Source organism: Pseudomonas sp. p99-361, from assembly GCF_003935475.1.
Lineage (GTDB): Bacteria > Pseudomonadota > Gammaproteobacteria > Pseudomonadales > Pseudomonadaceae > Aquipseudomonas > Aquipseudomonas juntendi.
Window position 1 is genome coordinate 1 of record NZ_RHQO01000040.1, and the last position, 46,314, is coordinate 46,314.

Below are 46,314 nucleotides of genomic sequence, written 5' to 3' on the forward strand. Positions count from 1 at the left end.
CAGCTGTCTCCAGTAGAGTATGAGAAACGCTATTTCCTGAGCTTGGAGAGTGTCTAGAAAACCAGGGGCGATTCACCATTTCACTACCACCGCCTCCAATTGAGGGAGCGTGAAACATGCATTCTTCTCCGAGTCGTAATCGCCACGCTGCTGGATATTCGAGAAGGTGGTACCCGGGAGGTTGTGGATAAGCCCCAGGTTCTGTGTGCTGAAAAAGCGTTCGACGGCACCTTTCCTTTGAGGGGCCCTTGAAGCGGGATACATGATCTCGATACCCAACTCGTTGAATCCCATGATGAGATCGCCCGCGTGAAATTCCGCTGCGTTGTCTGGGACTATTCGAGCCGGCAGCCCACGTGCCCACCATTCATTTCTCACTTTCGGAAAGCGCTTCAGCAATTCGGCTTTTGGACGGATTGAGCGTTCGATCACACGAAGCACGGTTTCCGTATTTGGCGCCGACAGGTGGAGCAAATATCCCATCACCATTCGAGAGAAGCGGTCGAGGACGATCGTCAGATAGGGGCGCCCAATGCACAGCCCCGAGGTTTCATCCACAAGCTGGACGTCCAACAAGGTGTGATCAATTTCCCAACGTTCCAAAATCTCATGGACACGTAGGACACCCGCCGCAACACGGTGCTTCTTGTCTGCTGCGTGTTTTCCGAGCCTCTCCTTATCCACAAGGTACGGATCCAGCTTGGCGATGTACCTTCGGACAGTCATTCCGCTTGGGATCTTGAGCTGATCCGAAGGCAAACGACTTTTGTTCCTCTCTTTTATCTGATCCTCGAATTCTGAAACGACCACGCTGACCGCTGGAATCGTATCCTGCAGGTAGGTTTTATTAATCACCCCTTCAAGAATAACTTCGAGCTCTCCCTGTATCGCGGCAGCCCGACCCTTTTTGGCATGCTGAGGGATAAGCTTTACTACGTTCTGGCCAATGTATTTGGCTGCCCAACGTCGAATAGTGGAAACCGAGGGTGCGCACGCATCCCCAATCTTTTTGGCGATATCTCTAAGCTTCTTGATCATGTCTTCGTCACCCGGTAGCTTGTATTTACCGCGCTTAGTTAGGTCGTCCAGATACTTGCGTCGACGCAATGCCTCATCTCCATGTTTTTTGGGGAAGCATGAAATATCTGGAGGGACGTTCCGCACATACGGAACCCTCCCAAGGTATGGCTGATCAGCGGAGATCTCGATCTCGCGCTTCTCGTAGGCCTCATAGAACTCCTTCTCGGATAGCTTCGTGGGCTCACCAAGCTCATCGAAAAAGAGCAGCTTCCGGTCAATAAGCCTCTTCTCAAGCACCATCAGTACGCCACGAACGATGACGACCAATTTCACCCTAAGGGAAAAGGTTTGCATGACGGTGCCCCCCTTGCAGGAAGACCGGGGAGTCAGTGTCAATTGACCTATCAAGGTCAATGCCCACCACCCCAAGGCCTAACAAGCGCCAGGCTTTCCCCTCACCAACCACGTAGAGCAGATCTGCAACGGTCATAGGCGGCCATTCGTTGAAGGTCGCCATTACCTCCTCCAACGCCTGATGCGAAAGCTCTGGACCGCGCCGGTGATACATCAGCCTTCTAAGATTGGTAGCCAGGGGTTCAGCTTCAATTAACTTTTCAGTGATCACCGAAAAGTTACGGGCAGTGGCGTTGAAGTAGCGCTCAGCGGCATCCAGTCGCTGCCTGACGCTGGCAATCTTCAGTCGGTCGTGAGGCTTCACTTCAAACCACCACTCGCGCCCATCCGCGAGGAAAACCTGTACGTCTGGGTAATATTTGAAGTAGCCCTGGAGCGATGGAACACGTTCCTCACTGGGCTGCGGGACGTAGCCGATGACCGCAGGAGACAGCTCAAGAAGCCGAAAAAGAGCGCCTTCGAGCTGGGACTCCCAGGGCACAGGCTTTTTATTTTTGAGCGATGGGAAGTAGCCGCGGTAATGGTTGGACCGCCGCGTGACCACCTTTCGTACTGTCATGAAACACCTCCGAAAATCTCGAAACGAGCGCCGACGCTGCGCCAAAAAATCAAGGCGCAGGGCGGGCGAAGTGAGGCCTTTCGACAGGCAACACTGTGCCGTCGAGTAACCTCGCTAAGGTCGAAAAAATGGGAGAGGATTGACAGTCGCTTCGAAAAAGCAGACATTGCGGGTTCTGAGGACGCAAGTCTGCTTCGCTAAGCGCGGTCAGTCCTCTCGGGATTGATCGCGTTTTTCTACATTTTCAGGTCTCCTTTTCTCTCATTGGTCATGACTCTCATGACTGATCAGAATCTAAAGCAATCGGCTTGCTCTCTTTATTTCTAAACGGCCACTTCGTGATCGCTGGAGCAATTTGGATCAGGTCTGAAGCTCTCGCTTCAAACAGCTGATTTGGCTGAAAATCTTCAGTGCAAAGCGGAAAAGTTGGTCATAGATCTTATTCCAACATCCCTTCGAAATCTACAAAAAATCCAAAATGGCAACTTCCACCAAATTCCATTTCCATACTAAATTGTTCAAATTAATACTTAACACGTACGCTTAATTAACTATTAAGGTGTTCAAATATTAGTTTTAAAGTCCTCTCAATCTCTCTGCTGCTCAGATCCGCCCGCCGACCCTCTCAGCACTTCCAGCGCCCCATCAAATCACTTCCTCAAATCCCCCCATCTGCATCATTTTCCAATGAGCGGAGTAGGGCGCCCCGGCAGGAATTCCAGGCAAAAAAAAGCCCGCGAAGGCGGGCTTGATGGTGACCGACAGGGGCCATGGTTGAAGCCCGGCCGGTCATCTATTTGTGAAAGCGTGCAGCTTTTCTGTGAACCTACAGCCGGTCAGAAGTCCAGGTTAGAAACCGACAGGGCATTGCTCTCGATGAAGTCACGGCGTGGTTCGACCGCATCACCCATCAGGGTGTTGAAGATCTGGTCGGCAGCGATGGCATCTTCGATGGTGACCTTGAGCATACGGCGCACGGTTGGGTCCATGGTGGTTTCCCACAGCTGCTCAGGGTTCATCTCACCCAGCCCTTTGTATCGCTGGATAGTATGCCGCTTGGTGCTTTCGTTCATCAGCCAGTCCAGCGCTTCCTTGAACTCGCTGACCGCCTTGCGGCGCTCGCCGCGCTGCACATAAGCCCCTTCGCCCAGCAGGGTAGAAAGGTTGGCCCCCAGCTTCACCACCGTACGGTAGTCGTTGCTGCCAAAGAAGTCGCGGTTGAACGTGACGTAGCTGGCCAGGCCGTGGGAGGTCACTTCCACTTCCGGCAGCCACACATTGCGCTCTTTGTCTTCGCGCAGGCTGGCCTGATAAGCAAGACCGGACTTCTGGCTGTTGCTCAGGCGCGCCTGGAACTTCACCAGCCAGGCTTGCATCGCAGCATGATCGCCCAATTGCTCGACGGTCACTTCCGGCAGGTAGATGAAATGCTCGGTGATGTTTTCTGGGTACAGGCGCGACAGACGCTTGAGCGTTTTCATCACGCCGCGGAATTCGTTGACCAGGTTTTCCAGTTGTACACCGGCAACCGCTGGCGCCGACTCGTCCAGGTGCAGGCTGGCATCTTCCAGGGCCGACTGGGTCATGTACTCTTCCATGGCCTCGTCGTCTTTGATGTACTGCTCCTGCTTACCTCGCTTGACCTTGTACAGCGGCGGCTGAGCAATGTAGATGTAGCCGCGCTCCACAAGCTCCGGCAATTGGCGGAAGAAGAAGGTCAGCAACAAGGTACGGATGTGCGAACCGTCAACGTCAGCATCGGTCATGATGATGATGTTGTGATAACGCAATTTATCGATGTTGTACTCTTCGCGGCCAATGCCACACCCCAGCGCCGTGATCAGCGTGCCTACTTCCTGGGACGAGATCATCTTGTCGAAGCGCGCCTTCTCGACGTTGAGGATCTTCCCCTTCAGCGGCAAGATCGCCTGGGTACGGCGGTTACGGCCCTGCTTGGCGGAGCCACCTGCGGAGTCACCCTCCACCAGGTACAGCTCAGAAAGGGCAGGGTCCTTTTCCTGGCAGTCCGCCAATTTGCCCGGCAAGCCGGCAATGTCCAACGCGCCCTTGCGACGGGTCATTTCACGGGCTTTGCGGGCCGCTTCCCGAGCACGCGCAGCGTCGATCATCTTGCCAACGACGGCCTTGGCCTCGTTGGGGTTCTCCAGCAGGAAATCGGCAAAATACTTGTTCATTTCCTGCTCAACGGCGGTTTTCACCTCCGAGGAAACCAACTTGTCTTTGGTCTGTGAGCTGAACTTAGGGTCCGGGACCTTCACCGAAATGATCGCGGTCAGGCCTTCACGGGCATCGTCGCCAGTGGTGGCTACCTTGTTCTTCTTCGCCAGACCTTCCTGCTCGATGTAGTTGTTAAGGCTACGGGTCAGCGAGGAACGGAAGCCCACCAGGTGGGTACCACCATCACGCTGCGGAATGTTGTTGGTGAAGCACAGCAGGTTTTCGTTGAAGCTGTCATTCCATTGCAGGGCAACTTCAACGCCGACGCCATCCTCGCGCTGCACATTGAAGTGGAACACCTGGTTGTTGACCGGAGTCTTGTTGGTGTTCAGGTACTCAACGAACGCTCGCAGGCCACCTTCGTATTTGAAGAACTCTTCCTTACCACTGCGTTCGTCCTTCAGCAGAATGCCGACGCCCGAGTTGAGGAACGACAGTTCGCGAATCCGCTTGGCCAGGATGTCCCAGCTGAAATGGATGTTCTTGAAGGTTTCAGCCGAAGGCTTGAAATGGATATGGGTGCCCGTGGTTTCGCTGTCACCCACAACCGCCATCGGCGCTTGTGGAACACCATGAACGTAGGTCTGTTCCCAGATCTTGCCGCTGCGGCGAACGGTCAATACCAGCTTCTCGGAGAGGGCGTTTACAACCGAAACCCCAACACCGTGCAAACCGCCGGAGACCTTATAGGAGTTATCGTCAAACTTACCGCCGGCGTGCAGGACGGTCATGATGACCTCAGCGGCGGAAACACCTTCTTCTTTATGCACATCGACCGGAATGCCGCGACCGTTGTCGCGAACACTGATGGATTCGTCCGGGTGAATAATGACAGTGATGTCATCGCAGTGACCGGCGAGGGCTTCGTCGATCGAGTTGTCGACCACTTCGAAGACCATGTGGTGCAGGCCGCTACCATCATCGGTGTCGCCAATGTACATGCCGGGACGCTTGCGTACGGCATCCAAACCTTTCAGCACCTTGATGCTGGAGGAGTCGTACGTTTGATTTTCGCTCATGCCTTCACTCCCGATGGTCGTGGGTCTGGGTGATACGGCCTTGTTCCACGTGGAACAAAGCAACTGGCGTTTCCGTCTGCCAGCCTTCCCTCAGTAATTCGTGATCTACACAGGTGATGAACACCTGGCAGCGTAATTCTTCAAGCAAGCGGCACAGAGCGCGGCGGTGCTGGTCGTCGAGTTCGGACGGCAAGTCATCCACGAGATAAATACAGTGACCGCGGCGAGCCTGGCTGACGAGGTGGCCTTGGGCAATGCGCAGTGCGCACACCACGAGCTTTTGTTGACCACGCGACAAAATGTCGGCTGCATTATTGGCAGCCAGGCGAAGACGCAAATCAGCGCGCTGCGGACCGGCTTGGGTATGGCCTATCTGCTGATCGCGAAGGAGAGAGGAGGCGAGTACTTCTTGCAGTTCCCGGTCCTTGTCCCAGCCTCGATAGTAGCTCAGGGTCAACCCGTCCAGTTCGACCAGTTCGCTCAGGGTTCGCTCGAAGACGGGCTTCAAGGCCTTGATATAGTTGCGACGGTATTCATCTATTTCCGCACTGGCCAGGCACAGTTCCCGGTCCCAGGCGGCTTGCGAAGCTGGGTCAAGTGTACCATGCCGCAACCATGAGTTCCGCTGCCGCAGCGCCTTCTGCAGCCGTTGCCAAGCGGGTAGGAAGCGAGGTTCCACGTGGAACACTCCCCAATCCAGGAACTGGCGACGAATTTTTGGTGCGCCCTCTAGCAGCCGAAAGCTGTCCGGGTTGATGAGCTGCAACGGCAGCAGCTCTGCCAACTGCGCAGCGCTACGGGCGTTCTGCCCATCGATGCGAATGGTAAAGTCCCCCTGGCGCTCGCGGGACACACCGAGGTTACTGGTGCCGCCCTCCGTCAATTGCACCTCACCAAACACGGTACAGGCAGCCTGTTCGTACTGTATGACCGGGTTCAAACGGGTGCTGCGGAATGAGCGCGCTAATCCAAGTAAATGCACGGCTTCCAGCACACTGGTCTTGCCACTGCCGTTGGCGCCGTAAAGGATATTGATGCGGGGGGAGGGTGAGAGCGTCACCGGGTGCAGGTTGCGCACCGCGGTGACCATGATACGTCGAAGAGACATGTCGCCTGCTACAGGTTACAGGCGCATCGGCATGACAACGTAGGAAGAATCATCATTCCCGGCTTCCTGCAGCAGCGCACTGCTGTTGGAGTCAGACAGGATCAGACGAACTTGCTCAGTGGTCATCACGCCCAGCACATCCAGCAGGTAGCTGACGTTGAAGCCGATTTCCAGCGAGCTACCATCGTAGTCCACACTGATTTCTTCTTCCGCCTCTTCCTGCTCGGGGTTATTGGCCTGAATCTTCAATTGGCCAGCAGCCAGCTGCAGGCGAATACCGCGGTACTTCTCGTTGGAAAGAATCGCGGTACGGCTGAATGCCTCACGCAACGCCTGACGATCGCCAACCACCACCTTGTCGCCGCCTTTGGGCAATACGCGCTCATAGTCGGGGAATTTGCCGTCTACCAGCTTGGAGGTAAAGGTGAACTCGCCAGTGGTCGCGCGAATGTGGTGCTGGCCGAGCACGATGCTGACCATGCCTTCTGGATCGGTCAGCAAGCGCGCCAACTCCAGGATACCTTTGCGGGGCACGATGACCTGGTGACGGTCGTCTTGCTCGATGGGCGCCGTCATGGAGCACAGGGCCAGGCGGTGACCGTCGGTAGACACTGCACGCAGGGTGTTGCGGGAAACCTCAAGCAGCATGCCGTTGAGGTAGTAGCGCACATCCTGCTGAGCCATGGCGAAGCTGGTACGCTCGATCAAGCGGCGCAGCTTGCTCTGCTCCAGGTTGCAGGTCAGCGAACCCGGGCCTTCTTCCACTGTGGGGAAGTCGTTGGCAGGCAGGGTGGACAAGGTGAAACGGCTACGGCCGGCCTTGAGCAACAGTTTCTGCTCGTCGACTTTGATATCGATCAGGGCGTCATTGGGCAGGCTTTTGCAGATGTCCATCAGCTTGCGCGCCGGGACAGTGATCTCGCCAGGCTCAGCCGGCTCTTCCAGTTGCACGCGGCCTACCAGTTCGACTTCCAGGTCGGTACCGGTCAACGACAGTTGCTGGCCTTGCACGACCAGCAACACGTTGGACAGGACCGGCAAGGTCTGACGGCGCTCGACGACACCGGCGACCAGTTGCAGGGGTTTCAACAGGGCTTCGCGTTGAATGGTGAAATGCATGGTCTAGTCCCTTGCCTTCAATTAGCTGCGCACACGGCCATCAGGTCGTCAGCGTTCGCAGCAGGTTCTTGTAGTCCTCGCGGATATCCGCGTCGGATTCCTTCAATTCGTTGATCTTGCGACAGGCGTGCAGCACGGTCGTATGGTCGCGCCCGCCAAACATGTCGCCGATTTCCGGCAAGCTATGGTTGGTCAGCTCTTTGGACAGCGCCATGGCCACCTGGCGAGGGCGCGCCACGGAACGCGAGCGTCGCTTGGACAGCAAATCGGAGATCTTGATCTTGTAGTATTCGGCGACGGTACGCTGAATGTTATCCACACTGACCAGCTTGTCCTGCAGGGCCAGAAGGTCCTTCAGCGATTCGCGGATCAGCTCGATGGTGATATCGCGCCCCATGAAATGCGAGTGAGCGATCACCCGCTTCAGCGCACCTTCCAGTTCGCGAACGTTGGAACGGATACGCTGGGCGATGAAGAACGCTGCATCATGCGGCAGTTCGACCTTGGCCTGGTCAGCCTTCTTCATGAGGATGGCTACACGCGTCTCCAGCTCTGGCGGCTCTACGGCAACCGTGAGGCCCCAGCCAAAGCGCGACTTCAAGCGCTCTTCCAGGCCTTCGATCTCTTTGGGGTAGCGGTCGGAGGTCAGGATGACCTGCTGGCCACCCTCAAGCAGCGCGTTGAAGGTGTGGAAGAATTCTTCCTGGGAGCGCTCCTTGCGGGCAAAGAACTGGATATCGTCAATCAGCAGCGCATCTACCGAACGGTAGAAACGCTTGAATTCGTTGATGGCATTGAGCTGCAGCGCCTTGACCATGTCTGCGACGAAGCGCTCCGAATGCAGGTACACAACCTTGGCGTTCGGGTTTTTCTTCAGCAGGTGGTTACCCACAGCATGCATAAGGTGGGTTTTACCCAGACCCACTCCGCCATAAAGGAACAACGGGTTGTAGCCATGCTTGGGGTTGTCTGCGACCTGCCAGGCCGCTGCGCGCGCCAGCTGGTTCGACTTACCCTCGACAAAGGTATCGAAGGTGAAGGTTCGGTTCAGATAGCTGGTGTGCTTGAGCGCACCTTCAACCTGTACGGTGCGCTGTTCGGCCCTGCCACTGGTGGCTGGCGCAGCGGCCGGCTCAGCCATGGCATCGAAGCTGTCGCGCGAAGACGGCTCGGCCATTTCATCCATCGGCACAGATTCGGTAACCGTTACTGCTGCAGGTTCGAGTGTGGCCGCAGCAGGCGCAGCCTTGAGGGTCTGGCTTTTGGCCTGAGTCTGCGCCTGTGAAGCGGCGACCGCAGCACTGACCGGCGCGTTGGGCGCGGCGCGCGGGGCCGAGCTGCGGCGGCTGCCTATTAATAAGGAAAGGGCAGGTGCTATGCCGCTGCCGTTCTCTCCCAACAATTCGAGCAAGCGGCCCAGGTACTTTTCATTGACCCAATCGAGAACGAAACGGTTAGGCGCATAGACGCGCAACTCGTCGCCTTCGGCTTCGACCTGTAGCGGACGGATCCAGGTGTTGAATTGCTGGGCAGGCAGTTCATCGCGCAGAAGCTCCACGCACTGCTGCCAAAGTTCCACTGACACGGATATCCCCTGAGTTTGAAAGCCGGATGAGGCAAAAACAAACCGCCATTGTACCGGTCGAGCGTCCAGTTATCCACATGTGGACACATGAGTAACCATGACAAATCAGCCATTTATCGACCAGATTGGCATGAAGGCGGTGTTGATAAGCCCTGTGGATAACCAGCCATGAGGGCTATGCACAACCCTGGGTTCCAGCCTGTGGATAATTCACCTGTGCATAACAGACTATTTAATCCACAGGTTGCGACCACCTACGAAACAAGCGCAGCACGGGTTCACAACATACTTATGAAACGCTGTATATCCCATCAACAGTGGCCTGAAGTAGGTTATCCACAGAAAGTTATCCACCTAAGCTTTATAGGTTTATCAGAAAAGCTTTTTATATCTCTCTTCTTTTTTTCATGTTGTCCCCAAGGCGTACCTTCGATCAAGCACCCTGGGGGTCATGGCCGAGCAGTTGCCGTCCATCACATGCTCTATAGGGAAAGACTGGTTGGAAATTGACCTACGGGCTTGCTTTCTCTAGAATCGCCGGTCTCGTAAAAAGGGGGCCATCCCGGCCCGTCGTCGACAAACCAGGTAACACGCCATGAAACGTACTTTCCAACCAAGCACCATCAAGCGCGCGCGCACTCACGGTTTCCGTGCCCGTATGGCTACCAAGAACGGCCGCGCTGTTCTGTCGCGTCGTCGTGCCAAAGGCCGTAAGCGTCTGGCCATTTGATTTTTCGGCACAGGTGGTGAGTCAGGACTTCAGTCGGGAAAAGCGACTGCTTACACCCCGGCATTTCAAAGCGGTCTTCGACTCCCCAACCGGCAAGGTTCCAGGGAAAAACCTGCTTATCCTTGCTCGCGAGAACGGCCTCGATCACCCACGGCTGGGCCTGGTGATCGGCAAGAAAAGCGTCAAACTCGCCGTTCAACGCAATCGCCTCAAGCGCTTGATGCGCGATTCCTTTCGTCTGAACCAGCAGTTACTCGCCGGCCTGGACATCGTGATCGTCGCGCGCAAGGGATTGGGTGAAGTAGAAAACCCGGAATTGCACCAACACTTTGGCAAACTCTGGAAACGCCTGGCTCGCTCCCGCCCAGCACCAGTAGTCACCGCCAATTGCGCAGGGGTAGACAGCCAAGATGCGTAAACTGGCGCTCGTTCCGATCCAGTTTTACCGTTACGCCATTAGTCCTCTGATGGCCAGCCACTGTCGTTTCTTCCCCAGCTGCTCCTGTTACGCCTACGAAGCCATCGAAAATCATGGCTTGTGGCGTGGTGGGTGGCTGGCTGTTCGTCGCCTGGGGCGTTGTCATCCGTGGAATGCAGGCGGTTTCGACCCCGTTCCACCCGCTCCTTCCTCCCGAACTTCTTCGATAGCCGAGTAATCATGGATATTAAACGCACGATCCTGATCGCCGCGCTGGCAGTCGTGTCCTACGTCATGGTCCTGAAGTGGAACGATGACTACGGCCAAGCTGCCTTGCCGACTCAGAATACTGCTGCCAGCACTGTTGCGCCGGGCTTGCCCGATGGCGTGCCGGCCGGTAACAACGGTGCCAGCGCCGATGTACCGAGCGCCAACGCCGACTCCAGCCCTGCCGAACTGGCACCGGTCGCACTCAGCAAGGACCTGATCCGCGTCAAGACCGACGTCCTTGAGCTGGCTATCGACCCGGTTGGTGGTGACATCGTCCAGCTGAACCTGCCGAAATACCCCCGCCGCCAGGACCACCCGGACATCCCGTTCCAGTTGTTCGACAATGGTGGTGAGCGTGTCTACCTGGCACAAAGTGGCCTGACCGGCGCCAACGGCCCGGATGCCCGCGCCAGCGGCCGCCCACTGTATGCCGCCGAGCAGAAAAGCTACCAACTGGCTGACGGCCAGCAGCAACTGGTGGTCGACCTGAAGTTCAGCGACAACGGCGTCAACTACATCAAGCGCTTCAGCTTCAAGCGCGGTGAGTACGACCTGAATGTCAGCTACCTGATCGACAACCAGAGCAGCCAGCCGTGGAGCGGCAACATGTTTGCCCAGCTCAAGCGTGACGCCAGCGGCGATCCGTCTTCGAGCACTGCGACCGGCACCGCCACCTACCTGGGTGCAGCCCTGTGGACAGCTTCCGAGCCTTACAAAAAGGTCTCGATGAAGGACATGGACAAGGGCAATTTGAAAGAAAATGTGTCTGGTGGCTGGGTAGCCTGGCTGCAGCACTACTTCGTGACCGCGTGGATCCCGGCCAAGTCGGACAACAACGTTGTTCAGACGCGCAAGGACAGCCAGGGCAACTACATCATCGGCTACACCGGCCCGGCACTGAACGTACCTGCCGGTGGCAAGGTTGAAACCAGCGCCATGCTGTATGCCGGTCCGAAGATCCAGTCCAAGCTCAAGGAATTGTCCCCAGGCCTGGAACTGACCGTCGACTACGGCTTCCTGTGGTTCATCGCCCAGCCGATCTTCTGGCTGCTGCAACATATCCACAGCCTGCTGGGCAACTGGGGCTGGTCGATCATCGTGCTGACCATGCTGATCAAAGGCCTGTTCTTCCCGTTGTCGGCTGCCAGCTACCGTTCCATGGCGCGCATGCGTGCCGTTGCACCGAAACTCGCCGCGTTGAAAGAGCGCTTCGGTGATGATCGCCAGAAGATGTCCCAGGCGATGATGGAGCTGTACAAGAAAGAGAAGATCAACCCGTTGGGCGGCTGCCTGCCGATCCTGGTGCAGATGCCGGTGTTCCTGGCCCTGTACTGGGTGCTGCTGGAAAGCGTTGAAATGCGCCAGGCGCCATGGATGCTGTGGATTACCGACCTGTCGATCAAGGATCCGTTCTTCATCCTGCCGATCATCATGGGCGCCACCATGTTCATCCAGCAACGCCTGAACCCAACGCCGCCGGATCCGATGCAGGCCAAGGTGATGAAAATGATGCCGATCATCTTCACCTTCTTCTTCCTGTGGTTCCCAGCGGGTCTGGTGCTGTACTGGGTTGTGAACAACTGCTTGTCGATTTCGCAGCAGTGGTACATCACACGTCGCATCGAAGCAGCCACGAAAAAAGCTGCTGCCTGACGGGCTGCTACGCTAGCCTGTGAATAAAAACGCCCCCTAGTGGGGCGTTTTTGCTATCTGTCGTTGTTGTCGTAGAGGCTTTCGAGCATGAACATTGTGCGTGAAACCATCGCAGCCATCGCCACCGCCCAGGGCCGCGGCGGGGTGGGGATTGTCAGGTTGTCCGGGCCCCTGGCCGCCAAGGCTGGGCAATTGATCACCGGCCGTACGCTTACCCCGCGCCACGCCCATTACGGCCCCTTCCGCGATGAGGACGGGCTGGTACTGGACGAAGGCATCGCGTTGTTCTTCCCCGGGCCCAATTCGTTCACCGGCGAGGACGTGCTTGAGCTGCAGGGCCACGGTGGCCCGGTGGTGCTGGACATGCTGCTGCAGCGCTGTGTACAAGTTGGCTGTCGGCTGGCCCGCCCAGGTGAGTTCAGCGAGCGCGCATTCCTCAACGACAAGCTCGACCTGGCGCAGGCCGAAGCCATTGCCGACCTGATCGAGGCCAGCTCCAGCCAGGCGGCCCGCAACGCCCTGCGCTCGCTACAGGGCGAGTTCTCCAAGCGTGTGCATGGTTTGACCGAGGCGTTGATCGCATTGCGCATCTACGTCGAGGCAGCGATCGACTTCCCTGAAGAAGAGATCGACTTCCTCGCCGACGGGCACGTGCTTTCGATGCTCGATACCGTACGCCGAGAGTTATCCACCGTGCAGCGCGAGGCCGGGCAGGGTGCATTGCTGCGCGACGGCATGACGGTGGTTATCGCCGGCAGGCCCAATGCCGGTAAATCCAGCCTGCTGAACCAGCTGGCCGGGCGCGAAGCGGCGATCGTCACCGACATTGCCGGCACCACACGGGATATTTTGCGCGAACATATCCACATTGATGGCATGCCGCTGCATGTGGTGGACACCGCCGGGTTGCGGGCCACCGATGACCATGTGGAAAAGATTGGTGTGGAACGGGCGCTGAAGGCCATTGGCGAGGCTGACCGGGTATTGCTGGTGGTCGACTCCACAGCGCCCGAAGCCAGCGACCCGTTTGCCCTGTGGCCAGAGTTTCTCGACCAGCGGCCAAACCCGGCGAAGGTTACGCTGATCCGTAACAAGGCAGACCTGAGTGGCGAGCGGGTAGGGCTGGAACAAAGCGATGATGGCCACGTCACGATCACCCTCAGCGCCAAGGGCAATGACGCAGGCCTGCAGCTGCTACGCGACCACCTGAAGGCCTGCATGGGTTATGAACAGACTGCCGAGAGCGGTTTCAGCGCCCGCAGGCGCCACCTGGAAGCGTTGCGCCAGGCCAGTGAGCACTTGGAGCATGGCCGCGCACAACTGACCCTGGCGGGCGCGGGAGAGCTGTTGGCGGAAGACCTGCGTCAGGCCCAGCATGCGCTGGGCGAGATCACCGGGGCATTCAGTTCGGATGATTTGCTGGGGCGGATCTTCTCCAGCTTCTGTATTGGCAAATAATCCACAGCCGGGCACTGCCAATGGCCGCTTCTTCGGGAGCGGCTTTTTTTTGCCTGGAATTCACGCATCTGCCGTGCCGGCCTGCCAGCACCCACAAGCTTCCTGCTTGCCATGCTTGTTCCGCCCTCCTTTGGGAACGGGTTTACCTGCCAGAAGGCCAGTGCAGGCTCACAATTTTTCAAACACAAGCATTGGAAATGCGATCAGGAGCCCTGTGGAAAACCCGCCTTCAGCTCCGTTGATAAGCATGCTTTTTTTCTGAGGACAAAACCCCCTGTGGGTAAACAGGCATTTAATCCACAGGCTAAATCACGTTATCCATACCCCTCAGGCCACTCCAACCACAGGGTTTAATTTCTCTGTACATGACGTAATTCAACGCCTGCGAAGGTTTATCCACAGATAAGGCTGTGCATAAGAATAAACATAAAAACAAAGCTTTTATAAAATTCTCTTCTTTGATTTCTGTTGTGTGCCACTCATCCACAGACTGGTCAAAATTTGCTCAGACGGTTTCTTTAAGGGGGGGTAAGTCCCTATACTTGTCGGCTTACCTTCTCTATTCGCAAAAACAGGCACGAGGTGCGTGGTGGATTTCCCTTCCCGTTTTGAAGTGATCGTCATCGGCGGCGGCCATGCCGGTACCGAGGCTGCGCTTGCGTCAGCACGCATGGGTGTGAAAACCCTGCTGTTGACCCATAACGTGGAAACCCTCGGTCACATGAGCTGCAACCCCGCTATCGGCGGTATCGGCAAAAGCCATCTGGTCAAAGAGATCGATGCCCTTGGCGGCGCCATGGCGTTGGCTACCGACAAGAGCGGCATCCAGTTCCGCGTTCTGAATAACCGCAAAGGTCCAGCTGTACGGGCAACCCGTGCCCAGGCCGACCGCGCCATCTACAAGGCGGTGGTTCGTGAAATCCTGGAGAACCAGCCAAACCTGTGGATATTCCAGCAGTCCTGCGATGACCTGATCGTCGAGCAGGATCAGGTCAAAGGCGTGGTGACCCAGATGGGTCTGCGTTTCTTTGCCGAATCGGTGGTACTGACCACCGGTACCTTCCTTGGCGGCCTGATCCACATCGGCTTGCAAAACCATTCAGGTGGTCGTGCCGGTGATCCGCCTTCGATCGCGCTGGCACACCGTATGCGCGAGCTACCACTGCGCGTGGGCCGCTTGAAAACGGGTACGCCACCACGTATCGACGGTCGTTCGGTGGATTTTTCGGTCATGACCGAGCAACCAGGCGATACGCCCATACCGGTGATGTCGTTCATGGGCAATGCCGAAATGCACCCGCGCCAGGTCAGTTGCTGGATTACCCATACCAACGCGCGTACCCACGAGATCATTGCCTCGAACCTCGACCGCTCGCCCATGTATTCGGGCGTGATCGAGGGTGTGGGCCCGCGCTACTGCCCATCGATCGAAGACAAGATCCACCGGTTCGCCGACAAGGAAAGCCACCAGGTGTTCATCGAGCCCGAGGGCTTGACCACCCATGAGCTGTACCCGAACGGTATTTCCACGTCGCTGCCGTTCGACGTGCAGCTGGAACTGGTCCGTTCAATCCGTGGCATGGAAAACGCCCACATCGTGCGCCCTGGCTATGCCATCGAGTACGACTACTTCGACCCGCGTGACCTCAAGTACAGCCTCGAGACCAAAGTCATCGGCGGCTTGTTCTTCGCCGGCCAGATCAATGGCACCACCGGTTACGAAGAAGCCGGCGCCCAGGGCCTGCTGGCCGGGACCAACGCCGCGCTGCGGGCACAAGGCCGTGACAGCTGGTGCCCTCGCCGTGACGAGGCCTACATCGGCGTACTGGTCGACGACCTGATTACCCTGGGCACCCAGGAGCCGTACCGTATGTTTACGTCGCGTGCCGAGTACCGGCTGATTCTGCGCGAAGACAACGCCGACCTGCGTCTGACCGAAAAGGGCCGTGAACTGGGCCTGATCGATGACCAGCGCTGGGCGGCCTTCTGCGCCAAGCGCGACGGTATCGAGCGCGAGGAGCAGCGCCTGAAGTCGACCTGGGTACGACCCAATACCGAACAAGGCCAAGCCATTGTGGATAAGTTCGGCACGCCGCTCAGCCACGAGTACAGCTTGCTCAACCTTCTGGCCCGCCCGGAAATCGACTACGCCGGCCTGATCGAGGCCACCGGCGGTGAGGCAATCGATCCACAGGTCGCCGAACAGGTCGAGATTCGCACCAAGTACGCCGGTTACATCGATCGCCAGCAGGATGAGATCGCTCGCCTACGTGCCAGCGAGGACACCCGGTTGCCTGTGGATATCGATTACACGACCATTTCCGGTCTGTCGAAGGAGATCCAGGGCAAGCTGGGCCAGACCCGCCCGGAAACCCTGGGCCAGGCATCGCGCATTCCAGGCGTGACCCCGGCGGCGATTTCCCTGTTGCTGATTCACTTGAAAAAACGCGGCGCTGGCCGCGAATTGGAGCAAAGCGCTTGAGTGCCCTGGTTACCCCGCAACATGCTGAAGAGTTGTCCACAGGCGCGCGGCAGCTTGGTGTAGAACTGAGTGCCGAGCAGCATGAAAAACTGCTCGGCTACCTGGCCTTGTTGATCAAATGGAACAAAGCCTACAACCTGACCGCCGTGCGCGACCCAGACGAGATGGTTTCGCGGCATCTGCTCGACAGTCTGAGCGTCATGGCGTTTATCCACAGCGCGCGGGACAACTGGCTGGATGTCGGGAGTGGTGGTGGCATGCCTGGTATTCCTTTGGCTATCCTGCACCCGCACAAGCGGGTGACCGTGCTCGATGCCAATGGCAAGAAAACCCGCTTCCTGACCCAGGTGAAAATGGAACTCAAGCTAGACAACCTCACGGTTATCCACAGCCGGGTCGAGGCGTTCCAACCTGCACAACCGTTCGATGGGATCATCTCCCGTGCCTTCAGCAGCATGGAGAACTTCACCAACTGGACCCGCCACCTGGGCGACACCGGGACGCAATGGCTTGCAATGAAGGGGCTGCATCCTGCCGATGAACTGGTAGCATTGCCCGCAGACTTCACAGTGGAAAGCGAACAGGCCCTGACCGTTCCAGGTTGCCAGGGCCAGCGCCATCTGCTGATACTGCGCCGCAAGGCATGACTGGGAACACGCGCATCAATGGCTAAGGTATTCGCAATCGCGAACCAGAAAGGTGGTGTAGGCAAGACCACCACCTGTATCAATCTCGCCGCCTCGCTGGCCGCAACCAAGCGTCGTGTGCTGCTGATCGACCTCGATCCGCAGGGCAACGCCACCATGGGCAGCGGTGTGGACAAACACGAACTCGAGCACTCGGTCTACGACCTGCTGATCGGGGAGTGCGACCTGGCCCAGGCCATGCATTACTCCGAGCACGGTGGTTTTCAGTTGCTGCCGGCCAACCGCGACCTGACCGCCGCCGAAGTGGTGCTGCTGGAAATGCAGGTCAAGGAAAGCCGCCTGCGCAACGCGCTGGCGCCCATCCGTGACAACTACGACTACATCCTGATCGATTGCCCGCCGTCGCTGTCGATGCTTACGCTCAACGCCCTGGTCGCAGCCGATGGCGTGATCATCCCCATGCAGTGCGAGTACTACGCACTGGAGGGTCTCAGTGACCTTGTGGATAACATCAAGCGCATCGCTGCCCGGCTGAACCCGGAGCTGAAGATCGAGGGCTTGCTGCGGACCATGTACGATCCCCGCCTGAGCCTGAACAACGATGTGTCGGCCCAGCTCAAGGAGCACTTCGGGCCCCAGCTTTACGACACGGTCATTCCGCGCAACATTCGCCTGGCCGAGGCGCCCAGCTTCGGCATGCCGGCCCTGGCCTACGACAAGCAATCGCGTGGCGCCCTGGCTTATCTGGCGCTGGCTGGGGAACTGGTTCGCCGGCAACGCCGTCAGTCGCGCACTGCACAGACAACTTAAGGAATCCGTATGGCCGTCAAGAAACGGGGTCTCGGACGTGGGTTGGATGCACTGCTCAGTGGTCCTACCGTGAGCGCGCTCGAAGAGCAGGCTGTGAAGATCGACCAGAAGGAGCTTCAGCACCTGCCGGTCGAACTGATCCAGCGTGGCAAATATCAGCCACGCCGGGACATGGACCCACAGGCGCTGGAAGAACTTGCCCACTCGATTCGCAACCATGGGGTGATGCAACCGATCGTGGTGCGCCCGATCGGCGATAACCGCTACGAGATCATTGCCGGTGAGCGCCGTTGGCGTGCCACCCAGCAGGCCGGCCTGGACACCATCCCGGCCATGGTCCGCGAAGTGGCCGACGAGGCCGCCATCGCCATGGCACTGATCGAGAACATCCAGCGTGAAGACCTCAACCCGCTGGAAGAGGCGCTGGCCCTGCAGCGGCTGCAGCAGGAGTTCGAACTGACTCAGCAACAGGTGGCCGATGCGGTCGGCAAGTCGCGGGTCACCGTGGCCAACCTGCTGCGCCTGATTACCTTGCCAGAGGCGATCAAGACCATGCTCGCCCACGGCGACCTGGAAATGGGTCACGCCCGCGCATTGCTCGGGTTGGATGAGAATCGCCAGGAAGAGGGGGCGCGTCATGTTGTCGCACGTGGTCTCACCGTGCGCCAAACTGAAGCACTGGTTCGCCAGTGGCTCAGCGACAAGCCTGAACCGGCCGAACCGGGCAAACCTGATCCGGATATCGCGCGCCTTGAACAGCGGCTCGCAGAGCGCCTGGGCTCGGCTGTGCAGATTCGCCACGGCAACAAGGGCAAAGGCCAATTGGTTATTCGCTACAACTCGCTTGACGAGTTGCAAGGTGTGCTTGCACACATCCGCTGAAACAATTGCTGTTGTAGCGGGCAGTCGGAAATCACTACCGAAGAGTTGAATAGGGGTTAAACCACCCCTATACTCTGCGCGCATTTTGTCGGCACAAATTATGCCAAGTCATCACTGACTTGTTGGTCGACTTCCGAGGAGCAGTTGTGATGGAAATCCGCACGCCAAACCGCCTGCCTTTCCATCGCTGGGCGGTTTTTCCGGTACTGCTGGCTCAATTTGTCGTATTCCTGCTGGCGACCCTGGTGTTGTGGCAGTGGAAAGGGGCGGTCAGTGGATATTCAGGCCTTTGCGGAGGTTTGATTGCCTGGCTGCCCAACGTGTATTTCGCCTGGAAGGCTTTTCGCTTTAGCGGAGCTCGGGCGGCACAAGCCATCGTCAAGTCGTTCTACGCTGGCGAGGCAGGCAAGATGATTTTGACGGCAGTGCTTTTTGCACTGACCTTCGCAGGAGTGAAGCCACTGGCGCCGCTAGCAGTATTCGGCGTCTTCGTGTTGACCCTTTTGGTCAGCTGGTTCGCGCCCCTGCTGATGAATAAAAGACTTTCGAGACCTTAGGGCGTTTGAGGCAACCATGGCAGCAGAAACCGCTTCGGGCTATATCCAGCACCACTTGCAGAACCTGACCTACGGTCAACTACCAGACGGCAGCTGGGGCTTTGCCCATTCGGCTGCAGAAGCCAAGGCAATGGGCTTCTGGGCGTTCCACCTGGACACCCTGGGTTGGTCCGTCGCGCTGGGTCTGATCTTCCTGTTCATCTTCCGCATGGCGGCCAAGAAGGCCACCTCCGGCCAGCCTGGCGGCCTGCAGAACTTCGTGGAAGTGATGGTCGACTTCGTCAACGGCAGCGTGAAGGACTCCTTCCACGGCCGTAGCCCGGTCATCGCACCGCTGGCGCTGACCATCTTCGTCTGGGTATTCCTGATGAACGCCGTCGACCTGGTACCGGTCGACTGGATTCCTCAGCTGGCCATCCTGATCTCCGGTGATCCGCACATTCCGTTCCGCGCCGTGTCGACCACCGACCCGAACGCGACCCTGGCCATGGCGTTCTGCGTATTCGCGCTGATCATCTTCTACAGCATCAAGGTCAAGGGCCTGGGCGGCTTCATCGGTGAGCTGACCCTGCACCCGTTCGGCAGCAAGAACATCTTCGTGCAGATCCTGCTGATCCCGGTCAACTTCCTGCTCGAATTCGTCACCCTGATCGCCAAGCCGATCTCGCTGGCACTGCGTCTGTTCGGCAACATGTATGCCGGCGAACTGGTGTTCATCCTGATCGCGGTCATGTTCGGTTCCGGCCTGCTGTGGCTGAGCGGCCTGGGTGTCGTGCTGCAATGGGCGTGGGCGGTGTTCCACATCCTGATCATCACCCTGCAAGCTTTCATCTTCATGATGCTCACCATCGTCTACCTGTCGATGGCGCACGAAGATAACCATTAAGACCGCCTGGCGTGTCTGATAGCCTTCCCCGCTCGTTTGGGGGGAGGGCTTAAAAAGTCCGCAAGGGCATGCTGTACCAAACGATTTGTTTTACCGCTTCAACTTAAAAACCTAACCAATACGACGTAAAAGTCGGGAGGAAAGATGGAAACTGTAGTTGGTCTGACCGCTATCGCTGTTGCTCTGCTGATCGGCCTGGGTGCTCTGGGTACCGCCATTGGTTTCGGCCTGCTGGGCGGCAAATTCCTGGAAGGCGCTGCTCGCCAGCCAGAAATGGTTCCAATGCTGCAGGTTAAAATGTTCATCGTTGCCGGTCTGCTCGACGCCGTAACCATGATCGGTGTTGGTATCGCTCTGTTCTTCACCTTCGCGAATCCGTTCGTTGGTCAAATCGCCGGCTAATCACTCGTAACCACGAGTTGATAGCTGTGATGAACCAAAGACCGAGCGAGGTGTTGGCGTGAATATTAATGCAACCCTGATTGGCCAATCCGTTGCCTTCTTGATTTTTGTACTCTTCTGCATGAAGTACGTATGGCCTCCGGTCATCACTGCTCTGCAAGAGCGCCAAAAGAAGATTGCCGACGGCTTGGACGCTGCCAACCGCGCAGCTCGCGACCTGGAGCTGGCCCAAGAAAAAGCGGGTCAGCAACTGCGTGAAGCTAAGGCACAGGCAGCCGAAATCATTGAGCAAAGCAAGAAACGCGCTGCTCAGCTTGTCGAGGAAGCCCGTGAACAGGCCCGCGTCGAAGCTGACCGTGTGAAGGCTCAGGCTCTGGCCGAGATCGAACAGGAACTGAACAGTGCTAAAGACGCCCTGCGTGCCCAAGTGGGTGCCCTGGCCGTTGGCGGTGCTGAAAAGATCCTTGGCGCCACAATCGATCAAAACGCGCATGCGGAGCTGGTTAACAAACTGGCCGCTGAAATTTAAGCGAGGGCGATCATGGCAGAACTGACCACGTTGGCCCGACCTTACGCTAAGGCTGCCTTTGAGCACGCCCAGGCCCATCAGCAACTGGCCAATTGGTCAGCCATGCTCGGCCTGGCTGCTGCGGTGTCGCAAGACGACACCATGCAGCGCCTGCTCAAGGCCCCGCGACTGACGAGCGCAGAAAAGGCCGCCACGTTCATTGACGTGTGCGGTGACAAGTTCAATGCACAGGCACAGAATTTCATTCATGTTGCCGCGGAAAACGACCGTCTCCTGCTTCTGCCGGAGATTGCCGCCCTGTTCGACCTCTACAAGGCCGAGCAAGAGAAATCCGTGGACGTGGAAGTCACCAGTGCCTTCGCGTTGAACCAAGAACAGCAAGACAAACTCGCCAAGGTTCTCAGTGCACGGTTAGGCCAGGAAGTGCGCCTGCACGCGTCGGAGGATGCCAGCCTGATTGGCGGCGTCGTCATCCGCGCAGGTGACCTGGTAATCGATGGCTCTGTTCGCGGCAAAATCGCGAAACTGGCCGAAGCATTGAAATCTTGAGTTTGAAGGGGCAGCAGAGCAATGCAGCAACTCAATCCTTCCGAAATTAGTGAAATCATCAAGGGCCGCATCGACAACCTCGATGTGAGCTCCCAAGCCCGTAACGAAGGTACCGTTGTTTCGGTATCCGACGGTATCGTGCGGATCCACGGTCTGGCCGACGTCATGTACGGTGAAATGATCGAGTTCCCTGGCAGCGTCTACGGTATGGCCCTGAACCTGGAGCAAGACTCCGTAGGTGCAGTGATCCTGGGTGCCTATGACACCCTCGCCGAAGGCATGAGCGCCAAGTGCACCGGCCGCATCCTGGAAGTTCCTGTTGGTAAGGAACTGCTGGGTCGCGTCGTTGACGCACTGGGTAACCCGATCGATGGCAAAGGTCCGCTGGGCAACACCCAGACCGACGCGGTCGAGAAAGTGGCTCCAGGCGTGATCTGGCGTAAGTCGGTAGACCAGCCTGTACAGACTGGCTACAAGTCCGTCGACGCCATGATCCCTGTCGGCCGTGGCCAGCGCGAGCTGATCATTGGCGACCGTCAGATCGGTAAGACCGCCATGGCCATCGACGCCATCATCAACCAGAAAGACTCCGGTATTTTCTGTGTTTATGTTGCTGTCGGCCAGAAGCGCTCCACCGTTGCCAACATCGTTCGCAAGCTGGAAGAAACCGGCGCCCTGGCCAACACCATCGTGGTTGTTGCCAGTGCTTCGGAATCCGCCGCACTGCAGTTCCTGGCGCCATACGCCGGCTGCACCATGGGCGAGTTCTTCCGTGACCGCGGTGAAGACGCACTGATCGTTTACGATGACCTGTCCAAGCAGGCCGTTGCCTACCGTCAGATCTCCCTGCTGCTGCGCCGTCCACCAGGACGTGAAGCGTACCCAGGCGACGTGTTCTATCTCCACTCCCGTCTGCTGGAGCGTGCATCGCGCGTTTCGGAAGAATACGTCGAGAAGTTCACCAACGGTGCAGTCACTGGCAAGACCGGTTCCCTGACCGCCCTGCCGATCATCGAAACCCAGGCTGGCGACGTTTCCGCGTTCGTTCCGACCAACGTGATTTCCATCACCGACGGTCAGATCTTCCTGGAATCGGCCATGTTCAACTCGGGCATCCGCCCTGCAGTGAACGCCGGTGTTTCGGTATCCCGCGTAGGTGGTGCCGCTCAGACCAAGATCATCAAGAAGCTGTCCGGTGGTATTCGTACCGCTCTGGCTCAGTACCGTGAACTGGCTGCATTCGCCCAGTTCGCTTCCGATCTTGACGAAGCGACCCGCAAGCAGCTGGAGCATGGTCAGCGCGTAACCGAGCTGATGAAGCAGAAGCAGTACGCGCCGATGTCCATCGCGGACATGGCTCTGTCGCTGTACGCCGCTGAGCGTGGTTTCCTGACTGACGTGGAAGTCTCCAAGGTCGGTAGCTTCGAGCAAGCACTGATCGCCTTCTTCAACCGTGATCACGCCGAACTGATGGCGAAGATCAACGTGAAGGGTGACTTCAACGACGAAATCGACGCAGGCCTGAAAGCCGGTATCGAGAAGTTCAAGGCCACCCAGACCTGGTAAGCCGCAGCGGGGGCTCCGGCCCCCGCTTGCTAACCTGATAGGTGATACATGGCAGGCGCAAAAGAGATTCGCAGTAAGATTGCGAGCATCAAAAGCACGCAAAAAATTACCAGCGCCATGGAGAAAGTGGCGGTCAGCAAGATGCGCAAGGCACAAATGCGCATGGCTGCTAGCCGTCCTTACGCGGAGCGTATCCGCCAGGTGATCGGTCATCTGGCCAACGCCAACCCGGAATACCGCCACCCGTTCATGATCGAGCGCCCTGTAAAGCGCGCCGGTTATATCGTGGTGAGCAGTGACCGTGGCTTGTGCGGTGGCTTGAACACCAACCTGTTCAAGGCCCTGGTCAAGGACATGAGCGAAAACCGCGAACAGGGCGTGGAAATCGACCTGTGCGTGATCGGCAGCAAGGGTGCGACTTTCTTCCGCATCTTTGGCGGCAACGTTGTAGCCGCGATCAGCCACCTGGGCGAAGAGCCGTCGATCAATGATCTGATCGGCTCCGTCAAAGTGATGCTGGACGCCTACATGGACGGCCGTATCGATCGCCTCTCGGTGGTTTCGAACAAGTTCATCAACACCATGACCCAAAAACCGACGGTCGAGCAATTGGTACCGTTGGTGGCAACCCCGGATCAGGAACTCAAGCACCACTGGGACTACCTGTACGAACCCGACGCAAAAGAGCTGCTGGACGGCTTGATGGTGCGTTACGTGGAGTCGCAGGTCTACCAGGCGGTGGTCGAGAACAACGCTGCTGAACAAGCAGCCCGGATGATCGCCATGAAAAACGCCACAGACAACGCCGGTGATTTGATCAAAGAGCTGCAATTGATCTACAACAAGGCGCGTCAGGCTGCGATCACCCAGGAGATCTCGGAAATCGTCGGCGGCGCTGCCGCGGTTTAACGGTTCAAAAAATCAGAGGATCCAGCTATGAGTAGCGGACGTATCGTTCAAATCATCGGCGCCGTCATCGACGTGGAATTCCCACGTGACGTCGTGCCGAGTGTTTACAACGCGCTGAAAGTACAAGGCGCGGAAACCACCCTGGAAGTTCAGCAGCAGCTGGGCGACGGCGTGGTTCGTACCATTGCGATGGGCTCGACCGAAGGCCTGAAGCGCGGTCTGGATGTCGTCGACACCGGCGCTGCCATCTCCGTTCCTGTTGGTAAGGCCACCCTGGGCCGCATCATGGACGTACTGGGCAACCCGATCGACGAAGCCGGCCCGATCGGCGAAGAAGAGCGTCGCGGTATCCACCAGCCAGCGCCTTCGTTCGCTGACCAGGCAGGCGGCAACGACCTGCTGGAAACCGGCATCAAGGTTATCGACCTGGTTTGCCCGTTTGCCAAGGGTGGTAAGGTTGGTCTGTTCGGTGGTGCCGGCGTCGGCAAGACCGTTAACATGATGGAACTGATCCGTAACATCGCCATGGAACACAGCGGTTACTCCGTGTTCGCTGGTGTGGGTGAGCGTACTCGTGAGGGTAACGACTTCTACCACGAGATGAAGGACTCCAACGTTCTCGACAAGGTAGCGCTGGTCTACGGTCAGATGAACGAGCCACCAGGAAACCGTCTGCGCGTAGCGCTGACCGGCCTGACCATGGCTGAGAAGTTCCGTGACGAAGGTAACGACGTTCTGCTGTTCGTCGACAATATCTATCGTTACACCCTGGCCGGTACCGAAGTATCCGCACTGCTGGGCCGTATGCCTTCTGCAGTAGGTTACCAGCCGACCCTGGCTGAAGAGATGGGCGTTCTGCAAGAGCGCATCACCTCCACCAAGGAAGGTTCGATCACCTCCGTTCAGGCCGTATACGTACCTGCGGACGACTTGACCGACCCGTCGCCAGCGACCACCTTCGCCCACTTGGACGCCACCGTCGTTCTGTCCCGTGACATCGCCTCCCTGGGTATCTACCCAGCGGTCGACCCACTGGACTCGACTTCGCGTCAGCTGGACCCGAACGTGATCGGCAACGAGCACTACGAGACCGCTCGTGGCGTTCAGTATGTTCTGCAGCGCTACAAAGAGCTGAAGGACATCATCGCGATCCTGGGTATGGACGAACTGTCCGAAAGCGACAAGCAACTGGTAGCCCGCGCTCGTAAGATCCAGCGCTTCCTGTCGCAGCCGTTCTTCGTGGCCGAAGTCTTCACCGGTTCGCCAGGCAAGTACGTTTCCCTGAAAGACACCATCGCTGGCTTCAGCGGCATCCTCAAAGGTGACTACGACCACCTGCCAGAACAAGCGTTCTACATGGTCGGCAGCATCGACGAAGCGATCGAGAAAGCCAAGAAACTGTAATCCCGGCGCCCCGCAAGGGGCGCTAATCAGGTTGAGGCAAGCAGATGGCTATGACAGTCCATTGCGACATCGTCAGCGCGGAAGGAGAAATCTTCTCCGGCCTGGTCGAGATGGTAGTAGCGCACGGCAACCTGGGCGATCTGGGTATCGCTCCAGGCCACGCGCCGCTGATCACCAATCTCAAGCCAGGTCCGATCACGCTGACCAAGCAGGGTGGCACTCAAGAGGTGTTCTACATCTCCGGTGGCTTCCTCGAAGTGCAGCCGAACATGGTGAAGGTTCTTGCCGACACCGTGCAACGTGCTGCCGACCTGGACGAAGCTCAGGCTCAGGAAGCCCTCAAGGCTGCCGAGAACGCGCTGAACACTAAAGGCTCGGACTTCGACTACGGCGCTGCAGCCGCACGTCTGGCCGAGGCGGCTGCTCAGCTGCGTACTGTCCAGCAAATGCGCAGAGGCAAGTAATCCGGCCCAGGCCGCTTATTGCCAGTGCGATTGAGTTAAAGGGTAGCCTCGGCTACCCTTTTTCTTTTTCCGAATTTCTATTTTGGTCACGCAGCTGACCGCCCAGGATTGGTAGCCAGTAATGTCCCTCGATATCGTTATTCTCGCCGCAGGCCAAGGCACGCGCATGCGTTCGGCGCTCCCCAAAGTGCTGCATCCGGTCGCCGGCAACTCCATGCTCGGCCATGTTATCCACAGCGCGCGCCAGCTGCAGCCGCAAGGTATTCATGTGGTCATTGGCCATGGTGCCGAACTGGTCCGCGAGCGCCTGGCCGCCGATGACCTGAATTTCGTCATGCAGGACAAACAGCTGGGTACCGGCCACGCCGTTGCACAGGCACTGCCAGCGCTGACTGCCGATACTGTGCTGGTACTGTACGGCGATGTGCCGCTGATCGAAGTGGAGACCCTGCAGCGGCTGCTGGCCAAGGCCAATGACCAGCAACTGGGCCTGCTCACGGTCACCCTCGACGACCCGACCGGCTATGGTCGCATCGTTCGCGATCAGCAAGGCAATGTCACCGCCATCGTTGAGCACAAGGATGCCAGCGAAGCGCAGAAAGCGATCAACGAAGGCAACACGGGCATTCTGGCGCTGCCAGCGGCGCGCCTGGCTGACTGGATGGGTCGTCTGTCGAACAACAACGCCCAGGGTGAGTATTACCTGACCGACGTCATCGCCATGGCGGTGGCCGATGGTTTGGTGGTGGCTACCGAGCAGCCACACGATCCAATGGAAGTGCAGGGGGCCAACGACCGTCGCCAGCTTTCCGAGCTGGAGCGCCACTACCAGTTGCGTGAAGGGCGTCGCCTGATGGCCCAGGGTGTAACCCTGCGTGACCCGGCGCGCTTCGACGTGCGCGGTGAGGTGACCGTCGGTCGTGACGTGCTGATCGACATCAACGTTGTACTCGAGGGCAAAGTGGTCATCGAGGACGATGTGCAGATCGGTCCCAACTGTGTAATCAAGAACACGACCCTGCGCAAAGGGGCTGTGGTCAAGGCCAACAGTCACCTTGAGGGTGCGGTAATGGGCGAGGGCAGCGATGCCGGCCCGTTTGCCCGCTTGCGCCCTGGCAGCGTACTGGATGCCAAAGCCCATGTGGGTAACTTTGTAGAACTGAAAAACGCTCACCTTGGAGAGGGTGCCAAGGCTGGCCACCTGACGTACCTGGGCGATGCCGAAATCGGCGCCCGTACCAACATTGGCGCAGGTACCATCACCTGCAACTACGACGGTGCCAACAAGTTCAAGACAGTGATGGGTGAGGATGTATTCATCGGTTCGAACAACTCGCTGGTAGCGCCTGTGGAAATCCAGGCCGGCGCCACTACCGCCGCCGGTTCTACCATTACGCAGGCTGTTGAAGCAGGTGATCTGGCAGTGGCCCGGGCACGCCAGCGCAACATCCCAGGTTGGAAGCGGCCGGAGAAGATCAAGAAGAGCTGATTTATCCACAGCTGCTTCCCTCGAAGCCGACCTATGTGAATAAGTCGGCTTTTTTGTGCGCTATGCAACCCGATATGTGGGCGCGGCCAGTGTGGGAGCGGGCAAGTCGGATTGCCGCACCGCCGCTCCCCAAAGAAAAATTGCCGCCAGTAAAGTTATGCACAGCTTGACGAATCGCTCATCTTAGGTTTTGATTGCAATCATTATCTTTCGAAACGAAATTTAACCGACCATGTCGAAACGAAACACCCCTCAACGCCGCCACAACATCCTGGCCATGCTTAGTGAGCTGGGCGAAGTGAGTGTGGATGCCTTGGCCAAGCGTTTCGAAACCTCGGAAGTGACCATTCGTAAGGACCTTGCCGCTCTGGAGGCGAACGGCCTGCTGCTACGCCGTTACGGCGGTGCAGTACCGGTACCGCAGGAAATGCTCAGCGAACCCGCGCAACCGGTCTCTGCCTACAAGAAGGCTATCGCCCGTGCAGCGGTGGGGCGTATACGCGAGCATGCTCGGATCATCATTGATAGCGGTAGCACGACCGCCGCTATGATTCCGGAACTGGGCCGCCAGCCCGGCCTGGTGGTGATGACCAATTCGTTGAATGTGGCTCGCGCCATCAGCGAGGTCGAGCACGAACCGGTACTGCTTATGACCGGCGGAACCTGGGACCCGCACTCCGAATCGTTCCAAGGGCAGGTCGCCGAGCAGGTCCTGCGGTCTTACGATTTCGACCAGTTGTTCATCGGTGCCGATGGCATCGACCTCGCGCGGGGCACCACCACTTTCAACGAGTTGCTTGGCCTGAGCCGGGTAATGGCTGAGGTCGCCCGCGAAGTGATCGTGATGGTCGAGTCGGACAAGGTGGGGCGCAAGATCCCCAACCTCGAGCTGCCCTGGGGCAGCGTGCATACCCTTATTACAGATGAACGCCTGCCCGCAGCGGCACGCGAACACATTCAAGCCCGCGGCATCAACCTGATCTGTGCCGCGATCAGCCAGGAGCAATAATTCATGTGTGGAATCGTTGGTGCCGTCGCCGAACGTAATATCACCGCCATCCTGATCGAAGGCCTCAAGCGGCTTGAGTACCGTGGCTACGACAGCGCCGGCCTGGCCGTGCTCACCCAGGACGGCCAGCTGCAGCGTCGCCGCCGTATCGGCAAGGTCAGCGAGCTGGAAGCGGCTGTTGCTGCCGAGCCGCTGAGTGGTCGGCTGGGTATCGCCCACACCCGCTGGGCGACGCATGGTGCACCCACCGAAGGCAATGCCCACCCGCATTTCTCTGATAACGAAGTAGCGGTAGTGCACAACGGCATCATCGAGAACCACGAAGAGCTGCGCGAAGAACTGAAGGGCCTGGGCTATGTCTTCGCCTCGCAGACCGATACCGAAGTCATCGTGCACCTGATTCACCATACCCTGAAAAGGGTGCCGAACCTGGCAGATGCGCTGAAGGCGGCCGTGAAACGCCTGCACGGTGCCTACGGCCTGGCACTGGTCAGCATCCACCAGCCTGATCGCCTGCTCGCCGCACGCAGCGGCAGCCCGCTGGTCATCGGCCTGGGCCTGGGCGAAAACTTTCTGGCATCCGACCAACTGGCCCTGCGCCAGGTGACCGACCGCTTCATGTACCTGGAAGAGGGCGATATCGCCGAGATCCGTCGCGATCAGGTCACCATCTGGGACCAGGCCGGGCACGAAGTCCAGCGCGAAACCGTGCAGTACCATGAAGGCGCCGAGGCCGCCGACAAGGGTAACTACCGCCACTTCATGCTCAAGGAAATCCACGAGCAGCCAACCGTGGTTCAGCGCACGCTGGAAGGGCGCTTGGGTAAAGATCACGTTCTCGTCCAGGCCTTCGGCCCTCAGGCTGCAGAGTTGTTTGCCAAAGTGCGCAATGTGCAGATCGTTGCCTGCGGTACCAGCTACCACGCAGGCATGGTCGCCCGTTACTGGCTCGAAGGCCTGGCCGGCATCCCTTGCCAGGTGGAAGTGGCCAGTGAATTCCGCTACCGCAAGGTGGTGGTGCAGCCAGACACCCTGTTTGTGTCCATTTCGCAATCTGGCGAAACCGCTGACACCCTCGCTGCCCTGCGCAACGCCAAGGAGCTGGGCTTCCTCGGCAGCCTGGCAATCTGCAACGTGGGTATCAGCTCGCTGGTCCGTGAGTCGGACCTGACCCTGCTGACCCTCGCTGGCCCGGAAATCGGCGTGGCCTCGACCAAGGCCTTCACCACCCAGCTGGTGTCGCTGATGCTGCTGACGCTGGCGCTCGGCCAAGTCCGCGGCACCTTGCCGGCCGGTGTCGAGGCCGACCTGGTCGAAGAGCTGCGCCGCCTGCCGACGCGCCTTGGCGAAGCCTTGGCCATGGACGCCACCGTCGAGAAAATCGCCGAGCTGTTCGCCGATAAGCACCACACCCTGTTCCTCGGCCGCGGTGCCCAATACCCGGTGGCGATGGAGGGCGCACTCAAACTCAAGGAAATCTCCTACATTCACGCAGAAGCCTACCCAGCTGGCGAACTGAAGCATGGCCCATTGGCACTGGTGGACAACGATATGCCGGTGGTGACCGTTGCGCCGAACAACGAACTGCTGGAGAAACTGAAGTCCAACCTGCAGGAAGTACGGGCCCGTGGTGGTGAATTGGTGGTGTTCGCGGACGAACATGCGGGCATGACCAATGGCGAGGGCACCCACGTGATCCAGGTGCCGCACATCGCCGATGCCCTGGCGCCGATCCTGTACACCATTCCGCTGCAGTTGCTGTCTTACTACGTGGCTGTGCTGAAAGGCACCGATGTGGACCAGCCGCGTAACTTGGCCAAGTCGGTTACGGTTGAGTAACGCGTGAGCGGGGGGGACTTGAGCTGTGGCTTTGAACAATAAAGATTGACACAAAACAATAAAGTTTGACACAAACTATTAAAGTTTGACACAACGCGTAAACCCCCGTATCTACGGGGGTTTTCCGTTTCTGGGTCATGCCGTTGGTCCAGATATCCCGCTTCGCTCTTTCGCGAGAGTAGTCTAGAAAACCCTCCCACAAAGGCAGATTGCCGGCTGTGTTTTCCTAGACCTATTTTGATGGCGAAATGAAGCGCTTCGATTGGACTGAGGAGGTTGCGGTGCGCGGTCGTAGGTTTGCTTCAAAGCAGGATATTGAACGACACATCGCCAACGGATTTGGATCCGGTGCCGGAGCAGGCTACGTGCCTTGGTTACATGTGCAGGATGTCCCTTCAATGGGGCGTTCGCACAAAATCCAGGGCGTTAAGATCGACCGTATCCATCATCTTTTGTCCGATCTTGAGCGGGCATATCTTTTGGTGTGCGAGTTCTCTGAGGAGGTGGTGGATATCCGTGAGCAGTTTCCGTTACTGCCAGTAGAGAGCACTTTAGCAATCGCAAAAGCGATTGGTGTTCGTTACCCAAGATACAAAACAACTGCCATTCCGCTGGTCATGACGACAGATTTTCTGCTGACCGTTAAACAGCCAAACGGCGATTTCGAGTCAGTAGCAAGGACGATCAAATATCAGCAGGATCTCGACGGGAAAGATTCTGTTCGGACATTGGAAAAGTTAGAAATCGAGAGACGGTTTTGGATGAGTCAGGATGTGGACTGGATCATCGTCACTGAGGAGTTTTTTACTCCAGATTTGATAAAGAATCTTGGTATACTTAGACGATATGCACAACTACCTCGCGCTCTGATGGATTCGTCGTTGCATTCTCAATTCATCGAAGCCCTTGAAGCCTGCAAGGCATATCCTTGGTCGACATCTGAATGGCTTATGGCGAAGCTCAGACCACCTGCAAGTGAGCGGCCTGAGCTAGAGGACCTTACTGATTCTCGAGATGGTGCGTATGCTGAGATCTTGTTGAAGAGGGTGGATGATCTGTATCGGATTACAAAAGGTCAGAAACGGGTCAATTTGGGTAATCTCCAAAAATTGCTTCCAACCCGTTTGCTGCCCGATCCAGCTACCCGTAAGCGTCGGTTTCCCCTAGCCTCGCAGCAGGCCGAGTTGCTTTTGGAGTCTGTCTGGCACTTTCGATTGAGGCGAGTCATTTTGGCGTTGGCCGATATTGCGAGACTAAAGCTTCCAATGAACTCTGGAGGTATGCGAGCGATTTCCAGTGTACCGACTCCAGTTTTTCAAGCCTATATCAGTTTTTTTGAGTGGGACTTGGATGAAATTTTGAGTGATGGGGTAGACCCAGAAGGTCTCCTAAAGTCCACCGGTGTATCGCGGGATTGGTCGGGGCCACCAGGTTCAATTGGTAATCTCGGCGGTAACGCACATTATCGAAAGCGGCCCCAGAGTGGTTTCTTGAAGAGTGACCATACCTGAGCACTTCGTGGACCCGTTAGATCGGCGACGGCTTTGATCACGGGCATGCTCGGCAGTATGCTGCGTAAAAGCATTGGAGTTCAGCCCATGATCAACAGTCGGTCATTGTGGTTTCTCTGGTGAGAGTTTAGTCTGCGCAACTTAACGTTAGCCAAGAGCCACGAAGACCATCCTCTTCCGCCCGCAGGGCGCCTTCGGTTGGTGCAGATGAACTACTTCGAATGCTCAGACAGTTTGAAGGAGACGCCTATCTGGACACTACAGTATTGCGCTACCGCGAAAATTAATCTTTCCGTTGTTGCTAAGAATGGGTTTCACGACAATATCTATATATATAGCTGGTTATAGTCTTAGCCGTATTTTCTTCCCAGCGCAACGTGACACGCACACCATCAAACTCTGGTTTGCCAGCTTTTCCTGTTCCGTCAGGACGCTGTCACGGTGGATGGCCTGGCCCTCGACGATTTTCACTTCGCAAGAGCCGCAGGTACCTTCCTGGCAGGTCGACAGTACATGGATGCCCTCACGGGCAAGGGCTTTGAGGATGCTTTCGTCTTTAGCTACCGCAACCACTTTGCCACTCGATTCAAGGACAACATTGAACGCGTGGTCTTGAGCGGTATCGAAGTGTTGTGCCTGAAACCGCTCTGCCGTAAAGCCCAAACCCTGTTCAGTGCACAGTTGCTGCAGGTCATTGAGCAATGCGGCTGGCCCGCATGCGTATACATGCGTCCCCTCATCCTGTTGACTCAGTGCCTCTGAGAGATTGATACGACCGTGTTGCGAGCTGCTCCAGATATTGACCTGAGTTGGGAAGCGTTCGCGCAGCTCCTCGGTATAGGCCATGGACTCAGAGTTTCGACCCAGATAGATGAGCCGCCAAGGAGTATTGCGCGCCTGCAGTGCTTCAATCATGGGCAGCATTGGCGTGATGCCAATACCACCGGCAATCAGCAGGCAGGGGCGCTCGCCTTTGGTTAGCCTGAAATTGTTGCGAGCAGTACTGACCCAGACGCTCGTACCAGGCGTTAGCTGGCGGTGAATCATCGAAGAACCACCACGTCCAGAAGCTTCCCGTTTTACTGCGATGCGCCAATGGTTTGGATCTTCGAGGCTACCGCACAGGGAATACTGTCGCACCAAACCGTCGCTCAATTTCAGGCTTATATGTGCACCGGCCTCCCATTGCCCTATGGCACCTGCAGGCCGCGCAATGCTCAGTTCGACAATGTCGTGCGTGAGTTCGCGTCGGGCGACCACCTGTGCCTCGAGCCACTGCTCAGTCGGCGCTCGGGCGATGGGGAGTTTGGCGTTCCAGGGTTGGCGATGGCTGTCTAGCACGTCCCAGGCGAACGGTGTTTCGATCAATGCGCGGACCTCGCGCATCGGGAAATATTGGCGTTCCTCGTAGGGGATGGCCAGGCGCAAGCCAGGGAGCCGCTCGTTGATCACGCGCATCTCCACCTTGAGAATCAGCCGCGCGAGTGGGGCACCCAAACAGGCGTGAATGCCTTGGCCGAAACCGATGTGTTGCGAAGTGGACTGCCGGGTGGCGGCAAATGCTTCGCCATCAGTGAAGTGACATTGATCCCGGTTGGCCGATGCGTAAGCCAGAAACACTTCGTCACCCGGTTGCAATGTCTGCCCCGAAAGCACCACCGGTTTTGTAACGCGCCGAGGCATGCCGGTGATAGGCGCCTCAAAGCGCAGTGCTTCTTCGATGGCCTGTACCCGGCTTGCATCATCGTGTTGCGCAGCTTCGTAGCGCCCCGGTTCTGACAACAGGTGGGCAAGGGCCATGACGATCAGATTGGCGGAGGTCTCGTGCCCGGCAAGCATCAACCCTGGGAACAGCGAGAGCATTTCAAAATCGCTCATCGGCGCCTCGCCACTGTCGCGAGCATTCCACACATGGCTGATCAGATCATCACGGCGGTCATGCCGGCGCTGCTCGATCACTGCCGAGATGTGTTCGTGCATTTCAATCAATGCAGGCGCGCGTGCTTCTGAAGGGCCTGTGAAAAACTGCAGTGCGTTATAAAAACGCTCCGAATGGTCAGGGTCGAGCCCAACGATATGGCTGATGACTTTGAGCGGCAACGGCGAGGAAAGCCGTGCGCGAAGGTCTATTGAGCCCAGCGCGTAGAAGTCGTCGATCAGCGCATGTGCCTGCGCTTCGATCCAGGGCTCGTAATGGGCCAGGCGACGCGGCATGAAAAAGCTGTTCACGGCTTTGCGCAGGCGATCGTGGGTCGGGTTGTCGTGCCCGATCAAGGTCCCTCTGTCCGGCACTTTGCCGTCGAGGACCCGTTGCAGCTCTGGCGGCATTTGCGGGACGGTGGGCAACGACGAGAATGTTTCGGGGTCGTGCAGGGCTTGAACCACATCCTCGTAGCGCGAGACGATCCATTTGTTCATCGTCGCGCTCCAGGTCAACCCGGGCGCTTCGCGGACTGTGGAGAAGTCTTGCCAAATTTTCGATGGGTCGGAAAACGGGCACGTGCTCATGTTGTTGTCTCTCTTGAGTTTTGGCAGGCGTGTAGCAACACGGATAACCAGAACTTACATTCTAATTTCAAAAGCGACAACGTTGACTTTTAGCACGGTGTTATACACCGCAACCGCTATGAGCAGGGCAGGAAGCGGGTCAAATCTGTTCCATTTCAATGCGTAGAAAACCGAGACACATGGTACCGAGGTCTTTCTTCAACTGTTCCCAGTCGCCCTCGCCAGACGCCTCGATTGCCGAGCCAAGGCCGAGGAATCGCGCCAGGGCGGCATAGGTGATCGAGTAGCACGCCGCTACCGCATGGACCGGGTTCGGGTGGCGGATATCCGCGCAACACTCCAGCAACAGGCTCTGAAAACTATGGGCCGCTTTCATCGAGCTGGCTTTGCCGCAACTGGCTACCTGCTTGTCGTCAGCACGGCTCATCAGTGGCCGCAGCAGGCTGCTGTGGGCCTTGAGGTGTTCAGCCAGTGTGTCCACCAATGTCGGCACACGCTTTTCCAGAGGCAGGTTTTGCGAGCGTACCGCGCTGATCAGGGCTGCCCACTCGGCATCCACTTCGGCCAGAACGTTTGTCATCACCGCCAGAAACAAATCGTCTTTGCCTTGGAAGCGGGCGTAGATCGAGCCTACCGATACCCCTGAGCGCTTGCTGATCGCAACGATCGTGAGCTGCTCGAAAGTACCGTCGCGCAACAGCTCGCGCGAAGCGCTCATCAGTCGTTCGAGTGAAGCACGGCTGCGATCTTGCTTGGGTTGCTTGGCGCCAGGCGCAATGGACATGGATCTGCCTCTGATTGAAATTGAAATGTCGATTTTAACCGCTCTACCAGCGGTTGTGGCGGCAAGGGCTATCAAATATGGGGTGTGTACGTATTGACGGTCATTGGGTGAGGTGCTAGGGTTGCAATTAATAGAACTAAGATTCTATTTAGTGGATTCGCTAGCTCAGGGCGGCGAAAGCTGATGCCTTTTTCTTGATCCGTATACGGAGCAATACTGCGCCCATTTTATAGAAGTAGGGTTCTAGTTCTAAAAATTACAATAAGGATCTCACTATGCGTTTTTCTGTGTTTCTCGTAGGCCGCTCAACGGCCGCTGAAGAAGACAAGGCGGTCATGGACGCGCTGACCGAGCATGCCTGCCAGGCCGAGTCGCTGGGTTATGACGCCGTATTCATGCCCGATCACCACTTCACCGGCTATGCGCCGATGTCCAGTGACCCGTTCATGTTCGCCGCCTTCCTCGCCAGCCGCCTCAAGCGCATCCATTTCGGCATGTCGGTGACAACCGTGCCATTGCACCATCCGGTGCGTTTCGCCGAGCGCGTAAACCTGCTCGATCAACTGACCGAAGGCCGGTTGCTGGTGGGCATCGGCAGCGGCACCACGCCGGAAGAAATGATCGGCTTTGGCGTGAATTACAAAGACGCCTCGGCACTGGCGCAGGAAAACCTCGACCTGGTTCAGCGGCTCTGGGAGAAGAGTATCGAGGATGAGCCAATCACCTTCGAAACCAGCCACTACAAAGGTGCCGTGGTGCAACGCATCGTGCCCACGGCCTTCCAGCGCCCGTTCAACCGCATCATGCCGGTGGCGCTGCGAGAAACCAGCATGCAGCGCGCTGCCGACATGGGCTGGCCGGCATTCATCCCGTCATTTACCCCGCCAGTACCGGCCAGTGCCGAACCCTTTGAACATCTGACTCGCTACTTCACCCGATACCGTGATGCTTTGATGGCGGCGGGGCATTCGCAGCAGGTGGTCGAGCATTGCCTCTCGTGGACCACCCATACCTACCAATGCGTGCACATCGCCGAAACCGACGAGCAAGCTGAAGAAGAGTTGCAGGTGATCCTAAAGGCTTACAAGCGGGCCATCGACCGCGAATACGAATTCAACAAGCGAGCCGAGCAAATCAGCGGTGTTCAGTTGCACCCGCACCCCGATTGCTTCAGCCGCGAATGGATCAAGACCTGGTGCCTGCACGGCAGCCCGGACACCGTCGCAGCGGAACTGGAAAAACACCGTCAGTTGGGTATCGGCAACGTGCTCATGGGGTTCACCAACGGCCCTCTGACCGAAGAGCGCGTGCGTTATGGGCGTCAGTCCATGGAGCTGTTCTCCAAGCACGTCATGCCGCGTTTCAAGTAACAGTAGGAGCACATCGCCATGCGCCAGAACAACAATAATCAGGGGCCTTTGATCGTCGGTATCGGCGGTACTACGCGGCCCGACTCCAGCACCGAGCGCGCCCTTGCCTGCGCGTTGCAGCATGCCCAGCAATGCGGTGCCCGCACGCAGATGTTTGGCGGCGCGCAGCTGGCTCAACTGCCGGCGTTCAACCCCGAGGACAGCTCACGCACCCCTGGTCAGCGCGCGCTGATAGAAGCTGTGCGCCAGGCGGACGGCATCATTCTGGCAACCCCTGGTTATCACGGCGGCGTTTCGGGCCTGGTGAAAAACGCGCTAGATCTGCTGGAAGACCTGCGTGACGACACCCGTGTGTACTTTGATGGACGAGCAGTGGGCTGCATCGTCACGGCGGCTGGTTGGCAGGGGTGCAACACCACGCTGGGTGCGCTGCGTTCGATCGTGCATGCCATGCGCGGTTGGCCTACGCCGCTGGGGGTGACGCTCAACACGGCGGGCGTGAAGTTGTTCGACAGCACCGGGCGTTGTACCGATGAGCGGGTGGAGCAATCACTGAATCTTCTGGCCGAGCAGTCGCTGGCCGCACCTGTCTGTGCCGTGGCGGTGGGGCTGCAAAATGCTTGCTGAGATCACCACGCTGAGCTTTGCCGAAAAGGTCGAGTTCACCGCTGGGGCAGACATGTGGTCGACGTTCGCCTCCGAGCCATTTGGCCTGCGTTCGCTGCGCATGGCTGACGGCCCGATGGGCGTTACCGGCGGGCGCGTGGATGAGCGCGACGTCGCCCTGCTGACCCCATGCGGGCTGTCGCTGGCTGCATCGTGGGACGCCGACCTGGTTCGGCGGGTGGGCGAGGTGATTGGTGACGAAGCGCTGCGCATGGGCGTTCAGGCGTTGCTGGCGCCCAACTTGAATCTGATGCGCAGCCCGCTGGCAGGCCGCGCATTCGAATTGTTTGGTGAAGACCCGCAACTGATTGCGCAACTTGGCTGGGCCTGGGCTCAGGGCGTGCAGCAAAAAGGCGTGGCGGCGGTACTCAAGCACGTGGTGTGCAACGATTCGGAAACCGACCGGCGCAGCATGAATGTCGTGGTCGATGAACAGGCCCTGCGCGAGGTGTACTTCAAGCCCTTTGAATATGCAGCGCGCCGCGGCGCCTGGGCGATGCTGACGGGTTACAACAGGGTCAATGGCCAGGCATGCGCTGAGCATGGCCAGGTTTTACGTCAGTGGCTTAAAGGCGACCTGGCCTGGGATGGCCTGTTGATGTCTGACTGGTTCGGTACGCAGGATGGCATTGCCAGCCTGAACAACGGGCTGGATCTGGAGATGCCTGGCCCCGCCCGGCACATGGGCGTAGCTTTGTTGAACAACGCTGACCGGCAAGCAGTAGAAGAGGCGCGTTTAGACGATGCGCTCGAACGCCTACGTCGGCTGGATGGGCGTGCGCGGCCGGCGCACCGCCACGACCCATCAGACGCCGCCACTGCCCGGCGGCTCGTGGTATTGGAAGAGGCGGCTGCGGCGGGTATGGTCTTGCTACGCAATGAAGGCGACCTGTTGCCCTTGAGCGCTGATGCCAAGGGCCTGCTGGCGGTGATCGGGCCAAATGCGATCAACCCCTGCTATCAGGGCGGCACGTTCGCCAAAGTCGCGCTGGCCGATGATGTGATCACACCCCTCGAAGCCTTGCGCAGCAGCGGTAGGCCGATCGCTTATGCCCAAGGTGCCTTGGCCGATCACCGGATACCCCCGATCACTGACCTGGAGCTGTTTTGTCAGGACGGACAGCCAGGTTTGCATGTCGAGTTCTTTGCGCCAGGTGCTTCTGAGCCTTGTCATACCGAAGTGCGCCATGCGAGTTCGTTGATCTGGTTCAAGGACATGCCCGGTATCGGTTCACTGCTGGGGTTGCAAGGGGTAGGGCAGGTTAAGGTCACGACTCGCTTCGTGGCCCGTGAAAGTGGCGAGCACCGTTTCTACTGGGGTGGGACGGGGCACGTGCAGCTGATGCTGGGTGGCGAGTTGCTTGGCGCTTTCGATGGCGCCGCCGTTGATGGCGATATTATGGGTAAGCTGATGCAGGCGCCTCACACCACGGCGTCGATCGAGTTGCAGCAGGGTCAGGAAGTCATTGTGTGCCTGACCATGGAGGTTTCCCGAAGCCTGGCCCATGGCCTGTGGCTGGGCTGCCAGGAGCCAGCCTGCAACAATCTGCTGGTAGAGGCCGTGGCGCTGGCCGAAGCCGCTGAAGAGGTGCTGCTGGTGGTCGGCGAAACCGCAGATGCGGGCCTTGAGAGCGTCGATCGGGCCACTACCCGCCTGCCCGCAGCGCAAGAGCAATTGATCCGCCGCGTCTGCGCCGTGAATGCCCGGACAACGGTAGTGCTCAACGTCGCTCATCCGGTCGATATGGAATGTTTGCAGGACGCCGCAGCGGTCATTGTCGCTTGGTATCCGGGACAGCAGTTCGGGCCTGCGTTGGCCAGCGTTCTGTTCGGCCAGCGCGAGCCTGGAGGGCGCCTGCCGGTGACCTTCGCCCGGGATGAAGCCGACTACCCGGTTTGGTCCCTGACGCCTGCTGCCAATGGCGACCTTGCTTACCACGAAGGCTGGTGGGTGGGTTACCGCAGCTTTGTCGCGCGCGACACCCACCCGTCGTTCAGCTTCGGTTACGGCCTCGGCTATGCGCGGTTTGCCTACACACCTGGCGCTGTCCAAGGGCAGCGAGTGGATGAACTGGAAATTTCGCTAGCGCTGCGCAACGTGAGTGCGCGTGCGGGCAAGGACGTAGTGCAGCTGTATCTGCTTGAACCACCCGCTGCCAATGAGCCAGTGCGCCTGTCGCTGAAAGCGTTCGCTGCTGTGTTTCTGGAACCAGGTACCGAGCGGCATGTTCGGCTCACACTCGATGCGGACGCATTCAAGCGTTGGGACAGTAGCAAGGGCCAGCATGTGTTGATCCCCGGACGCTATCAGGTTCAGGTTGGCCACGCCGTGGATGACACGTTGATTCAACACACGTTGGTCGTAGGGCCTCAGGGGGAGGTAGACGTTCTTCAAAACTGAGAATTAAAAAAAGCCTGCGTGTGATCCGCAACAAAAACAATAGGCACCTGTTCAACGGTGCCAGGAGTCGATCATGTCTAACGCTGTTCCTAGCACCCAGGGCCCGTCTGCCGAGCGTAAAGCCGGTGCGGCCCAAGCGCTGATACTGGTATTCACCACGCAACTGCCAATCATGGGGCTGCTATCGCTGATCCCTATCATCCCCTTGTTGTTGCAACAGTTCGGTAGCCACCCTGAAGCACGCTTCCTGATTCCATTGCTGATTACCGCGCCGAGTGCGTGCATTGCACTGTTGTCGCCGCTGGCGGGGTGGTTGGCCGACCGCCTTGGCAGGCGTCGTCTGTTATTAGCGGCGGTGTTAGGTTACGGGATATGCGGCTTTGCGCCGTACTTCTTGAATGATCTTGTGCCCATCATCATTAGCAGATTTGGCCTGGGGATCACCGAAGCGGTGATCATGACGGTAGCCAACACCTTGATGGGAGACTTCTACCCGCCTGAGCCAAGACGCAAATGGCTGGCGGTGCAAAGTGCCGTGGGTTCTCTTTCAGGCACCACCTTGATGTTCCTTGGCGGTGTATTGGGTGGCTTTGGCTGGCAAGGGCCATTCCTGCTCTACTTGCTCGCCTTCGTGGTGTTCGTGCTGCTGCTGTTCTTCACCTGGGAGCCGGTAGCCCACCGCGAGACTTCCACTATTGCAGGAAACAATCGCTTCCCCGTGCATCAAATGTGCATTATCGCCTCGGTGACGCTGTTCTGTGCGGTTCTCTACTACGTCGAGGTGCTGCAGGTCAGCCAGGTGTTCCACCTGTTGGGTTTGACCAACCCGGCGGATATTGGCACCGCGGGTGCTATTGCTGGGCTCGGCGTGCCGCTGGGGGCGTTGCTCTTCGCGAAGTTGTCGAAACAAGACATCAATGTGCATGTGATCGCTGTGATGCTGCTGTTTGCCATTGGCCTTATCGGTTTGGGGCAGGCTAGCACGGTGCCTTGGGCCGTGGCGGCCGCGTTTGTCGCCCAGGTTGGCTGCGGCATGTTGATACCGGCCTTGATCAACTGGTGCCTAGGCAGCCTGAGTGCGCAGCACCGTGGTCGTGGGGTGGGTATTTGGACCGGGGCGTTTTTCATCGGCCAGTTCGTCAGCCCGTTTACCGTCACGCTGCTGGCCTCTGCACTGGGTGGCTTGGCGACAGCGATCGTTGCGTTGGGTGGTGTTTCGGCGGTTGCACTACTGGTTGCCTGGCTGCTTCCTCGAAATCTGCGTCAGCCCTCCACACTAGCAAGTTGATCTGAAACTTATATTCCGCTGCCTGCATGCAGGTGGCGGAGTTATGCGTGCGCCTCAAATCTAGCGTTATCTGAAAACAAAAAAAGGATAGAAGTCATGCAGTGCTCGAAAGTCCTGTTTACCTTGCTGTGTTTTGCAACTTGTCCTGTGGCCTTTGCAACTACACCGATGGCGGCTGAGAGTAAGGCGAGCCCGGGTAACTTGCCACAAAGCGCCTTGCCTATTTTCGAGGACAATTGTCAGGCTTACGCCAAGTACACCCCACGAACGGAGGCAGTACTGCGACAGACCCAGCCTTGCGACACGATTTCCCCCGATTTGCTCGGGCTTCGCTCGATGCTGGCCGAGCACGGTATGGGCCTGGTCATAAACGTGATGCCGAACTTCCGTTATGACGTTCTTGGTCATGATGAGAAACCGCAGTTGTATAACGGACAAAACCCAACGTTTCGTCAGTCGACGGGCTTTAAACTGACTTATGATTTGACTCGCATGGGTTGGGGCGGCGATGCGCAGTTTGTGTTGGGCGGGACGTGGGAGTCGGGTAACTACGAAGCCGGAAATCCAAATTTTACGACTATGTCTAGCTTCGCCATCAATCAACGTTTTTACGACGGTCGTCTGGAACTTCAATACGGTTATTACAACCTGATCCGCGAATATTACGGCATGGTGCTGGGCGGTAACTCCTCGGCGGCAGCACTGGGCCCGACCAGTGTGATCCCGGTGCAGGTTGGCCTATCACTTTTCACACCTAGCCCTGCATTTACCGTGGGTATCAAGGACGCCAGCAAGCGTTGGTATAACCGCGCCTCGGTTGCGCGCAGTGCCAGCCCTAACCGCTTCCAATACGACCTCGATGAGAACCCGACCGGCTTCGAAATCAAGGTAAAGGGGTCACGTGCACTGGTGGTGGATGAGATTGGCTACAAGGTCGACGCAGGTGCCAATCAGCGAGCATTCTGGGCAAGGGCAGGTGCAATCTACAATACCAGTCACTACAGCGACCTTCGCAACGGTGGTATGACCGATAGCAACTATGGCGGGTACGCAGCGGTTACTCAGCAAGTGACGCAGCCGAACAATGCAGGTCCGCGTGGCTTGTACTTGGATGCGAAGGTCAACTATGCACCGGAAGACCGCAACCTCTACACCAAGGACTTTCAAGTCACCACCTTTTACATCGGACCGTTCAAAAGTCGCCAGCGCGACATGGCGTCTATCGGTTTCACCCGTAGCTACTTTAGCAAGTATGCGCACGACGCAGTGGAAGCCAACGGCGGTGATGCCGAGCGCGTCTCCACGGCGTTGTCGTTGTCCTATGCCGCGCAGATGACCCGAGGTGTGTATTGGGTTAACGGCTTGACCTACCAACAAGGGCCGACCTTCGCGCCCGCACGTGATGATGCATTGATCTTCCAAACAGGTCTTAACCTGTCGTTCTGAGGCGCCTGAATGAAACACACCATCATCCTGCTGTTGGCCGGGCTGAGTATGCTCGGCCCGCTGGGCATAGATATGTACCTGCCGGCGATGCCTTCGATCAGCGAGCAACTAGACGCAGCGCCTTGGCTAATCCAGCTGTCGTTGAGTATCTATCTGGTTGGCCTGGCAGTCATGGTGCTGGTGTATGGCGCGCTTTCCGACCGTCTTGGGCGGCGCCAGGTGCTGTTGTGGTCCACGGGCACATTTACTTTGTGTTCGCTGGCTGTGGCGTGCTCAATGAATGCAGAGCAACTACTGTTGTTTCGCATTTTTCAGGGCCTTTCAGCGGGTGCTGGGGGCGTTGTCGGGCGGGCGATGATTCAGGACTCGCTGCAAGGCGCGGCGGCGATGCGTGCTATGTCCCAGGTCATCATGGCGTTCGTGCTGGCCCCTGCTTTTGCTCCGCTGATTGGCGGCTATCTACTCGATGCGCTGGGCTGGCGGGCCATTTTTCTGGCTCAGGCCGGGTTTGGCGCTGTGTTGTTCATCTGGGCAAGGCTGCAGCTTGTCGAAACGTTGAAACCCGAACAACGCGCCCGGCTAAGCCTGCGCGCACTGGGCGCGAACTACTTGGTCATAGCCAGTGACCTGCGCTTTCAGGCCATGGCGGTCACCAGCAGCCTGACGTTCATGGTGTTTTCACTCTACATCGGCGCAGCCACCTGGTTTGTGCTGGACGTGCTGGCGCTGCAGGTGACCCAGTTCGGCTGGGTGTTCATGCCATTGGTGGGGGGGGCCATGTTTGGCTCCGCCTTCAGTGCGCGACAGGCGTCGCGCTGGTCGCGCAGCCAGCAACTGCGGGTGGGCTACGCGCTGCTGCTGGGCGCCAGTGCCTGCAACCTTGCTTACTTCATGCTGACCGACACCCCCGAGGTCCCCTTCGCGGTGCTGGCGCTGGGGAGCGCGAGCTTTGCTTTTGGCTTGGTCATGCCTTGTATCAGCTTGCTGGCGGTCGAGCGCCATGCCAGTTATCGAGGCATGGCCAACTCACTGCTGTCGTTCGAACAAACGCTGTTTTTCGCCTTTGTTACCGCATTTTTCAGTCCGGCCCTGGCGCCGAGCGCAACTGCACTGGCTAGTGCGTTGTTGTTCGGTGTGCTGCTAAGCGTTGGCATCGTGGCGCGCGCGGGTGCGTTTCGCCGGCCTTTCGCTCAAGCCTCGGCCACTCACTCATGACCCTTTGCACACGTTGCAAATCACCGGGAGCTTCTGGCTATGAAATTGGCAACCCTACGAGATGGTACCCGTGACGGCTGTTTGCATGTGATCTCCACAGACCTTACGCGCATGGCCAGCGCTGCGGATATCGCCCCCACCTTGCAACTGGCCCTGGACCGCTGGAGCCTGGTAAGCCCCGCGTTGCAGGCGCGTTATCAGGCGCTCAATGCGGGCCTGGTGGCAGGTGCCGCGGTGTTTGACCCATCCCAGGCCATGGCCCCGCTGCCGCGAGCTTGGCAGTGGCTGGACGGCTCGTGTTTTCTCAACCATGCCGACCTCATGCAACGCGCCTATAAGCTGGAGCCCATTGATGGCATCGAGACCACTGCGTTGATGTACCAGGGGGCGGGTGATGATTTTCTCGGCGCGATGGATGACCTGATGCTGCCGAACGTCGCCCATGGCATCGACTTCGAGGGGGAATTTGGTGTGGTCGTTGGTGAGGTGCCCATGGGCTGCTCGGCCGCCGAAGCACTTGGCCATATCCGCCTGTTGGTGCAGCTCAACGATGTGAGCTTGCGCGCGCTGGGCCCGCGTGAAATGAAGACCGGTTTCGGCTTCGTCCAAGCCAAGCCATCGACAAGCTTTGCCCCTGTGGCGGTCACCCCGAACGAACTTGGCGAAGCCTGGCACGAGGGACGGGTCCACTTGCCGCTGCATGTGCAGTGTAATGGCGCCTGGTTCGGCCATCCCCACGGCGCGCACATGCATTTTGGCTTTCATGAATTGATCGCCCATGCCGCGCTCACTCGGCGCTTGAGTGCGGGCACGGTGTTGGGTTCTGGCACGGTGTCCAATGCCGATCGCAGCGTTGGCTGCGCCTGTATCGCCGAGCGCCGCGCCATAGAAATGATTGAGCATGGTGCCCCTCAGACCCCCTTCATGGGCTATGGCGACTGGGTGCATATGGAGGTACTCGGCCTGGATGGCCAGCCGGTGTTCGGTGCGATCAATCAACAGGTCGTTCCCAGCAGTATCTGACAGCCCCGCATGCTTTCCAACTTCGTTAAAGGACCTACCCCATGACGCTGACTGGCAAACGTCGTTTTCTCGATCTATCCGTGACCCTGGACAACAACCCCTACACTGACCCACCGCCGTTATTGCCTCATATCGACTACATGGATCATCAACAAGGTTGGCCCGAGATGGCCGCCATGTTCCCTGGTTTGACGCTCGATCAGTTGCCTGGCAATGAATCCTGGGCAGCGGAGAAGTTGACCATCACGACGCACAGCGGCACCCACATGGACGCGCCCTGGCACTACGCCTCGACCACCGACGGGGGCAAGCCGGCGTTCGGTATCGATGAGCTGCCTTTGGAGTGGTGCCTGCAGCCAGGTGTGAAGTTGGATTTTCGCCATTTGCCCGATGGGCACGTGGTGACAGCGGCGCAAGTGGAGGCAGAACTGCAGCGCATTCAGCATGACTTGCAGCCGCTGGATATCGTGCTGGTGAACACGAGGGCAGGCGCGCTTTTCGGGCAGCCTGGCTACCTGGATGCTGGGGTCGGCATGGGGCGCGAAGCGACGCTTTACCTGTTGGACCGGGGTGTGAAAGTGGTAGGGACTGACGCCTGGAGCTGGGATGCACCTTTCAAATACACCCGTGAGCGCTTTGCTGAAAGCGGTGATGCTTCGCTGATCTGGGAAGGGCACAAAGCAGGCCGCGACGTTGGTTATGGTCAGATGGAAAAACTGGCCAACCTGTCGCAATTGCCGGCCAATGGTTTTTTGGTTTCTTGTTTCCCTTACAAGATCAAACACGCGTCGGCGGGGTTTGTACGGGCGGTGGCGATATTCGAGGAATGAAGATCAGGATCGTTATTACACTACAGACCGCATTAGTCAGTTGTGCAGCTGAAATTCTAATAATAAAGGGGAAGTGAAAATGCTATCGCGTCGAAACTTCAACTGGGCATTTTGCGGGTCGATGATCTTGTTGTCTGGAACTGCCTTTGGTGCATCCTTTCGGACGGTGCCGCAGCGAGCCTCTGCTCGTATCATTGTGGATAATGATTTTGCTGGCGACCCGGATGCGCTCGTGGCATTGGCACACCAGTTATTGACGCCCAAGACGCGTACTGTCCTCTGTACCTCGTCTGCGCTGAACCCAAAAATGTCGGGCAGTGTGCCAGCAGATCGTTCCGCTGCTGTCGGTCGCGATATTGCCGTTGAATTAATCGAACGGGCGAAAATAGTCAGCCCACCGCGGGTTGAGGTTGGGTCCAGAAAGATTTAATCTGGCCAGCCCGGAAGTCAGTGCTGCAGCTAAAGCTATCGTTGAAGAAGCTATGCCAGATGACCCCCTGCCTCTTTAGATTACATGTGGCGGCCCACTCACAAATGTGGCAGCGGCGCTCCGGTTAAATCCTGAGATCGCGAAACGAATGACTCTGATTTGGATTGGAGGTGGTAGCTACCCTCACTGCGGGTGGGAATATAATTTAGCAACCGATGTAGCTGCGGCGCGAATTGTTATTGAGCAGTCGATGATTCCGATCTGGCAAATTCCGCAAAACGCTTATCGTCAGATGCAGTTCTCTGTTGCTGAGCTGCAGGATCGGATGCGGCCAATTTCAGACTTCAGCGCTTGGATTTATGAAAAGTTTACCAATCCCCCCTCATTTGTAGACATCGGCGGCGCATGGCCTCCAGGTGACAGTCCCACCGTGCTCCTTAGCGCTATTTCTCAAGAAAGTAGTCAATATAAAGAGCGCCCAGCCTTGCGAATCGAAACGGATGGTAGTTACGGCGAGCCAGTGGGTGATGGGCGGATGGTACGGGTTTATGAGCAGCTTGACGCACGGCTCACATTTGAGGACTTCCTATCGTTGATGCGTATCCATGCGACAAAGGGATGAAGCGTTAGTACAAGACTTTGGCTAAGGCCAAGCCTGTTTTGCAGACTTGGCCTTAGCCGTTCAGATCAATCAATGCTTCGCAGGTGGCCCGCCCGGCGCCCATTTCTCTTGATGGCTGAACAGGAAATATGAATCGCCCCTGGTTTCGTAGACACCTCCAAGCCTCATAATGAGGCCCAAATAGGAGGTGCCATGAGTCGTCAGC

General features: G+C 57.9%; 38 protein-coding genes and 1 pseudogene. 31 read left to right on the top strand and 8 right to left on the bottom strand.

Annotated elements, in window-relative coordinates; all coding sequences use genetic code 11:
• Positions 1-72 precede the first annotated feature (72 nt).
• The 6 genes from EGJ22_RS17315 to dnaA form a co-directional block, all read right to left on the bottom strand.
• A complete protein-coding gene (locus EGJ22_RS17315) occupies positions 73-1,374 on the bottom strand; it encodes a transposase family protein (RefSeq protein ID WP_256671869.1) in 1,302 nt (433 codons plus the stop codon).
• Positions 1,355-1,993, bottom strand: coding sequence for a TnsA endonuclease N-terminal domain-containing protein (locus tag EGJ22_RS17320; RefSeq protein WP_011953077.1), 639 nt, complete (start codon positions 1,991-1,993; stop codon positions 1,355-1,357). Before EGJ22_RS17320 ends, EGJ22_RS17315 begins: the two co-directional genes overlap by 20 nt.
• Positions 1,994-2,829: 836 nt before the next feature.
• Positions 2,830-5,250 carry a DNA topoisomerase (ATP-hydrolyzing) subunit B gene (gene gyrB, locus EGJ22_RS17325; protein WP_029886850.1) on the bottom strand — a complete coding sequence of 807 codons (2,421 nt, stop codon included), beginning with the start codon at positions 5,248-5,250 and terminating at the stop codon, positions 2,830-2,832.
• A gap of 4 nt (positions 5,251-5,254) precedes the next feature.
• Positions 5,255-6,358, bottom strand: coding sequence for a DNA replication/repair protein RecF (gene recF, locus EGJ22_RS17330; RefSeq protein ID WP_029886849.1), 1,104 nt, complete (start codon positions 6,356-6,358; stop codon positions 5,255-5,257).
• Between the two features lie 15 nt (positions 6,359-6,373).
• Positions 6,374-7,477, bottom strand: a complete 1,104-nt coding sequence (dnaN, locus tag EGJ22_RS17335; protein WP_029886848.1) for a DNA polymerase III subunit beta — start codon at positions 7,475-7,477, stop codon at positions 6,374-6,376.
• 40 nt (positions 7,478-7,517) lie between these two features.
• On the bottom strand, positions 7,518-9,062 hold the full coding sequence (dnaA, locus tag EGJ22_RS17340; protein WP_029886847.1) for a chromosomal replication initiator protein DnaA: 1,545 nt from the start codon (positions 9,060-9,062) through the stop codon (positions 7,518-7,520).
• Between the two features lie 595 nt (positions 9,063-9,657).
• On the opposite strand from dnaA, the gene rpmH reads away from it, so the two are divergent.
• The 22 genes and pseudogenes from rpmH to EGJ22_RS17450 form a co-directional block, all read left to right on the top strand.
• Positions 9,658-9,792 carry a 50S ribosomal protein L34 gene (rpmH, locus tag EGJ22_RS17345; protein WP_003253163.1) on the top strand — a complete coding sequence of 45 codons (135 nt, stop codon included), beginning with the start codon at positions 9,658-9,660 and terminating at the stop codon, positions 9,790-9,792.
• Between the two features lie 13 nt (positions 9,793-9,805).
• Complete coding sequence (gene rnpA, locus EGJ22_RS17350; RefSeq protein WP_029886846.1) at positions 9,806-10,210, top strand: ribonuclease P protein component; 405 nt, start codon at positions 9,806-9,808, stop codon at positions 10,208-10,210.
• Positions 10,203-10,448: a membrane protein insertion efficiency factor YidD gene (gene yidD / locus EGJ22_RS17355; protein ID WP_009684672.1), complete on the top strand. Its 246-nt coding sequence runs from the start codon at positions 10,203-10,205 to the stop codon at positions 10,446-10,448. The genes rnpA and yidD overlap by 8 nt, the downstream gene beginning before the upstream one ends.
• A 2-nt stretch (positions 10,449-10,450) precedes the next feature.
• Positions 10,451-12,133: a membrane protein insertase YidC gene (gene yidC, locus EGJ22_RS17360; RefSeq protein ID WP_009684671.1), complete on the top strand. Its 1,683-nt coding sequence runs from the start codon at positions 10,451-10,453 to the stop codon at positions 12,131-12,133.
• Positions 12,134-12,220: 87 nt separating this feature from the next.
• Positions 12,221-13,591, top strand: coding sequence for a tRNA uridine-5-carboxymethylaminomethyl(34) synthesis GTPase MnmE (mnmE, locus tag EGJ22_RS17365; protein ID WP_029886845.1), 1,371 nt, complete (start codon positions 12,221-12,223; stop codon positions 13,589-13,591).
• A 589-nt stretch (positions 13,592-14,180) separates the two neighbouring features.
• Positions 14,181-16,073 carry a tRNA uridine-5-carboxymethylaminomethyl(34) synthesis enzyme MnmG gene (mnmG, locus tag EGJ22_RS17370; RefSeq protein ID WP_009684669.1) on the top strand — a complete coding sequence of 631 codons (1,893 nt, stop codon included), beginning with the start codon at positions 14,181-14,183 and terminating at the stop codon, positions 16,071-16,073.
• A complete protein-coding gene (gene rsmG / locus EGJ22_RS17375; RefSeq protein ID WP_009684668.1) occupies positions 16,070-16,720 on the top strand; it encodes a 16S rRNA (guanine(527)-N(7))-methyltransferase RsmG in 651 nt (216 codons plus the stop codon). Before mnmG ends, rsmG begins: the two co-directional genes overlap by 4 nt.
• A gap of 18 nt (positions 16,721-16,738) precedes the next feature.
• Entirely contained in the window at positions 16,739-17,530 is a 792-nt protein-coding gene (locus tag EGJ22_RS17380) for a ParA family protein (RefSeq protein WP_009684667.1), read from the top strand.
• Between the two features lie 9 nt (positions 17,531-17,539).
• Positions 17,540-18,412, top strand: a complete 873-nt coding sequence (locus tag EGJ22_RS17385; protein WP_009684666.1) for a ParB/RepB/Spo0J family partition protein — start codon at positions 17,540-17,542, stop codon at positions 18,410-18,412.
• A 149-nt stretch (positions 18,413-18,561) separates the two neighbouring features.
• Positions 18,562-18,969 (top strand): F0F1 ATP synthase subunit I, encoded by a 408-nt coding sequence (locus tag EGJ22_RS17390; RefSeq protein WP_009684665.1) that lies wholly within the window; start codon positions 18,562-18,564, stop codon positions 18,967-18,969.
• A 16-nt stretch (positions 18,970-18,985) separates the two neighbouring features.
• Positions 18,986-19,855, top strand: a complete 870-nt coding sequence (gene atpB, locus EGJ22_RS17395; RefSeq protein ID WP_003260030.1) for a F0F1 ATP synthase subunit A — start codon at positions 18,986-18,988, stop codon at positions 19,853-19,855.
• A gap of 144 nt (positions 19,856-19,999) precedes the next feature.
• Positions 20,000-20,257, top strand: a complete 258-nt coding sequence (gene atpE / locus EGJ22_RS17400) for a F0F1 ATP synthase subunit C (protein ID WP_003097235.1) — start codon at positions 20,000-20,002, stop codon at positions 20,255-20,257.
• Between the two features lie 58 nt (positions 20,258-20,315).
• Entirely contained in the window at positions 20,316-20,786 is a 471-nt protein-coding gene (locus tag EGJ22_RS17405) for a F0F1 ATP synthase subunit B (RefSeq protein ID WP_003253189.1), read from the top strand.
• A 12-nt stretch (positions 20,787-20,798) separates the two neighbouring features.
• Positions 20,799-21,335, top strand: a complete 537-nt coding sequence (locus EGJ22_RS17410) for a F0F1 ATP synthase subunit delta (protein WP_003253191.1) — start codon at positions 20,799-20,801, stop codon at positions 21,333-21,335.
• Positions 21,336-21,356: 21 nt separating this feature from the next.
• Positions 21,357-22,901 (top strand): F0F1 ATP synthase subunit alpha, encoded by a 1,545-nt coding sequence (gene atpA / locus EGJ22_RS17415; protein ID WP_009684664.1) that lies wholly within the window; start codon positions 21,357-21,359, stop codon positions 22,899-22,901.
• 48 nt (positions 22,902-22,949) lie between these two features.
• Positions 22,950-23,810 carry a F0F1 ATP synthase subunit gamma gene (atpG, locus tag EGJ22_RS17420; protein ID WP_009684663.1) on the top strand — a complete coding sequence of 287 codons (861 nt, stop codon included), beginning with the start codon at positions 22,950-22,952 and terminating at the stop codon, positions 23,808-23,810.
• 27 nt (positions 23,811-23,837) lie between these two features.
• Entirely contained in the window at positions 23,838-25,214 is a 1,377-nt protein-coding gene (atpD, locus tag EGJ22_RS17425; protein ID WP_009684662.1) for a F0F1 ATP synthase subunit beta, read from the top strand.
• Positions 25,215-25,258: 44 nt separating this feature from the next.
• Positions 25,259-25,678 (top strand): F0F1 ATP synthase subunit epsilon, encoded by a 420-nt coding sequence (locus EGJ22_RS17430; protein WP_029886844.1) that lies wholly within the window; start codon positions 25,259-25,261, stop codon positions 25,676-25,678.
• A gap of 121 nt (positions 25,679-25,799) precedes the next feature.
• Positions 25,800-27,167 (top strand): bifunctional UDP-N-acetylglucosamine diphosphorylase/glucosamine-1-phosphate N-acetyltransferase GlmU, encoded by a 1,368-nt coding sequence (glmU, locus tag EGJ22_RS17435; protein ID WP_029886843.1) that lies wholly within the window; start codon positions 25,800-25,802, stop codon positions 27,165-27,167.
• 232 nt (positions 27,168-27,399) lie between these two features.
• Positions 27,400-28,176 (top strand): DeoR/GlpR family DNA-binding transcription regulator, encoded by a 777-nt coding sequence (locus tag EGJ22_RS17440; RefSeq protein ID WP_009684659.1) that lies wholly within the window; start codon positions 27,400-27,402, stop codon positions 28,174-28,176.
• A 3-nt stretch (positions 28,177-28,179) separates the two neighbouring features.
• Complete coding sequence (glmS, locus tag EGJ22_RS17445; protein WP_029886842.1) at positions 28,180-30,015, top strand: glutamine--fructose-6-phosphate transaminase (isomerizing); 1,836 nt, start codon at positions 28,180-28,182, stop codon at positions 30,013-30,015.
• A 281-nt stretch (positions 30,016-30,296) separates the two neighbouring features.
• A pseudogene (locus tag EGJ22_RS17450) lies at positions 30,297-30,965 on the top strand (TnsA endonuclease N-terminal domain-containing protein); the annotation flags it as partial.
• 903 nt (positions 30,966-31,868) lie between these two features.
• Here the strand turns inward: EGJ22_RS17450 and EGJ22_RS17455 are convergent.
• Entirely contained in the window at positions 31,869-33,944 is a 2,076-nt protein-coding gene (locus EGJ22_RS17455) for a cytochrome P450 (RefSeq protein ID WP_033744713.1), read from the bottom strand.
• A gap of 229 nt (positions 33,945-34,173) precedes the next feature.
• Entirely contained in the window at positions 34,174-34,752 is a 579-nt protein-coding gene (locus EGJ22_RS17460) for a TetR/AcrR family transcriptional regulator (RefSeq protein WP_223809623.1), read from the bottom strand.
• A 341-nt stretch (positions 34,753-35,093) separates the two neighbouring features.
• Between EGJ22_RS17460 and EGJ22_RS17465 the strand changes: the two genes are divergently transcribed.
• From EGJ22_RS17465 to EGJ22_RS17505, 9 genes are all read left to right on the top strand, one after another.
• On the top strand, positions 35,094-36,188 hold the full coding sequence (locus tag EGJ22_RS17465; protein ID WP_029886838.1) for an LLM class flavin-dependent oxidoreductase: 1,095 nt from the start codon (positions 35,094-35,096) through the stop codon (positions 36,186-36,188).
• 18 nt (positions 36,189-36,206) lie between these two features.
• Complete coding sequence (locus EGJ22_RS17470) at positions 36,207-36,815, top strand: NADPH-dependent FMN reductase (protein WP_050492230.1); 609 nt, start codon at positions 36,207-36,209, stop codon at positions 36,813-36,815.
• Complete coding sequence (locus EGJ22_RS17475; protein ID WP_029886836.1) at positions 36,805-39,255, top strand: glycoside hydrolase family 3 protein; 2,451 nt, start codon at positions 36,805-36,807, stop codon at positions 39,253-39,255. Before EGJ22_RS17470 ends, EGJ22_RS17475 begins: the two co-directional genes overlap by 11 nt.
• Before the next feature lie 73 nt (positions 39,256-39,328).
• Positions 39,329-40,543, top strand: coding sequence for an MFS transporter (locus tag EGJ22_RS17480; RefSeq protein ID WP_029886835.1), 1,215 nt, complete (start codon positions 39,329-39,331; stop codon positions 40,541-40,543).
• A 96-nt stretch (positions 40,544-40,639) separates the two neighbouring features.
• Complete coding sequence (locus EGJ22_RS17485) at positions 40,640-41,989, top strand: carbohydrate porin (protein ID WP_064314239.1); 1,350 nt, start codon at positions 40,640-40,642, stop codon at positions 41,987-41,989.
• 9 nt (positions 41,990-41,998) lie between these two features.
• Positions 41,999-43,204, top strand: coding sequence for a multidrug effflux MFS transporter (locus EGJ22_RS17490; protein ID WP_029886833.1), 1,206 nt, complete (start codon positions 41,999-42,001; stop codon positions 43,202-43,204).
• Between the two features lie 39 nt (positions 43,205-43,243).
• Complete coding sequence (locus EGJ22_RS17495; protein ID WP_029886832.1) at positions 43,244-44,227, top strand: fumarylacetoacetate hydrolase family protein; 984 nt, start codon at positions 43,244-43,246, stop codon at positions 44,225-44,227.
• A gap of 41 nt (positions 44,228-44,268) precedes the next feature.
• Entirely contained in the window at positions 44,269-45,057 is a 789-nt protein-coding gene (locus EGJ22_RS17500) for a cyclase family protein (protein ID WP_029886831.1), read from the top strand.
• 509 nt (positions 45,058-45,566) lie between these two features.
• Positions 45,567-46,109, top strand: coding sequence for a nucleoside hydrolase (locus EGJ22_RS17505; protein WP_104148228.1), 543 nt, complete (start codon positions 45,567-45,569; stop codon positions 46,107-46,109).
• Positions 46,110-46,314 lie beyond the last annotated feature (205 nt).

What these genes read in the sequence shown, in the direction of transcription:
- EGJ22_RS17320 (WP_011953077.1), bottom strand. Translation starts at nt 1,993, where the DNA reads ATGACAGTACGAAAGGTGGTCACGCGGCGGTCCAACCATTACCGCGGC.
- atpD (WP_009684662.1), top strand. Translation starts at nt 23,838, where the DNA reads ATGAGTAGCGGACGTATCGTTCAAATCATCGGCGCCGTCATCGACGTG.
- EGJ22_RS17455 (WP_033744713.1), bottom strand. Translation starts at nt 33,944, where the DNA reads ATGAACAAATGGATCGTCTCGCGCTACGAGGATGTGGTTCAAGCCCTG.
- yidC (WP_009684671.1), top strand. Translation starts at nt 10,451, where the DNA reads ATGGATATTAAACGCACGATCCTGATCGCCGCGCTGGCAGTCGTGTCC.
- EGJ22_RS17380 (WP_009684667.1), top strand. Translation starts at nt 16,739, where the DNA reads ATGGCTAAGGTATTCGCAATCGCGAACCAGAAAGGTGGTGTAGGCAAG.
- glmS (WP_029886842.1), top strand. Translation starts at nt 28,180, where the DNA reads ATGTGTGGAATCGTTGGTGCCGTCGCCGAACGTAATATCACCGCCATC.
- EGJ22_RS17410 (WP_003253191.1), top strand. Translation starts at nt 20,799, where the DNA reads ATGGCAGAACTGACCACGTTGGCCCGACCTTACGCTAAGGCTGCCTTT.
- dnaN (WP_029886848.1), bottom strand. Translation starts at nt 7,477, where the DNA reads ATGCATTTCACCATTCAACGCGAAGCCCTGTTGAAACCCCTGCAACTG.
- EGJ22_RS17500 (WP_029886831.1), top strand. Translation starts at nt 44,269, where the DNA reads ATGACGCTGACTGGCAAACGTCGTTTTCTCGATCTATCCGTGACCCTG.
- yidD (WP_009684672.1), top strand. Translation starts at nt 10,203, where the DNA reads ATGCGTAAACTGGCGCTCGTTCCGATCCAGTTTTACCGTTACGCCATT.
- rpmH (WP_003253163.1), top strand. Translation starts at nt 9,658, where the DNA reads ATGAAACGTACTTTCCAACCAAGCACCATCAAGCGCGCGCGCACTCAC.
- EGJ22_RS17485 (WP_064314239.1), top strand. Translation starts at nt 40,640, where the DNA reads ATGCAGTGCTCGAAAGTCCTGTTTACCTTGCTGTGTTTTGCAACTTGT.
- atpA (WP_009684664.1), top strand. Translation starts at nt 21,357, where the DNA reads ATGCAGCAACTCAATCCTTCCGAAATTAGTGAAATCATCAAGGGCCGC.
- atpG (WP_009684663.1), top strand. Translation starts at nt 22,950, where the DNA reads ATGGCAGGCGCAAAAGAGATTCGCAGTAAGATTGCGAGCATCAAAAGC.
- EGJ22_RS17460 (WP_223809623.1), bottom strand. Translation starts at nt 34,752, where the DNA reads ATGAGCGCTTCGCGCGAGCTGTTGCGCGACGGTACTTTCGAGCAGCTC.
- glmU (WP_029886843.1), top strand. Translation starts at nt 25,800, where the DNA reads ATGTCCCTCGATATCGTTATTCTCGCCGCAGGCCAAGGCACGCGCATG.
- recF (WP_029886849.1), bottom strand. Translation starts at nt 6,358, where the DNA reads ATGTCTCTTCGACGTATCATGGTCACCGCGGTGCGCAACCTGCACCCG.
- EGJ22_RS17465 (WP_029886838.1), top strand. Translation starts at nt 35,094, where the DNA reads ATGCGTTTTTCTGTGTTTCTCGTAGGCCGCTCAACGGCCGCTGAAGAA.
- EGJ22_RS17470 (WP_050492230.1), top strand. Translation starts at nt 36,207, where the DNA reads ATGCGCCAGAACAACAATAATCAGGGGCCTTTGATCGTCGGTATCGGC.
- EGJ22_RS17315 (WP_256671869.1), bottom strand. Translation starts at nt 1,374, where the DNA reads ATGCAAACCTTTTCCCTTAGGGTGAAATTGGTCGTCATCGTTCGTGGC.
- EGJ22_RS17475 (WP_029886836.1), top strand. Translation starts at nt 36,805, where the DNA reads ATGCTTGCTGAGATCACCACGCTGAGCTTTGCCGAAAAGGTCGAGTTC.
- atpB (WP_003260030.1), top strand. Translation starts at nt 18,986, where the DNA reads ATGGCAGCAGAAACCGCTTCGGGCTATATCCAGCACCACTTGCAGAAC.
- gyrB (WP_029886850.1), bottom strand. Translation starts at nt 5,250, where the DNA reads ATGAGCGAAAATCAAACGTACGACTCCTCCAGCATCAAGGTGCTGAAA.
- EGJ22_RS17495 (WP_029886832.1), top strand. Translation starts at nt 43,244, where the DNA reads ATGAAATTGGCAACCCTACGAGATGGTACCCGTGACGGCTGTTTGCAT.
- EGJ22_RS17390 (WP_009684665.1), top strand. Translation starts at nt 18,562, where the DNA reads ATGGAAATCCGCACGCCAAACCGCCTGCCTTTCCATCGCTGGGCGGTT.
- EGJ22_RS17440 (WP_009684659.1), top strand. Translation starts at nt 27,400, where the DNA reads ATGTCGAAACGAAACACCCCTCAACGCCGCCACAACATCCTGGCCATG.
- atpE (WP_003097235.1), top strand. Translation starts at nt 20,000, where the DNA reads ATGGAAACTGTAGTTGGTCTGACCGCTATCGCTGTTGCTCTGCTGATC.
- EGJ22_RS17385 (WP_009684666.1), top strand. Translation starts at nt 17,540, where the DNA reads ATGGCCGTCAAGAAACGGGGTCTCGGACGTGGGTTGGATGCACTGCTC.
- mnmE (WP_029886845.1), top strand. Translation starts at nt 12,221, where the DNA reads ATGAACATTGTGCGTGAAACCATCGCAGCCATCGCCACCGCCCAGGGC.
- EGJ22_RS17480 (WP_029886835.1), top strand. Translation starts at nt 39,329, where the DNA reads ATGTCTAACGCTGTTCCTAGCACCCAGGGCCCGTCTGCCGAGCGTAAA.
- EGJ22_RS17430 (WP_029886844.1), top strand. Translation starts at nt 25,259, where the DNA reads ATGGCTATGACAGTCCATTGCGACATCGTCAGCGCGGAAGGAGAAATC.
- EGJ22_RS17490 (WP_029886833.1), top strand. Translation starts at nt 41,999, where the DNA reads ATGAAACACACCATCATCCTGCTGTTGGCCGGGCTGAGTATGCTCGGC.